General features: G+C 56.9%; 56 protein-coding genes and 3 tRNA genes (1 of these 59 cut by a window edge). 18 read left to right on the forward strand and 41 right to left on the reverse strand.

Translation table 11 applies throughout. The features are described 5' to 3' along the window. Positions 1-103: 103 nt before the first annotated feature. The 22 genes from nadA to IV01_RS05020 form a co-directional block, all read right to left on the reverse strand. Entirely contained in the window at positions 104-1162 is a 1059-nt protein-coding gene (gene nadA / locus IV01_RS05125; protein WP_032630691.1) for a quinolinate synthase NadA, read from the reverse strand. 243 nt (positions 1163-1405) lie between these two features. After that, a complete protein-coding gene (locus IV01_RS05120; RefSeq protein ID WP_050507908.1) occupies positions 1406-2170 on the reverse strand; it encodes a GGDEF domain-containing protein in 765 nt (254 codons plus the stop codon). A 14-nt stretch (positions 2171-2184) separates the two neighbouring features. Further along, positions 2185-2571, reverse strand: coding sequence for a DUF1987 domain-containing protein (locus tag IV01_RS05115; RefSeq protein ID WP_032630692.1), 387 nt, complete (start codon positions 2569-2571; stop codon positions 2185-2187). A gap of 21 nt (positions 2572-2592) precedes the next feature. After that, a complete protein-coding gene (locus IV01_RS05110; protein WP_032630694.1) occupies positions 2593-3159 on the reverse strand; it encodes a SiaB family protein kinase in 567 nt (188 codons plus the stop codon). After that, positions 3156-4322 carry a SpoIIE family protein phosphatase gene (locus tag IV01_RS05105; RefSeq protein WP_032630907.1) on the reverse strand — a complete coding sequence of 389 codons (1167 nt, stop codon included), beginning with the start codon at positions 4320-4322 and terminating at the stop codon, positions 3156-3158. The genes IV01_RS05110 and IV01_RS05105 overlap by 4 nt, the downstream gene beginning before the upstream one ends. Positions 4323-4787: 465 nt before the next feature. After that, positions 4788-4863, reverse strand: a tRNA-Lys gene (locus IV01_RS05100). A gap of 63 nt (positions 4864-4926) precedes the next feature. After that, positions 4927-5601 carry a 7-cyano-7-deazaguanine synthase QueC gene (queC, locus tag IV01_RS05095; protein ID WP_032630908.1) on the reverse strand — a complete coding sequence of 225 codons (675 nt, stop codon included), beginning with the start codon at positions 5599-5601 and terminating at the stop codon, positions 4927-4929. 17 nt (positions 5602-5618) lie between these two features. Next, positions 5619-6266, reverse strand: coding sequence for a 7-carboxy-7-deazaguanine synthase QueE (gene queE / locus IV01_RS05090; protein ID WP_032630695.1), 648 nt, complete (start codon positions 6264-6266; stop codon positions 5619-5621). A gap of 171 nt (positions 6267-6437) precedes the next feature. After that, complete coding sequence (gene ybgF / locus IV01_RS05085) at positions 6438-7256, reverse strand: tol-pal system protein YbgF (protein WP_032630696.1); 819 nt, start codon at positions 7254-7256, stop codon at positions 6438-6440. A gap of 6 nt (positions 7257-7262) precedes the next feature. Then, entirely contained in the window at positions 7263-7763 is a 501-nt protein-coding gene (pal, locus tag IV01_RS05080) for a peptidoglycan-associated lipoprotein Pal (RefSeq protein ID WP_020289412.1), read from the reverse strand. A 55-nt stretch (positions 7764-7818) separates the two neighbouring features. Further along, positions 7819-9069, reverse strand: a complete 1251-nt coding sequence (gene tolB, locus IV01_RS05075; protein WP_229636156.1) for a Tol-Pal system beta propeller repeat protein TolB — start codon at positions 9067-9069, stop codon at positions 7819-7821. A 50-nt stretch (positions 9070-9119) separates the two neighbouring features. Then, on the reverse strand, positions 9120-10214 hold the full coding sequence (tolA, locus tag IV01_RS05070; RefSeq protein ID WP_032630698.1) for a cell envelope integrity protein TolA: 1095 nt from the start codon (positions 10212-10214) through the stop codon (positions 9120-9122). Continuing rightward, on the reverse strand, positions 10214-10678 hold the full coding sequence (tolR, locus tag IV01_RS05065; protein ID WP_032630699.1) for a protein TolR: 465 nt from the start codon (positions 10676-10678) through the stop codon (positions 10214-10216). The genes tolA and tolR overlap by 1 nt, the downstream gene beginning before the upstream one ends. A 14-nt stretch (positions 10679-10692) precedes the next feature. Continuing rightward, the gene (gene tolQ, locus IV01_RS05060; protein ID WP_032630700.1) at positions 10693-11388 is read right to left on the reverse strand and encodes a protein TolQ; all 696 of its coding nucleotides are present in this window, start codon (positions 11386-11388) and stop codon (positions 10693-10695) included. Next, positions 11378-11845, reverse strand: coding sequence for a tol-pal system-associated acyl-CoA thioesterase (ybgC, locus tag IV01_RS05055; RefSeq protein WP_032630701.1), 468 nt, complete (start codon positions 11843-11845; stop codon positions 11378-11380). Before ybgC ends, tolQ begins: the two co-directional genes overlap by 11 nt. 136 nt (positions 11846-11981) lie before the next feature. Further along, positions 11982-13040 (reverse strand): Holliday junction branch migration DNA helicase RuvB, encoded by a 1059-nt coding sequence (gene ruvB, locus IV01_RS05050; protein ID WP_032630702.1) that lies wholly within the window; start codon positions 13038-13040, stop codon positions 11982-11984. Further along, positions 13041-13649 (reverse strand): Holliday junction branch migration protein RuvA, encoded by a 609-nt coding sequence (gene ruvA / locus IV01_RS05045; RefSeq protein ID WP_032630703.1) that lies wholly within the window; start codon positions 13647-13649, stop codon positions 13041-13043. Positions 13650-13793: 144 nt separating this feature from the next. Beyond that, complete coding sequence (gene ruvC / locus IV01_RS05040; protein WP_032630704.1) at positions 13794-14318, reverse strand: crossover junction endodeoxyribonuclease RuvC; 525 nt, start codon at positions 14316-14318, stop codon at positions 13794-13796. A 121-nt stretch (positions 14319-14439) separates the two neighbouring features. After that, positions 14440-15186 (reverse strand): YebC/PmpR family DNA-binding transcriptional regulator, encoded by a 747-nt coding sequence (locus IV01_RS05035; RefSeq protein WP_032630706.1) that lies wholly within the window; start codon positions 15184-15186, stop codon positions 14440-14442. A 128-nt stretch (positions 15187-15314) separates the two neighbouring features. Then, positions 15315-17090, reverse strand: a complete 1776-nt coding sequence (gene aspS / locus IV01_RS05030) for an aspartate--tRNA ligase (protein ID WP_032630707.1) — start codon at positions 17088-17090, stop codon at positions 15315-15317. Positions 17091-17406: 316 nt separating this feature from the next. Then, on the reverse strand, positions 17407-17748 hold the full coding sequence (locus IV01_RS05025; RefSeq protein ID WP_032630708.1) for a ribbon-helix-helix domain-containing protein: 342 nt from the start codon (positions 17746-17748) through the stop codon (positions 17407-17409). A 353-nt stretch (positions 17749-18101) separates the two neighbouring features. Beyond that, complete coding sequence (locus tag IV01_RS05020; RefSeq protein WP_027898221.1) at positions 18102-18575, reverse strand: Dps family protein; 474 nt, start codon at positions 18573-18575, stop codon at positions 18102-18104. Positions 18576-18949: 374 nt separating this feature from the next. Here IV01_RS05020 and IV01_RS27310 point away from each other — a divergent pair, with 374 nt between their 5' ends. Next, entirely contained in the window at positions 18950-19552 is a 603-nt protein-coding gene (locus tag IV01_RS27310) for a cold-shock protein (protein ID WP_032630710.1), read from the forward strand. 95 nt (positions 19553-19647) lie between these two features. Here the strand turns inward: IV01_RS27310 and IV01_RS05010 are convergent, their stop codons facing one another. Then, positions 19648-19854 (reverse strand): SlyX family protein, encoded by a 207-nt coding sequence (locus tag IV01_RS05010; RefSeq protein ID WP_032630712.1) that lies wholly within the window; start codon positions 19852-19854, stop codon positions 19648-19650. Further along, on the reverse strand, positions 19851-20282 hold the full coding sequence (locus IV01_RS05005) for an HIT family protein (RefSeq protein WP_032630714.1): 432 nt from the start codon (positions 20280-20282) through the stop codon (positions 19851-19853). The genes IV01_RS05010 and IV01_RS05005 overlap by 4 nt, the downstream gene beginning before the upstream one ends. A 1014-nt stretch (positions 20283-21296) precedes the next feature. Here IV01_RS05005 and IV01_RS05000 point away from each other — a divergent pair. From IV01_RS05000 to IV01_RS04990, 3 genes are all read left to right on the forward strand, one after another. Beyond that, positions 21297-22619, forward strand: coding sequence for an OprD family porin (locus IV01_RS05000; protein WP_032630715.1), 1323 nt, complete (start codon positions 21297-21299; stop codon positions 22617-22619). Positions 22620-22790: 171 nt separating this feature from the next. Continuing rightward, complete coding sequence (locus IV01_RS04995; RefSeq protein WP_032630716.1) at positions 22791-24506, forward strand: proline--tRNA ligase; 1716 nt, start codon at positions 22791-22793, stop codon at positions 24504-24506. A gap of 89 nt (positions 24507-24595) precedes the next feature. Further along, positions 24596-25549, forward strand: a complete 954-nt coding sequence (locus tag IV01_RS04990; RefSeq protein WP_032630717.1) for a lipoprotein — start codon at positions 24596-24598, stop codon at positions 25547-25549. Between the two features lie 192 nt (positions 25550-25741). On the opposite strand, the gene dinB is transcribed toward IV01_RS04990, so the two are convergent. Next, positions 25742-26803, reverse strand: coding sequence for a DNA polymerase IV (dinB, locus tag IV01_RS04985; protein ID WP_032630909.1), 1062 nt, complete (start codon positions 26801-26803; stop codon positions 25742-25744). 262 nt (positions 26804-27065) lie between these two features. Here dinB and IV01_RS04980 point away from each other — a divergent pair. The 4 genes from IV01_RS04980 (at position 27066) to IV01_RS04965 (ending at position 31717) form a co-directional block, all read left to right on the forward strand. Further along, positions 27066-27142: transfer RNA gene (locus IV01_RS04980), tRNA-Met, on the forward strand. Positions 27143-27321: 179 nt separating this feature from the next. After that, positions 27322-27398 (forward strand) — tRNA-Met (locus IV01_RS04975). Positions 27399-27734: 336 nt separating this feature from the next. After that, positions 27735-30377 carry a bifunctional lysylphosphatidylglycerol flippase/synthetase MprF gene (mprF, locus tag IV01_RS04970; RefSeq protein WP_032630718.1) on the forward strand — a complete coding sequence of 881 codons (2643 nt, stop codon included), beginning with the start codon at positions 27735-27737 and terminating at the stop codon, positions 30375-30377. Beyond that, on the forward strand, positions 30377-31717 hold the full coding sequence (locus tag IV01_RS04965; protein WP_032630719.1) for a virulence factor family protein: 1341 nt from the start codon (positions 30377-30379) through the stop codon (positions 31715-31717). The genes mprF and IV01_RS04965 overlap by 1 nt, the downstream gene beginning before the upstream one ends. A gap of 189 nt (positions 31718-31906) precedes the next feature. Here the strand turns inward: IV01_RS04965 and IV01_RS04960 are convergent, their stop codons facing one another. Continuing rightward, positions 31907-33805: a potassium transporter Kup gene (locus tag IV01_RS04960; protein WP_032630720.1), complete on the reverse strand. Its 1899-nt coding sequence runs from the start codon at positions 33803-33805 to the stop codon at positions 31907-31909. A 271-nt stretch (positions 33806-34076) separates the two neighbouring features. On the opposite strand from IV01_RS04960, the gene rimO reads away from it, so the two are divergent. From rimO to tsaA, 5 genes are all read left to right on the forward strand, one after another. Further along, positions 34077-35420 carry a 30S ribosomal protein S12 methylthiotransferase RimO gene (rimO, locus tag IV01_RS04955; RefSeq protein WP_032630721.1) on the forward strand — a complete coding sequence of 448 codons (1344 nt, stop codon included), beginning with the start codon at positions 34077-34079 and terminating at the stop codon, positions 35418-35420. A gap of 114 nt (positions 35421-35534) precedes the next feature. Then, positions 35535-35978: a GNAT family N-acetyltransferase gene (locus tag IV01_RS04950; RefSeq protein ID WP_032630722.1), complete on the forward strand. Its 444-nt coding sequence runs from the start codon at positions 35535-35537 to the stop codon at positions 35976-35978. 226 nt (positions 35979-36204) lie between these two features. After that, positions 36205-36915, forward strand: a complete 711-nt coding sequence (locus tag IV01_RS04945) for an rRNA pseudouridine synthase (RefSeq protein ID WP_032630723.1) — start codon at positions 36205-36207, stop codon at positions 36913-36915. Positions 36916-36978: 63 nt separating this feature from the next. Continuing rightward, on the forward strand, positions 36979-37440 hold the full coding sequence (locus IV01_RS04940) for a DUF1456 family protein (protein WP_032630724.1): 462 nt from the start codon (positions 36979-36981) through the stop codon (positions 37438-37440). Between the two features lie 138 nt (positions 37441-37578). Then, positions 37579-38283 carry a tRNA (N6-threonylcarbamoyladenosine(37)-N6)-methyltransferase TrmO gene (gene tsaA / locus IV01_RS04935; protein ID WP_032630725.1) on the forward strand — a complete coding sequence of 235 codons (705 nt, stop codon included), beginning with the start codon at positions 37579-37581 and terminating at the stop codon, positions 38281-38283. 111 nt (positions 38284-38394) lie between these two features. On the opposite strand, the gene fpr is transcribed toward tsaA, so the two are convergent. Continuing rightward, a complete protein-coding gene (gene fpr / locus IV01_RS04930) occupies positions 38395-39174 on the reverse strand; it encodes a ferredoxin-NADP reductase (protein WP_032630727.1) in 780 nt (259 codons plus the stop codon). A 122-nt stretch (positions 39175-39296) separates the two neighbouring features. Here fpr and IV01_RS04925 point away from each other — a divergent pair, with 122 nt between their 5' ends. Next, positions 39297-40223 carry a LysR family transcriptional regulator gene (locus tag IV01_RS04925; protein ID WP_032630728.1) on the forward strand — a complete coding sequence of 309 codons (927 nt, stop codon included), beginning with the start codon at positions 39297-39299 and terminating at the stop codon, positions 40221-40223. A gap of 20 nt (positions 40224-40243) precedes the next feature. Here IV01_RS04925 and IV01_RS04920 read toward each other — a convergent pair whose 3' ends face one another. From IV01_RS04920 to IV01_RS04910, 3 genes are all read right to left on the reverse strand, one after another. Beyond that, complete coding sequence (locus IV01_RS04920) at positions 40244-40609, reverse strand: diacylglycerol kinase (protein WP_032630729.1); 366 nt, start codon at positions 40607-40609, stop codon at positions 40244-40246. An 84-nt stretch (positions 40610-40693) separates the two neighbouring features. Then, a complete protein-coding gene (erdR, locus tag IV01_RS04915; protein ID WP_032630730.1) occupies positions 40694-41341 on the reverse strand; it encodes a response regulator transcription factor ErdR in 648 nt (215 codons plus the stop codon). A 203-nt stretch (positions 41342-41544) separates the two neighbouring features. Further along, positions 41545-42255 carry a tRNA-uridine aminocarboxypropyltransferase gene (locus tag IV01_RS04910; protein WP_032630731.1) on the reverse strand — a complete coding sequence of 237 codons (711 nt, stop codon included), beginning with the start codon at positions 42253-42255 and terminating at the stop codon, positions 41545-41547. A 253-nt stretch (positions 42256-42508) separates the two neighbouring features. On the opposite strand from IV01_RS04910, the gene IV01_RS04905 reads away from it, so the two are divergent. Both IV01_RS04905 and IV01_RS04900 read left to right on the forward strand, forming a co-directional pair. Next, positions 42509-42922, forward strand: a complete 414-nt coding sequence (locus IV01_RS04905; protein WP_032630732.1) for a quorum-sensing-regulated virulence factor family protein — start codon at positions 42509-42511, stop codon at positions 42920-42922. Between the two features lie 407 nt (positions 42923-43329). Then, positions 43330-44445 carry a TIGR00730 family Rossman fold protein gene (locus IV01_RS04900; RefSeq protein WP_032630734.1) on the forward strand — a complete coding sequence of 372 codons (1116 nt, stop codon included), beginning with the start codon at positions 43330-43332 and terminating at the stop codon, positions 44443-44445. 3 nt (positions 44446-44448) lie between these two features. On the opposite strand, the gene recX is transcribed toward IV01_RS04900, so the two are convergent. The 3 genes from recX to IV01_RS04885 form a co-directional block, all read right to left on the reverse strand. Continuing rightward, entirely contained in the window at positions 44449-44916 is a 468-nt protein-coding gene (recX, locus tag IV01_RS04895; protein WP_032630735.1) for a recombination regulator RecX, read from the reverse strand. A 6-nt stretch (positions 44917-44922) separates the two neighbouring features. Continuing rightward, the gene (gene recA / locus IV01_RS04890) at positions 44923-45987 is read right to left on the reverse strand and encodes a recombinase RecA (RefSeq protein WP_032630736.1); all 1065 of its coding nucleotides are present in this window, start codon (positions 45985-45987) and stop codon (positions 44923-44925) included. A gap of 93 nt (positions 45988-46080) precedes the next feature. Beyond that, the gene (locus tag IV01_RS04885) at positions 46081-46581 is read right to left on the reverse strand and encodes a CinA family protein (RefSeq protein WP_032630910.1); all 501 of its coding nucleotides are present in this window, start codon (positions 46579-46581) and stop codon (positions 46081-46083) included. Between the two features lie 527 nt (positions 46582-47108). Between IV01_RS04885 and mutS the strand changes: the two genes are divergently transcribed. Together mutS and fdxA are read left to right on the forward strand one after the other, a co-directional pair. Continuing rightward, positions 47109-49676: a DNA mismatch repair protein MutS gene (mutS, locus tag IV01_RS04880; RefSeq protein ID WP_195758814.1), complete on the forward strand. Its 2568-nt coding sequence runs from the start codon at positions 47109-47111 to the stop codon at positions 49674-49676. Between the two features lie 416 nt (positions 49677-50092). Then, positions 50093-50416 carry a ferredoxin FdxA gene (gene fdxA, locus IV01_RS04875; RefSeq protein WP_032630738.1) on the forward strand — a complete coding sequence of 108 codons (324 nt, stop codon included), beginning with the start codon at positions 50093-50095 and terminating at the stop codon, positions 50414-50416. Between the two features lie 610 nt (positions 50417-51026). On the opposite strand, the gene rpoS is transcribed toward fdxA, so the two are convergent. The 8 genes from rpoS to IV01_RS04830 form a co-directional block, all read right to left on the reverse strand. Then, a complete protein-coding gene (gene rpoS / locus IV01_RS04865) occupies positions 51027-52031 on the reverse strand; it encodes an RNA polymerase sigma factor RpoS (RefSeq protein WP_032630740.1) in 1005 nt (334 codons plus the stop codon). 102 nt (positions 52032-52133) lie between these two features. Beyond that, complete coding sequence (locus IV01_RS04860) at positions 52134-53000, reverse strand: peptidoglycan DD-metalloendopeptidase family protein (RefSeq protein ID WP_032630742.1); 867 nt, start codon at positions 52998-53000, stop codon at positions 52134-52136. 180 nt (positions 53001-53180) lie between these two features. After that, complete coding sequence (locus tag IV01_RS04855) at positions 53181-53816, reverse strand: protein-L-isoaspartate(D-aspartate) O-methyltransferase (protein ID WP_195758815.1); 636 nt, start codon at positions 53814-53816, stop codon at positions 53181-53183. A gap of 38 nt (positions 53817-53854) precedes the next feature. Next, complete coding sequence (gene surE / locus IV01_RS04850; protein ID WP_032630744.1) at positions 53855-54607, reverse strand: 5'/3'-nucleotidase SurE; 753 nt, start codon at positions 54605-54607, stop codon at positions 53855-53857. Further along, positions 54595-55653 carry a tRNA pseudouridine(13) synthase TruD gene (gene truD, locus IV01_RS04845; RefSeq protein WP_032630745.1) on the reverse strand — a complete coding sequence of 353 codons (1059 nt, stop codon included), beginning with the start codon at positions 55651-55653 and terminating at the stop codon, positions 54595-54597. The genes surE and truD overlap by 13 nt, the downstream gene beginning before the upstream one ends. After that, positions 55650-56123, reverse strand: a complete 474-nt coding sequence (gene ispF, locus IV01_RS04840) for a 2-C-methyl-D-erythritol 2,4-cyclodiphosphate synthase (RefSeq protein WP_032630746.1) — start codon at positions 56121-56123, stop codon at positions 55650-55652. Before ispF ends, truD begins: the two co-directional genes overlap by 4 nt. Before the next feature lie 43 nt (positions 56124-56166). Continuing rightward, positions 56167-57012, reverse strand: a complete 846-nt coding sequence (gene fghA / locus IV01_RS04835; RefSeq protein WP_032630747.1) for an S-formylglutathione hydrolase — start codon at positions 57010-57012, stop codon at positions 56167-56169. A 93-nt stretch (positions 57013-57105) separates the two neighbouring features. Beyond that, positions 57106-57442 carry the end of an S-(hydroxymethyl)glutathione dehydrogenase/class III alcohol dehydrogenase gene (locus IV01_RS04830; RefSeq protein ID WP_032630748.1) on the reverse strand. 776 nt of this gene lie beyond the right edge of the window, so only the last 337 of its 1113 coding nucleotides appear in the window; its start codon lies beyond the right edge, outside the window — the gene reads right to left on this strand; it ends in the stop codon at positions 57106-57108.

Here is a 57442-nt window from a genome sequence, read left to right on the forward strand (position 1 = left end):
GAGCGCGCTTGCCCGCGATTGCGGTGTGTCAGTCACACGATGTTTCTCAGTTGGATAGCTATCGCGGGCAAGCGCGCTCCTACGGGTTTAGGCGTACCCTAAATCAAGCATTCCCCGCCTGTTTCAGGCGCGCCGCCTGGGTAAAGTCCAGCATGCGCTGCAAAGGCCGTACGGCATGCGGAATCACTGCAGGATCGACGAAGATCTCGTTGCTACCCTCACGAAGGCACTGCAAGGTCCGCTCAAGGGTGTTCATGGCCATCCAAGGGCAATGGGCGCAGCTACGGCAGGCCGCGCCATTCCCGGCGGTTGGCGCTTCGATGAAAATCTTGTCCGGGCACAACTGCTGCATCTTGTAGAAAATGCCGCGATCGGTCGCCACGATGAACATCTTGTTCGGCATTCGTTGCGCGGCCGCGATCAACTGACTGGTTGAACCCACCGCGTCGGCCAGGTCGATCACTGACTCCGGTGACTCCGGGTGCACCAGGATCGCGGCTTCGGGATAAAGGGCTTTCATGTCTTCGAGCTGCTTGGACTTGAACTCCTCATGGACGATGCATGCGCCGTCCCAAAGCAGCATGTCCGCGCCGGTAGCGCGCTGGATATAGCGGCCCAGATGCTTGTCAGGTGCCCAGATTATTTTCTCGCCGTTGTCCATCAGACTTTCGACGATCTCCAGCGCGCAGCCGGACGTCACGACCCAGTCAGCACGGGCCTTGACCGCTGCAGAGGTGTTGGCATAGACCACCACCGTACGCTCTGGATGCTGATCGCAAAACGCTGAAAACTCATCCACCGGGCAGCCCAGATCCAGCGAACACGTCGCTTCAAGTGTCGGCATCAGCACGCGCTTTTCCGGATTGAGAATCTTGGCGGTCTCGCCCATGAAACGCACACCCGCGACCAACACGGTTTTAGCGGGGTGGTTATTACTGAAGCGAGCCATCTCCAGAGAGTCGGACACGCAGCCACCGGTCTCTTCGGCGAGCGCTTGAATCACCGGATCGCAGTAATAATGCGCCACCAGCACTGCGTCCTGCGCCTTCAATTCGGCGGCGATGGCAGCGCGGTAGTGCATTTGCTCCTCGATACTCAGCTCTTTGGGCTGTTTGGCGTCGAGGTGGGCCTGGACCAACAGGCGTTCTGATATTTGCGTCATGTTCGCTGGACCTGAAAGCGCTCGATAGCGCACAAGGCGAGTTTACACCCGAAAAGCGGACACAAAAAAAGCTGGAAATCCTCATTCATCACGGGCCTTCCAGCTTTATAAGTATGTCGACCTGGGGTCGTGGTTCGGTTTTGATACAGTCGGTAAGACCCACTGCTCAAGCCGCTGAAGGCGGTCGGATTTTAGCCAGCCCCTTGGGGATTTACCATCAGTTTAACGAGCGTTGCCCTGCGCTTAGGGGCTTTCGGCCATTTCCACCCGATTCCGGCCGGCACGTTTGGCGCAATACAGCGCTGCATCGGCCAGACCGTAAGCCGTATCGAAATCAGTGCCAGGCGCACTGGCGCTGACGCCAAAGCTGGCGGTGATCGAGCGTGCTACCGGGTCGGCGAATACATGCTCCGCAATAGCAGCACGCATCGCTTCGGCCAGGTCCAGGCCTTCCTGCAATTCCCCCCCGGGAATCAACACCGTGAACTCCTCGCCACCCACTCGACCAATCGTCCCTGCGTCATCCACGATATGTCGCAAACAAGTCACGATGCCTTTGATCACCGCATCCCCTACCGGATGACCGAACTCGTCGTTGACCCGCTTGAAGTGATCGATATCCAGCACGATCATCACGGCCCCTGACTCGCGCAGCGCCTGGACCGAGCAATCAATCACCGCGCCGCGATTCAGGGCACCGGTCAACGGGTCATGAGTGGCGCGGTATTCGAGCTGCTGCGCCAGGGTGTGAAGCTGGGTATTCAACGCATTCATTTCCCGCTCGGCGCGATCACTGCGCCCGATCAAACGCCGGGTTTCGCGCATCAATCGTTCGAAATGGGTGATCAGTTCACCCAGCGAATGCTGATACTCCGCCGGGGCAGCGCCGCTGAGGGCAAATGTTTCACGGGCTCGCTCAAGCGCATCGTTCTCGCTCTTGAACAGGTCCGGGACGTCGTCCGCAGCAAAACTCAAAGAAACGTCCGATGAAACAGCCGCAATGCGCATGGTCTTCCCCCAGGTCAGGCAGAAACCGGATGGTCGGTAAATTTGATGGCCTTGAAGTCAGCCTGCAACTCCTCACCGAACTCAAAAATCGTCTCGTCTTCTTCGTCGTGGTACCAATTCATCTGCACCGTGATACCTGACTGAGCCGCCTCGTCCAGAGCATCGAACAGACTGAACAGCATCTTGGTGCTGGAGCTGTTGAAGTACGCGAGCGCGATGTCGGCAGTAATCAGCGAGGCATCTGTGGCTGCCAGATAGTCGCGCAATTGCTGAACAATCGGAGCGTAGAAAGCAGCGGCATTCTCCGGGTACGACTCGCCCTTGATGGTTAGCAAGTTCTCGCTGAAACGGAAGTCCACTTCCGGTGAAGTCGAGGTTGCTGCGATATAGAAATTTTCCATCTTGATATCGTCGCTCTTTATTCAAATAGTGGCTTTGAGGCAAAACAGAGTGGTATCCGGATCGTCTGCCCGAGGATGAAAGGCAAACTCCAGCGGTGCACTCGCGTCCCGAGCCATGGTCAGAAACCCCAGACCTGCGCCTTTACTGCCTTCTGGCGTCTCGGCGCGCAGGGAAACCTTATAGGCCTGCTTTATCTCGTCCAGAGACATGTTCGCCAGTGGCTCAAGCTTGTCTCGCAAACGCTGGGCATCCCGGGTGGCAATGGGATTGGCGCACAGCATAAGGTGTCGTTCACCATCAGCGCTGATGCAAACGGCGCCTTGACGCACAGCCGGCTCTTCCACGGCGGGGTCCAGAGAGTCGGACGAGTAGTGAATGATGTTCTGCGACAACTCGATGAACGATGAAAACAACTTGCGACGCCGGGAGCTATCGACGCCGGACACTTCCAGCTGCAGCTTCACGATCTCGGCCATAGCCGCGACGATACTGTGGGAGAAATACCCCATGTGGTAGAAGATCACGTTGCGCTGCTGGGCCAGGTCGAAGAAAGCGTAATCCTGGCTGGAGGTCGGCGAGTGGTTCATGGCTTTTCCTGAAGGCGGGCACAAAAGAAAGTTAAATCATCGCGGCGCGGCTGCTGCCCCTGCCAGTCTGCCAGTGAGCCTTGCAACGCCTCGCAAATCTGGCCCACGGGTTGGTGGCGGTGCTCAAGGATCAGCTCGCAGGCGCGACGCTTGCCAAAAGCGATATTTCTCGGCCCGCCAATCTGGTCGGTCAAACCGTCAGTGGTGATAAATAACAAGCTGCCGGATTGCAGAACCAGCGTGCTTTGAGTCCACTCATAGTCTTCATCGCTGTCGACGTAACCGACGCCCATGCGCTGCCCGGACAGGCTGGCGAATTGCTGGTCATCGGGTTGCAGCACATGCAGCGCGACGCGCGCCCCGGCATAGACAAGCTCTGCCCGTGCAATGTCGTACCAGAAGAAAGCGGCATCCAGCCCATCGTCAGACTCCGGTGTTTCATCCACACCTTTGACCTGGCCCAGCAAGCTCTTCACGCTGCGATTGACCGCCGATAGCAAGGCAGCCGGATCACGAGGGCCGATCTGTGCCAGTGCCTGGGTCAGCGAGGACGACGCAATCAATGTCATGAACGCTCCAGGCACGCCGTGACCGGTGCAGTCGGCTACCGCGCCGAACCAGCCGTCTTCATGGGTGGCAAAGTGATAGAAGTCGCCGCCGACCACGTCTCGCGGCTCCCACAGCAACACAGCGTCGGGCAGCGTGGCCGTCAAGGTCTCCCGGGAAGCTCGCAGCATGGCGCGCTGGATGACGCTGGCGTATTCAATGCTTTGCATCGTCTGCCGGTTCTTTTCCGCTTGCATGTCCGCCACAACGCCCATTAATTCCAGGCCGCTGCCGAGCCCGATAAAAGCGCCTTCACGGGTCACGATGAAGCCGTCCGCCAGCGCCTTCTCACCGAACTCCACAGTTTTGAAAGTCAACGCCTCGATGCTCATCCCTGCGTCGACAACTAGCGGGTCCTTGTCCATGAAAGCGATGCAGCTTTTGCGGTCGTAGAGCTCCCGATGAAACGGCTTGCTCATCTGCGACATGAAAATATTGCGATTGATCAGACCGATGGGTCGCTCACCCTCAACGACCGCCAGACACACCATGCTGCGCTGGGCCGTGAAGATATCCATGACCTGGGAATTGGTGCCGTCGGAGTCAATCGTAGGCATCGGATGGCACAAATCAGCCGCACAGCGGTGATTACGCGGCAAGTCCGGACGATCGAACGGAGGGAGAGCCATGGTCGTGCCGAACCTTCAGAATGATGGAGGGCACGACTCTACGACACTGATGTTAATGTGATATGACAGTTGCACAGCGACCTGTCGTATTTATGTGCGCTGCAGGAATGACCGGATTGGCACTCCTACAGGCCCCATGCCTATTCCGGCGCACTCCAGACCTGTCGGAACTGCCCAAGGCTGCGAATCGCTCAGGCACTTAAGACGACCGATTCATGGCCGCCATTCTCAGCATCATTCGAAATAGGTGCGATTTCACCACGTTCATCATTCATTAAGAAGAAGCAAAGCGGCAGGCGCTCTGGGGTCGGCGGGAAAAATCGAGAGCAAAAAAAAAGCTGTAAGGCCACATTTTCACGGGCCTTACAGCTTTACAACTTTTACATCTAAAAATGGTGGGTCGTGTGGGATTCGAACCTACGACCAATTGGTTAAAAGCCAACTGCTCTACCAACTGAGCTAACGACCCTCTGTTGCGTGGCGCGTATATTACTGATTTCTATGAGTAATTCAACACCTAATCTCAATTATTTTAAAAATAGTTTGTTGGGTCACTGATTCCGGCCGCCGAGAAGCCCTCTGCGCGCAGTCGGCAGCTGTCGCATTTGCCGCATGCGCGGCCCTGCTCATCGGCCTGATAGCAGGAAACGGTGAGGCCATAATCGACGCCCAGACGCACGCCCGCTTTTACGATATCGGCCTTGCTCAGGTTCTGCAGCGGCGCCTGAATCGTGAAACCGTTGCCTTCAACACCCGCCTTGGTCGCCAGATTCGCCATGCGCTCGAAAGACTCGATGAACTCAGGTCGGCAATCCGGGTAACCGGAATAATCCACTGCGTTGACGCCGATGAAGATGTCACGAGCACCGAGCACCTCAGCCCAACCCAGCGCCAAGGACAGGAACACAGTATTGCGCGCAGGGACATAGGTCACCGGAATGCCCTCGCCTGGGGTTTCCGGCACGTCGATAGAGCTGTCAGTCAAAGCCGAGCCGCCGATGCCGTTGAGATCAAGGCCAATGACCTTGTGCTCTACAACGCCCAGATCGCGTGCCACACGCGCCGCAGCATTCAGTTCGGCGCGGTGGCGCTGGCCGTAGTCAAAACTCATGGTGTAGCAGGCGTAGCCCTGCTCCTTGGCCATCGCGACCACAGTGGCTGAGTCGAGGCCGCCGGACAGAAGGATTACCGCTCTTTTTTCAGTCATGGTTGATTCACTCATATTCAGCGCCCCGGCTCATCGTTCCAGAGAAATTTATGCAGCTGCATCTGCAGACGCACTGGCAGATTGTCTGCAACGATCCAATCGGCGAGGTCGCGAGCGTTGAGCTCGTGGTGGCTTGGCGAGAACAGCACCTCGTCGGCGCGACGCTCAAGACCATACTGGATCAGTTTGGACACTGCCCAGTCGTAGTCCTCGCGAGAACAGATCACGAACTTGACCTGATCGTTAGGCGTTAGCAGCTCGATGTTCTCGTAGCGATTGCGCGCCACCTCTTTGGAACCTGGGGTTTTCAGATCCAGGATGCGGCTGACGCGGGTATCGACCGCAGAAATATCCAGCGCGCCGCTGGTTTCCAGGGAAACTTCGTAACCGGCATCGCAGAGGCGCTTGAGCAGAGGAATGGCATTGGGCTGGGCCAGCGGCTCACCGCCTGTGACACAGACATAGCGCGGACGGTATTCGGCGACCTGAGCGAGAATGTCGTCCAGGGTCTGAATCGTGCCACCACTGAATGCGTAGGCACTGTCGCAATATTGGCAGCGCAGCGGGCAACCGGTGAGCCGCACAAATACAGTGGGCAAACCAGCTGTGCGCGTCTCACCCTGCAACGAGTAAAAGACTTCGGTGATACGTAATGTTTCTTGCATAGGGGCCACGGGCGTAACAGCTAGACAGGCCGTCCGCCTCCGTCAGGCACTTCAAAACACCCTGCAAACGCAGGATCCAGAGAAGCGTAATAAATACCGGAATTTCGGGTGGCGAATTCTAACGAAAAAAGCCGCGACAAGCGCGGCTTTCTTGAATTACGAGTCAGACTCTTACAAACGCTGAAGGTCTCGTTGCGCCAATTGGGCAGCAGAAGTGCCCGGATATTGCGCGACAACCTGCTGCAAAATGCCTTTTACCTTATCGGTATGACCCAGACGGCGCTCGACATCAGCCAGCTTGTACAGGGAGTCAGGCACCTTGGCGTGCTTCGGGTAAGCTTGGCTCACTTTGGCGAATGCCTGGCCAGCACCTTGCAGATCGCCTTTGGCCAGATTCACTTCACCCAGCCAGTACTGGGCATTGCCCGCGTAAGAGCTGTTGGGGTATTTGCGAAGGAAAGCGGTAAAAGCCTGGCTGGCCTTATCGAAATCCTTGGCTTTGATCAGGTCGAAAGCCGCTTCGTAATAAAGCTTTTCTTTGGCCGGATCAGGTGGTTCAGTCCCTGTCATCGGCGCTTGAGCAGCCGGTGCAGCAGGAGTCCCGCTGGCGTTGATATCAGCGCCAGCCGGTTGAGAATTATTGGAAGCCGCTGCGGCTGCGCCGCCTGCTCCTATGCGTGAATCAAGATCCTGATATCGCTCGAGCGCTTCTTGCTTCATGCGCTGGATATCGTTTTGCTGGACCTCGACCATACCGCGCAAACGCGCGATTTCGTCCTGCATCTGTTGCAACTGCATGAACAGCTGACCTTGTGCCGAGGGCGGGGCCGAAACCCCTCCCCCGGCATAGGCGCCGGACGTGCCATAACCTGCTGGCGGATAACTGCTGCTGCCAGAGCCAGAATTGTTATCGACCACAGGAGCCGCACCCCACGCAAATAGCGGGAGAGTGAGGGCCAATACGGTTACAGCACGTCGGCACGTTCGCATGTCAAATTACTTACGCAGTTCGACGCGACGGTTTTGAGCCCAGGATTGCTCGTCGTTGCCGGTAGCAACTGGACGCTCTTCACCGTAGGAAACCAATTCCAGCTGAGCTGGGGAAACACCTTGCAGAACCAGGTAGCGTTGAACGGCTTTCGCACGACGCTCGCCCAGTGCCATGTTGTACTCACGAGTACCACGTTCGTCGGTGTTGCCTTCCAGAACTACGCGAGCGCCATTGCCTTTCAGGTCTTTGGCGTGAACGTCCAGAGCGCGCATGGCTTCTGGTTTCAGGTCCGAACTGTCGTATTCGAAGTAGAAAGTGGTGATAGCGCGCAGAGCAGCTTCTTCGCTCAGGCTGCCATCAACAGCACCAGTGTTGGCGCCGTAACCAGCATTTGGATCAACAGCAGCGCCTGCACCGGCGTTGTCGCCGCCTTTGGACGAGCAACCTACAGCTACAGCCATGGCCAGAGCCAGCGCAGCAAATTTACCAAACTTCAGCATTTCCATCGTGAAACTCCTAATGAACCCCAGTGTGTTAAGCAAATCTTTTTGTAGCGCCGCGTCAGTTCAGGTAAGGGGACCAGGACGGTTCTCTGACTTCGCCTTGAGCGGTAGGAAGCGGGAGCCTTACGCGTCCGTTAATGGACACGAGCATCAAGACTCCCCGGCCCTGCTGGCGGGTGGCGTAGATTACCATGGTGCCGTTGGGCGCAACAGTAGGCGACTCATCAAGGTTGCTATCTGTGAGGATTTTTACGCTACCGCGGGCCAAATCCTGCACTGCTACCTTGAAGTTTGTGAAGCCATCCTGTCTGTGAATCATCACCAGCGTCTTTTCATCCGCCGACAATTTCGGGTTGGCGTTGTAGTTGCCGACGAAAGTGACTCGTTCAGCACCACCACCATTAATGTTGGTTTTGTAGATCTGTGGCTTGCCGCCACGGTCCGACGTGAAGTACAGCGTCGAACCATCCTTGCCGAAGAAAGGTTCGGTATCGATCGAAGAATCATTGGTTACGCGGCTCAAGGCGCGCGACGCCAGATTCATCACGTAGATCTCAGGGTTGCCGTCCTTGGACAGCACGAACGCCAGCTTGCTGCCATCCGGCGACCATGCAGGCGCGCCATTGAGGCCTTCAAAGTTGGTGATCTGCTCACGACGTCCGGTATCAATGTGCTGAACGAAGATGCGCGGACGCTTCTGTTCGAACGACACATAGGCAATGCGCTTGCCATCCGGTGCGAAACGCGGCGACAGAATTGGCTCGCGCGATTGCAACAGTGTTACCGCACGTGCGCCATCGTAATCCGAACGTTGCAGCGTGAAGCGCGTGTTGTTTTCGGAGAAACGTTCTGCGGTCACGTACAGCATACGAGTGGAGAACGCGCCCTTGATGCCGGTCAGCTTCTCGAACGACTGGTCGGCAATGTAGTGCGCCATGTCGCGCAGCTGATCATTGGTACCCGAAACATTGCCGGTCAGTACTTGCTGTTCGGTTGCAACGTTGAACAGCGCGTACTGAATCTGCAGACGACCGCCGGCCGGAACAATGTTGCCGACCATTACGTATTGGGCACCCAGCGCTTTCCAGTCACGGAAAATGACTTCGCTTGCCTGAGTCGGCAGGCTGATCATGTTCTGCTTGGGGATCGGCGAGTAGTAGCCCGAATTACGCAGATCGTTACCGATGATTTCGCCCATGTCTTCCGGCAGTACGTTTCCGCCCTGCCAGCCGAAAGGTACGACAGCAATCGGGGTGGCACGGTCACTGCCGCTGGTGACCAGAATATTCTTCTCTTCTGCCGCAACCATCCCGGCCGCACAACAGAGAACGACTACTAGCAGTCCTCGAAAAAGCTTGATCACAAGGCTAGATCTCCAGGTGTGAATGTCATCTTGAAGGAACGATATTGAGCGAAGTCAGCCGGTTTCATACCCTGCATTTCCGTCAAACGTCCAATATTCTTGACCGCTGCTACTGCGGAACTGTCAAACGGCCCGTCGCCACTGGACTTCGAAATGGATACCGAAGCGATGGTCCCGTCCGGCAACATACCGATCTGTAGCGTAACGGACATGTTGTTACGCGCCGACGGTGGTCGACTCCAGCCTTCCGAAGCACGAACACGGATCAAATCATCGAAGCTACCCGCTGTTTCGTCACCCTGCTCATCCGCCAGCGCCTGTTGCCGTTCCGGTTTATCGGAGAGCAGGTCAGCCAAGGCCTGAGCCTTTTTGTCTTCGGCAGATTTGCGAGCCGCTTCCTGCGCCTTTTTGGCAGCATCGGCAGTGGCTTTTTTCTTGGCGTCGTCAGCAGCTTTCTTCTTCGCGTCCTCGGCGGCCTTTTTCTTGGCATCCTCAGCCGCTTTTTTCTTCGCGTCATCGGCAGCCTGTTTCTTGGCTTCCTCTGCTGCAGCTTTCTTGGCGTCTTCCTCGGCCTTTTTCTTGGCGTCGTCTTCGGCTTTCTTCTTGGCTATATCAGCCAATTGTTTCTCTTCAGCCTTTTTGGCGTCGGCTTTCTTGGCTTCATCAGCTTTTTTGGCTTCGTCGGCTTTCTTGGCCGCTTCCGCTTTGGCTGCTTCAGCTTTCTCTGCCGCCGCTTCAGCTTTCTGTTCTTCGGCTTTTTGAGCAGCCTCTTCTTTCTTTTGTTCCGCAGCTTTTACAGCTTCCTGTTTTTCCTGCTCGACTTTCTTCTGTTCCAGCTGCTCGACTTCAGTTTGTCGTGCAGCGGTTTTCTTCGCCTCGCCAGCGATTTTCTGATTGGTCTGGGTCGTCGCCTGACTCTTGGACTTGAGCTGGTACAGGGTCGCCTGAACAATAGGCTTGGCTTCCGGCAGATCCGGAGTCATGGCAAAACTGACGAACAGCATGCCAAAAATCAGGATATGCAGCGCCACGGCCCAGACACTAGGCCAGAAATAATTCTCCGAGGCGGATGGCTCTCGAATCGGCTGCATCAGGGGGCCTCAGTAATCAAGCCAACATTCCCTACCCCAGCCTTCTGCAGCCCACCCATGGTGCCCATTACAGAGCCGTAATCGACAGTTTTGTCGCCACGGATGAAGACTTGAGTCTGCTTGCCGGCTTCGCGGCCGGCGGCAACGATTTTGGTCACGGCAGAAGTCAGCTGCGGCAAGGTCATTGCCTTGTCCATCTGCTTGTCGGTATCGACTTCGCTGCCAAGATTCCAGTAGTAGGTCTTGTCAGCCTTGATCGAAATGGTCAGAACCTGATTGTTGTTGTCTTGCGGCAAAGCCTCGCTGGAGACTTTGGGCAAATCGACTTTCACGCCCTGATTGATCATGGGAGCGGTCACCATGAAAATGACCAGCAACACCAACATCACGTCGATGTACGGGACCACGTTCATTTCGGCGACCGGCTTGCGTTTTCTGCGGCGATCTCGAGCGATTAAAGCCATTGGGAATTACCTGCTCACTCTTCGCTGGTGTGCACTTTACGGTGCAGGATGGCCTGGAATTCGTCGGCGAAGGTGTAGTAACGGCTGATCAAGGTCTCGCTGCGAGCGGCGAAACGGTTGTAAGCGATTACTGCAGGGATCGCCGCAAACAGGCCAATGGCTGTTGCGATCAAGGCTTCGGCGATACCCGGAGCAACTGTGGCGAGGGTCGCCTGCTGCGCCGTGGCCAGACCGCGGAAGGAGTTCATGATCCCCCAGACGGTACCGAACAGGCCGATGTACGGGCTGACGGACCCGACAGTGGCGAGGTAAGGCAGACCCGCTTCGAGCTTTTCTTCCTCACGCGAGATGGCAACGCGCATGGCACGGGCCACGCCTTCCATAACAGCCTCAGGATCAACCCCGGCCTGTTGACGCAGGCGGGAGAACTCCTTGAAACCGGCGCGGAAGATCTGCTCCACACCCGAATCAGGGTCCGGGTTGCTGCCCGCCTGACGGTACAGCTTGGACAGATCGATACCGGACCAGAAACGCTCCTCGAAGCTATCCAGTGCCCGGCGTCCAGCGCGCAGCATATTGCTGCGCTGAAAAATCATGATCCATGAAGTGACTGAAGCAGCCACCAGGATCAGCATAACCAACTGAACCACAACACTGGCATTGCTGACCAAACTCCACATGGAGGAATGGTCGACGACATTAGCTTCCACGCTTTATCTCCTGCTCTGAATGTGTACCCGCGCCGCTCTGGGCGGCAAAGGCCGCACGCAAAGCTTCGGGAATGGCCCGGGGTTTCAAACTATCGGCGCGCACACACGCCACCAAAAACTGCCCTTCACAGAGCAGCGTTTCATCCGCAGCCCGCCTGACTTCTTGCTTGAAGCGCAGGCTGGCACGGTTCAATTCGATTACTTCGGCGCTGACCAGCAGTTCATCGTCCAGTCGCGCCGGCCTGTGATAACGAGCCTCGCTGGAATGGACGACGAACAGCAGGTTTTCCTGCGCCATTGAGGACTGGGCAAAGCCCAATTCCCGCAGCCGCTCGGTACGAGCCCGCTCCATGAATTTCAGATAATTGACGTAATAGACGATGCCGCCAGCATCGGTGTCTTCGTAATAAACGCGACAACGATGTGCGAACGACTGAACCCCGTTTTGCGCGCGCATACTCTAGTGCTTACTCCTCAGGTTGCCAATCCGCCACGACAACTGTTTTTCATGTTTTGCAGGTTATTACCGGTCTGCTTGAGGCAACTGCCAGTCTGACCACGCAAACCCTGAATAAATCAGTGATTTGCGGCTTTTAATTGTCTTCGTCTGCAACAAATTGTTCAGCACTGGGCATTTCACCCATGCGCGACGGAATGTTCAGACCGAAGTGCAAATACGCATGCCGGGTCACCACCCGTCCGCGCGGTGTGCGCATGATATAGCCTTGCTGGATCAAATAGGGTTCCAGTACATCCTCAATGGTATGGCGCTCTTCGCTGATGGCCGCGGCAAGGCTGTCAACGCCCACCGGTCCACCGTCGAACTTCTCGATCATGGTCAGCAGCAAACGCCGATCCTGGTGATCAAACCCACGCTCATCGACGTCCAGCAGATTCAACGCCAGGTCCGCGATAGGCTTGGTGATATGCCCTTTACCACGAACTTCGGCAAAATCCCGCACCCGGCGAAGCAGGCGATTGGCAATACGCGGCGTACCACGGGCACGACGGGCGATTTCAAAGGCGCCTTCCGGCTCGATCGGCAGGCCGAGAATGCCCGCTGAACGGGTTACGATGGTGGCCAGATCGGCAATGTTGTAGAACTCCAGCCGCTGCACGATGCCAAAGCGGTCGCGCAACGGGTTGGTGAGCATGCCCGCCCGGGTTGTTGCACCCACCAGGGTGAATGGTGGCAGATCAAGTTTGATCGAGCGCGCAGCAGGACCTTCGCCGATCATGATGTCGAGCTGGAAGTCCTCCATCGCCGGGTACAGGACTTCTTCCACGATGGGCGAAAGCCGGTGGATTTCGTCGATGAACAGCACGTCGTTGGGTTCAAGGTTGGTGAGAATCGCGGCAAGATCACCCGGGCGCTCCAGCACCGGGCCGGATGTGCTCTTGATCGACACCGACATTTCCTGCGCGATGATGTTGGCGAGGGTGGTCTTGCCCAGCCCCGGCGGACCAAAAATCAGCGTGTGATCCAGCGCTTCGTTACGACCCCGTGCGGCCTGGATGAACAACTCCATCTGCTCGCGCACAGTGGGCTGACCAATATAGTCGGCGAGACTCAGGGGGCGGATGGCGCGATCGATCTGCTCGTCACGATCACGGCCGCCGGTGGCGGTTATCAGGCGGTCAGCATCAATCACTTAAGCCATTCCCTTCAAGGCACGTCGAATCAAATCAGCACTGCTCAAATCTTTTTCCTTGATGGCGGAAACGGCTTTGCTCGCTTCCTGTGGCTTGTAGCCCAGGGAAATCAGCGCACTGACCGCGTCAGACTCGGCAGTAACCACAGGCTCCGGCATGCCGGGACCGCTGGAAACCAGGGTAAAGGTCCCCGGCAAGGTTTCCCAGGCTTTGAAGCGGTCCTTGAGTTCCACCAGCAAACGCTCGGCGGTCTTTTTGCCGACGCCTGGAATGCGGGTCAAGGCCGAGGTGTCCTGAGCCTGCACGCATCGCACCAGCTCATCGACCTCCAGGCCGGACATCAACGCCAGCGCCAGCTTCGGGCCAACGCCATTAAGGCGAATCAGCTCACGAAACAACTCGCGCTCGCGCTTCTCATAAAAACCATAAAGCAGATGCGCGTCTTCGCGCACCACCAGGTGAGTATGCAAAGTCACCGGTTCGCCGACATGAGGCAAGCGGTAGAGCGTGGTCATGGGGACCTCGATCTCATAACCGACACCGTTCACATCAAGCACCAGATGCGGCGGCTGTTTTTCAGCCAGAAAGCCGCGCAAGCGTCCTATCACGTATCAAATCCTTTCGTATTGCCGATCACGCAGGGTGATCAACTCGAAATAATGGTCGCAATCATTGCAGGCATCACGACGCCTGCAAGTGAAAATGTAAAAGAAGATGATGCTAACAGACACACCGCCCCTCTATCCGAAGCTTTAGAGACGCAACCGACCACCGCGACTGCGGGCCGTGTTCAGACCATGAGGTATCAGACTGGAGCGGGTGTGCGCATGGCACAAGGCAATCGCCAGGGCATCGGAAGCATCGATCTGTGGCTTCTGGGTCAACTTGAGCAAGTGCATGACCATCATCATCACCTGCTCTTTATTAGCTGCACCTGTGCCGGCGACAGCCTGTTTGACCTGGGTAGCGGTGTACTCGGCAATCTCGAGGCTTTCTTCGGCACCAGCAACGATGGCTGCTCCCCGCGCCTGGCCCAGCTTCAGGGCCGAATCGGCGTTGCGCGCCATAAAGACCTTTTCAATGCCCATGGTCACCGGGCCATAAATCTGGATCACTTCACGAACCCCACGAAAGACAATCTGCAAGCGCTCATGCAGCTCGCCACTGCCGGTCCGTATGCAGCCCGACGCGACATAAACACAGCCGCGCCCGGTGTCCCGCACCACGCCATAGCCGGTAATTCGCGAACCGGGGTCGATACCAAGAATAAGAGTCATAACGCCTGCAGCTTGAGAAGTAACACATCGCGAAAATCGCAGCATAAAGGCAGAAGCCGGAGGCCGATAGCGATACATCGCCCCGTCACTCCGGCCTCAGGATACAGATAACCCGCTGTTGTCAGCCCAACTGCTCCATGACTTCGTCCGGAATTTCAGCATTGGAATAGACGTTTTGCACGTCATCCAGGTCCTCAAGCATATCGATCAGCTTGAGCACCTTTTCGGCAGTTTCCAGATCCAGCACGGCACTGGTGGTCGGCAACATGACAATCTCAGCATCGTTTGCCTTGAACCCGGCCGCCTCCAGAGCGTTACGCACGGCATAGAACCCGGAGAACGAGGTAAACACGTCGATGCTGCCATCTTCATTGGTCACGACGTCATCAGCGTCCGCCTCCATGGCGGCCTCGATCAAGGAGTCTTCATCGACACCCGAGGCGAAGGAGATCTGCCCCTTGCGATCGAATAAATAAGCGACAGAGCCATCCGTACCGAGGTTGCCGCCACACTTGGTGAAAGCATGGCGCACGGCGGCAGCTGTCCGGTTACGATTGTCGGTCATGGTTTCCACCATGATCGCCACGCCACCCGGACCGTAACCTTCGTAGCCCAGCTCTTCAACATCGTCACCGTCGGCAGCACCCGCACCCCGGGCGACGGCGCGGTCGATGGTGTCACGGGTCATGTTCGCACCGAGGGCCTTGTCCAGCGCCAGGCGCAGACGAGGGTTGGAACCTGGATCACCACCACCCTGACGGGCAGCGACGGTCAGCTCACGTATCCACTTGGTGAAAATCTTGCCTTTCTTGGCATCCTGACGCTCTTTGCGGTGCTTGATGTTCGCCCACTTAGAATGACCTGCCATATCTCGCTCCAGATTTTCTCTTCAAACACTTTTCGCCCGCACGAGTGCGGGCAAAAAGCTTTCTTCAATTCAGTAAGGTGCAAAACGCAGCGCACCACGTCGGTTGACGTGGTGCGCTTTAGCACGCGTCACTCAGCCTTTGGCTGTTCGCGCAGACGAATGTGCAGCTCGCGCAATGCCTTGGCATCAACAACACCCGGAGCCTGGGTCATGACATCGGCCGCGCTCTGGGTTTTCGGGAATGCAATCACTTCACGAATCGACTGGGCGCCGGTCATCAGCATGACCAGACGATCAAGACCGAACGCCAGACCACCATGGGGCGGAGCGCCGTACTTCAGAGCGTCCAACAGGAAGCCAAACTTCTCCTGCTGCTCATCTTCAGCGATACCCAGCAGGCGGAAGACCGCTTGTTGCATCTCTTTGCGGTGAATACGGATCGAACCACCACCCAGTTCGGTACCGTTCAGAACCATGTCGTACGCACGGGACAAAGCGGTGCCTGGGTTGGCCTCCAGCTCTTCAGGTGTGCACTTGGGTGCAGTGAACGGGTGGTGCAACGCGGAGAAGCTACCGTCTTCGTTCTCTTCGAACATCGGGAAGTCGACGACCCACATTGGAGCCCATTCGCAGGTGTGCAGCTTCAGGTCGTTACCGACCTTGATCCGCAGCGCGCCCAAAGCCTCGCTGACGATCTTGGCCTTGTCAGCGCCGAAGAACACGATATCGCCATCCACCGCGCCAACACGATCAAGGATCACGTTGAGGTTGGCCTCGGGGATATTCTTGACGATCGGTGACTGCAGGCCGTCCACGCCGTTAGCGCGCTCGTTGACCTTGATGTACGCCAGGCCCTTGGCACCGTAGATGCCAACGAACTTGGTGTAGTCGTCGATCTGCTTGCGCGGCATGCTCGCCCCGCCTGGAACACGTAGAGCAGCGATACGGCATTTCGGGTCGTTGGCCGGGCCGCTGAACACCTTGAATTCGACTTCTTTCAGTTGGTCAGCAACATCAACCAGCTCCAGCGGGTTGCGCAGGTCGGGCTTGTCCGAGCCATAACGACGCATGGCTTCTGCAAAGGTCATGTGCGGAAAGTCACCGAACTCCAGGTCCAGAACTTCCTTAAACAGTTGACGAACCATCTTCTCGGTCAGGCCGATGATGTCTTCTTCATTAAGGAAGCTGGTTTCGATGTCGATCTGGGTGAATTCCGGCTGACGGTCAGCACGCAGGTCTTCATCGCGGAAGCATTTGGCGATCTGGTAGTAACGATCAAAGCCGGCAACCATCAGCAATTGCTTGAACAGCTGTGGCGATTGCGGCAACGCAAAGAAGCTGCCTGGGTGTGTGCGGCTTGGAACCAGGTAATCACGGGCGCCTTCCGGCGTGGCGCGGGTCAGAATCGGCGTCTCAACGTCGAGGAAGCCATTGTCGTCCAGATAGCGGCGGATGCTGGTGGTAATGCGCGAGCGCAGACGCAGCTTCTCCGCCATTTCCGGACGGCGCAGATCGATGAAGCGATAACGCAGACGCGTCTCTTCGCCCACATCGGAGTATTCGTTCAGCGGGAACGGCGGGGTTTCCGACTCGTTCAGTACTTCCAGTTCGTAACCGAGAACTTCGATGGCGCCGGAGGCCATGTTCGCGTTCACCGCACCTGCCGGGCGAGTACGCACCTTACCGGTCACCTTGACGACGTATTCGCTGCGCACGCGGTCGGCGGCAGCAAAGGTGTCAGCGCGATCAGGGTCGAACACGACTTGAGCCAGACCTTCGCGATCACGGATATCGAGAAAGATAACGCCCCCGTGGTCACGTCGGCGGTGGACCCATCCGCAAAGGGTAATTTCCTGACCTTCCAGGCTCTCGTTCAATTGGCCGCAATAATGGCTGCGCATCATGATGGTCTGTTCACTTCTCGTAATTCGAAATTCGGTGGAGCTTTCGCTCTTGGCTTGCGCTCAATAGTGCAAGAGCCCAGGCATGCGTTCAAGCCATGACTCCGCTGGCCTGCGCTGGACGCGCAAACGTGCCTGTTTCAGCAAGGCGAAGGATTATATAGGGTTAATCGTGGCTGCGCAGCCGTGCGGTAGGGTCAGGGCGAGATAACTTTCCCGCATCACCTTGAAGGGCCGGCTATGGTCGCCGTCCGAGGTGGAGCGAAAAGCAGGCCCGCCAAAAGGCGAGCCCGCAGAAATTGGTGGTGCACTAGCCACTTCAGGCCTGGGTAAGGTCGAGGCTTTCACCTTTCAACAGGTGGGCAACACAGACCACTCTGATGAGGCCGCTGAAATTCTTCACGCCGCCGTAGCGGAGGTGGACCTCCCTGTCGATGTAGGAAAGCACCGCATTCACCGAGCAGTCGTTCGAGCTCGCTATTTTGGACAGGATGTTCCAGTAAACATTCTCCAGACGCAGGCAAGTTGCCAGACCGTTGAGACGTACCGACTTGGAGTGCGGTTGTGCCAGGGTCATATTGAAATCCTCGACAAAAGGATCGTTGCAGATTTTCGCGGGACGATTGGGATCTCTTGCGTCGCCTTCAACCTCTTGAACCATAGTGGCTTCCTCTAGAATAGTAATTTTGGGGTTCTGTGAGAAACATTTAAATATAAATAAATGCCATACCTATCAGGCCCGAATTACGATTTTATAACTAGCAGGATGAAGGCTTAATGTTTGTAGGACATGACTACAAACTACAGCGGAATAACGAACTTCCCGACATCACTAACAAAACATTTTGACGTGCAGGTAGTACATATTTATCGAGCCATGGTGGTGATCTGCACCACACGCCGTCGACCGAGAAGCAACCTGGCCTCGACTAGCAAAACAAGGCAACTGAGAAGGTGTTACCACGACAGGTGAAGAAAAAAGGCGAGCAGCGCAAAGCACTACTCGCCTCATGATTACTTCGTTTCGAGCATCGAACGAAGCATCCACGCAGTTTTCTCGTGGACTTGCATTCTTTGGGTCAGCAAGTCAGCAGTAGGCTCATCACTAACTTTATCCAGAAGAGGAAAAAGACTACGCGCAGTTCGGACAACAGCCTCTTGCCCCTGAACAAGACTTCTGATCATATCTTCCGCGCCTGGCACACCTTCCTCTTCTTTGATCGAAGAAAGACGGGCATAGGTGGTATAAGTTCCCGGCGCCGGGAATCCAAGCGCACGAATACGCTCGGCGATGGAGTCAACAGCCAGTGCCAGTTCGTTGTACTGCTCTTCGAACATCAAATGCAGCGTACGAAACATAGGGCCACTAACATTCCAGTGGAAGTTATGAGTTTTCAGATACAGAACGTAAGTATCCGCGAGCAAATGAGAAAGACCATCGACGATTGACTTGCGATTCTCTTCGCTGATACCGATATCGATTGCCATGTTTTTCCCCTTGGTAAATGGCTTGAATCCTGCTGGTGCAGCCAGCACTGTACCAAGGGAAACGCATTGGTGCAGCCCTGCTTTTGCAAAATGCCCCTCCCTTCACCGCCTCGCAGGTTATGAAGATCAACCCGGGTCAGGCACCGCCCGTCGCTTTGTCTGCCGCTGAACTACCCGCACCCTGCGCAACGCAAGCTGTTGATTTGAGTAGCCCTCGGCTTTGCTGTTAAATACACGGCGTGCCGCAGCGGCCTGTTCCGGTGACTGCGCATAGGCTGAATGATCATCCGTGCCTCACGCCTCCACTTTTCAAGAAGCGTACCGGGTGTAATCAGCTATTTCCTTTGTGATCCATCTTAATGTGAGTTATCGACATGTTGAAAATAGTCCACCTGCTGACGGGAGCCGCTGCCCTGCTGCTTTCCTTTATCCCTGCCCTGCGTGACGAAGCCCTGGCTTCATATCTGCAGCCCGAAGCGCTGTACCTGGCATTATTCGGCCTGCTCAATCTTGTACTTGCACCCGTGATCCCTTACTGGAACAGGGGACCACGTCACCAACTGCAGAATCTGGTCAGCGCTTTGCTCGTTCTGGCGGTTGCCCTTCAAATCCTGACGTTGCTCGTTCCACTGGAAACCATCGCTGGTCAGCCCGCTGTCATGATGGGTCTGATTGCCGCAGCACTTGCTGTCGCGCTTCATCTTGCCGTGAGTTTCTATCGCTCCTCACCTTCGCCGGCCGCTCAAAGCCACGACATGACGAATCGGGATACCGGCACCGTGAAGTGGTTCAACACTTCCAAAGGCTTCGGTTTTATTTCCCGCGACTCTGGCGACGATATCTTCGTGCACTTCCGCGCCATTCGCGGCGAAGGCCACCGGGTCCTGGTCGAAGGCCAGCGGGTGGAGTTTTCTGTCATGAACCGCGACAAAGGCTTACAGGCCGAAGACGTGATTGCGGCGTTGCCTCGTCGCTGATCATCACTGTTGCAAAAACCGCTCGTAAAAAAGCGCCCCCTCTATAAATAGAAGGGGCGCTTTTTTTGGGCCCCGATTTCGTACATTCGCCTTGCTTAGTAGTGCGGCGGCGGCGCGTCTTCTCCGAAAATCTCGAACTGACTGCCCAACTCTTCCTGACGCTTGAGCATTGCCGCCATTTGCTGCTGTAGGCGATCCAGAGCACGCTGCTGAGTGACCAGCACATCGTTCAGTGCCTGGATCGTGTCATCCTGGAAAGCCAGCCGACTCTCCAGCTCCGTCACCCGATCTTCGAGATTCATAATGGCTGCTCCGCGAACTGCAGGTCTTCAAGAGACGCGCCCTGCAGTGTGCCCAGAATCGCTGCGAACTGCTCAGCTGCATAAGGTTGCGCAGGATGCTTGCCCCAGACGGGCGCTGGCCAGGCGATGTCGTCCCGCTTGCGCACGATGACATGCATGTGAAGCTGGCTTACAACGTTGCCCAGCGCAGCCACGTTCAACTTGTCGGCAGCGAACAATTTGCCGAGAACTTGCGACAACGCCGTCGTTTCACGCCACAACTGCAACTGGTCCTGTGCGTCCAATTGGAATATTTCACAGATATCTGCCCGTCGAGGCACAAGGATAAACCAGGGGTAATTGGAATCGTTGGACAAGAGGAGACGACACAGCGGGAAGTCGCCGATCAGCAAAGTATCTTGTTGCAAGCGTGAATCCAGAACGAACACGTTATAACTCCTGACCTACAGGTTAATTTTAGCGCTGCCTCGTGTTAATGAGCGCCACACAATACCCAGCAGGATACTCGGGAATATCCATGACTTCACTGCCCCGTGGCAGTTAATGCATTTTTTGGTGCACTCACGTGAAGCTCTCAGCCCAGCCGAGCCCAGCCCCACTCAGGCCCGCACCACCAGCGCACATGAAGATCAGGAAACGCCCTGTTTTCACCCAGCCTCCTCCTCGCTCACGGTTGAGACGGGTGTTACGAATCTCCACTACGAAATGATTTCTAAGGGGCGTTTTTCGGCGCGACCTGCCGCGATGTAATACAAATGAAGCATCAGCGCGATAAAGCTGATTATCGGCGAAGGGCGAGGTACCAGGTTGAGGCACGCCTGAGAGAAAACGCACCAAAACGACCCACTCGGCGAATCGGAAAAAACGGATTTATCCGGGAATTACCCACTGAGCAAGCACTGGGGTAACGCAGACATGGTTAAAAAGCTTTTCAAGCCCCTAAAGGATCACGACAGCGCAAAGCGCCGTAAAATACTTTTCCTTTTAAAAACAGTGGCTTATGTAAATAGAGTCAAGTGAATGCGAGGTTTTTCACATTTTTTTCTCATCAGCTGGAATTTTGTGCACGGTTGTTGCTATAACCCTTATCAAGGCCAACGGGGCCGCTGGCGGAAAACAGCGCTCTGGGGTCAAAGGAAAGCGACAAGCGATGCGTCAGGGAGGATCGGCTGCCAGGGACGTAAACTTTTTAGATCTATGGTCCTGCCATTCAGAGTGCTAAAAAGTTGTTTGGGCCAATAAAATGGGCCCTGTTTTGCGACATGGATAGTGTGCATCTGCGACATCGCCGTAAAGATTTTGCAAGGACAGCTGAGTAACTATCGCCACCATTGTCAGCGTGATATAAGTTTCGCCGACACAAAAAAAAGAAAGAGCCGTCCAGATAAAAAAACAGGTGGGCGGCAGTACTCTTCTCTTAAAAACCAAAGGAGCAAGTCACGATGAGAGTGATGAAGTGGAGCGCAATTGCACTGGCAGTTACTGCAGCCAGCACCCAACTGGCAACGGCAGCAGCCTTCGTCAGCGACCAGTCTGAAGCCAAGGGTTTCATCGAAGGCAGCACACTGGACCTGAAAGCTCGCAACTACTATTTCAACCGCGACAAGAAAGACGGCGCTGTTGACGACAAAGACTGGACTCAAGGTTTCTGGGGCAATTTCAGCACCGGTTACACTCAGGGCACCATCGGTGTCGGCGTTGAGGCTTTCGGCTACTTTGGCCTGAAACTTGACGGTCAGGACAAGTACTCCGGTTCCGGCAACCTGGTAACCAACAGCCAGGGCCAGAACGAAGACAGCTTCGGCAAAGCCGGTGGCGCTATTAAGTTCCGCGTTTCGAAAACCGAATTGAAAATCGGTGACATGCAGCCTACCAGCCCGGTATTCGCCGTGGGCGGGTCCCGTCTGTTGCCACAAACCGCGACCGGTATCAGCCTGCAGAGCAGTGAGATCAAGGGTCTGGATCTCGAAGGTGGCCACTTCACTTCGGGCACCAGCCAGGATGACATGAGCCACAGCGGCAACATCTGGGCGACCTATGCGGGTCAATCGGCAAAATCTGCTGATTTCATCGGTGGCAAATACGCCATCACTGACAGCCTGGGCGTTGCGTTCTACGGCGCGAAGCTGGAAGACATCTGGGATCAGTACTACGCCAACCTGAACTACGCATTGCCGCTGACTGATTCCCAGTCCCTGGCATTCGATGCCAACCTGTACCGCACTGTCGACGAAGGCAGCGCTAAAGCAGGCGACATCAGCAACACCGCGTTCTCCGGTTCCGTTGCCTACTCGTTCGCAGCTGCGCACACCCTGACCCTGGCATTCCAGAAGATCAACGGTGATACGCCTTTCGACTACATCGGTATTGGCGACAACAATAAGGGTGGCGACTCGATCTTCCTGAACAACTCCATCCAGTACTCTGACTTCAACGGTCCTGGTGAGAAGTCCTGGCAAGCTCGCTACGACCTGAACATGGCTCCGTACGGCGTGCCTGGCCTGAGCTTCATGACCCGCTACATCAAAGGTTATGACATCGACGGCACCAACACACCGACTAACAGCTCCTACGCTGGTCTGTACGGTGCAGATGGCAAGCACCACGAAACCAACCTTGAAGCCAAGTACGTACTGCAGACTGGGCCAGCCAAGGATCTGTCGTTCCGTATTCGTCAAGCCTGGCACCGCGCCAATGCTGATCAGGGCGAAGGCGATATCAACGAGTTCCGCCTGATTGTCGACTACCCGATCTCGGTCCTGTAATCGCAGTCTCGCTACTTGTTAAAGAAAAAGCCCGGCTCTTGCCGGGCTTTTTCATACGTCAGGAAAAGTATTTTTGCAGCCTTCCCGTGTCGGTCTTGGCCTGTACGGGGATAGATGCTGCCCGTACAATGCCCAGTCATTTCCAGTCTCAGCAACCGACAACGGCCTACCATGCGCACCAGTCAATATTTGCTCGCCACACAGAAAGAAACCCCTTCCGATGCGGTCGTGGTCAGCCACCAGCTGATGCTGCGTGCCGGCATGATTCGCAAACTTGCTTCCGGCCTCTACACCTGGCTGCCCATGGGCCTGCGCGTATTGCGCAAGGTCGAAGTCATCGTTCGTGAAGAAATGGACGCTGCTGGCGCTCTCGAAGTGTTGATGCCTGGCATACAGCCTGCGGAGCTCTGGCAGGAGTCCGGCCGCTGGGAACAATATGGTCCTGAGCTGATGCGTCTGACCGATCGGCACAATCGTGAGTTCTGCCTGGGCCCGACCCATGAAGAAGTCATTACCGATCTGGCACGCAATGAGCTTAATAGCTATAAACAGCTGCCCATCAATCTGTACCAGATCCAGACCAAATTCCGCGACGAGATCCGCCCGCGCTTCGGTTTGATGCGCGGCCGTGAATTCGTGATGAAGGATGCGTACTCCTTCCACGCCGACCATGCGTCGCTGCAGGAAACGTACGATCGCATGCACTTGGCGTACTGCAACGTCTTCACCCGCCTGGGCCTGAAATTCCGCCCGGTAGAGGCTGACAATGGTTCGATCGGCGGTGCGGGCTCCCATGAGTTCCACGTACTGGCGGACTCAGGTGAAGACGATATCGTGTTCAGCGACGGCTCCGATTACGCCGCCAACATCGAAAAAGCCGAAGCCGTACCTCGCGAAACCTCTCGCGCGGCGCCGACCGAAGAACTTCGCCTGGTAGATACACCGAATACCAAGACCATTGCGCAGCTGGTCGAAGGGTTCAATCTGCCAATCGAGAAGACCATCAAGACCTTGGTGGTTCACGCCGCAGAGGAAGGCAAGTTGATCGCGTTGATCATCCGTGGCGACCACGAACTCAACGAAATCAAGGCTGCAAAACTCGAACAGGTCGCCAGCCCGCTGGTCATGGCATCCGAAGCCGAACTGCGTGATGCCATCGGTGCTGGCGCAGGCTCCCTGGGCCCGCTGAATCTGCCGCTGCCGTGCATCATCGACCGCTCGGTTGAGCTGATGAGCGACTTCGGCATCGGTGCGAACATCGACGACAAGCACTACTTCGGCGTGAACTGGGAGCGGGACCTGCCGGTACCTACCGTTGCCGACCTGCGCAATGTGGTCGCGGGAGATCCTAGCCCGGATGGCAAGGGCACCCTGGAAATCAAGCGCGGCATCGAAGTGGGCCATATCTTCCAGCTGGGCACCAAGTACAGCGAAGCGATGAAGTGTCAGGTGCTTGGCGAAAACGGCAAGCCGGTGAACCTTTCCATGGGTTGCTACGGCATCGGGGTTTCCCGTGTCGTTGCCGCTGCAATTGAACAGAACAATGATGCCAATGGCATCATCTGGAACGACACCCTTGCACCCTTCCAGATCGCTCTGGTTCCGTTGCGCTATGAGACCGACGCTGTCCGGGAGGCAACTGACAAGCTCTACGCCGAACTGACAGCCGCAGGTTTTGAAGTGCTGCTGGATGATCGCGACAAGAAAACCAGCCCGGGCAACAAATTCGCTGATATGGAGCTGATTGGTATTCCACATCGCATCGTTGTCAGTGATCGCGGTCTGGCCGAAGGTAATCTGGAATACAAGAGCCGCACCGAGCCAGAAGCCCAGGCCCTGCCGGTTGCCGACGTACTGTCCTTTATTCAGGGCCGTATTCGCCGCTGAGTCTTGATAGCGCCCATCGAAAGGTGGGCGCTATCGCACCAGCCATGACGCGCAAGCTACGCCACGCGCCTTCATCCGCAAGAGATCTCATGTTCAACGCAAATCCCCTACGCCTAGGCTGCGCACTCTTGTGCATCACCCTGGTCAGCGGCTGTGCCAATCAGTTGTCACAACGCAGTGAGCACGAAGAGCGTATCGAGCGTAAATTGCTCGAGCACAGCGTACAGATCGACATCGGCGAGCCGAAGACTCTTGAGCTCCCGCAACGACGCGTGCGCATTCACGAACACAAGTCATTCGAAGTGACGGAATTTGAAGTCACTCGTCATTACGACCGCTACACCCCCTACCAGCCCTGGAGAGAAATCTACGAGATTCCCTTGGGAGCGGTCGCCGTCGTGGCGGGCGTGGGCGCTAACGTGGTCAACGTATTTGCCCTGGGCCGCTTGCCGGACAGCGTGACCAAAGACTGGATCAGCTACGGTTTCGCTGGCCTCAACCCATTCATGAACGCCCCTTCCCATGGGCGCTCGCAACAGAACCTGGCCTCAATCGACGAAGTACAGCGGGACAGGAAAATCGAAAACTCGACCTTGCCCTGGAATGAACGACCGGTAATGGTCAAGGCCGGAACTCAGACTCATGATCTGACGACCGACCGAAACGGTGTCTTGCGCTTGAGCCTGCTGGACAGCCCGTTCGCCGAGCAGGACCTGAGCCATGTCACGCGTCTTTATATAAGTGTTGAAGACGATCAGGATAATGCCCACGCCAATGTGGATCTGCCTATCAGCCGATCACTGCGGGGTAAGTTGCTGGAAGCTCACGGCCTGATTTACGACGACCTTGAGGACGATGAAGTCAGCCAGTGGGTCTACCGGGTCAAACGCCTCTCGGACCTGGGCCTGGAAGAAGAAGCCAGCGACCTGGAACAGAGCTTGATCGAAATGACCCGAGACGACCCGCAGCTGCAGCGTGAGTTTCTCAAGTCATTGGCCAAAGATGCTGGCCGGTTGGTTGCAGATCCGGGTGCAAAGAAGTGAGGCAACCCCCGGAATGATCTCTCCTGGGGGAATTCTGTGTTTGCCTGCAGGACCCTAAGTTCGTAGGACCGGCTTTAGCCGGGAGAGCTGCATTCATGACGAAGCAGATGCAGCGCACGTACTGACGTCCTCCCGGCTAAAGCCGGTCCTCCGGGATTGCACACCAACCCTGGCACACCCCAAAGGCCCCCACTAGGACGAAAACAGTTCCAGCTGTTCATGTGCCCCGCGCAGATCCTGAAGACGCACACCAATCCCCAGCAGGCGAACCGGCTTACCTCCCCGGGCAAATGCCTGGGTCAGCAGTTGCTCGAAACTTTCCAGATCCCGGCCTGCACCCGATTGCTCGAGGGTCGTTTGGGTGAAATCGTGGAACTTCACTTTGACGAAAGGTTTGCCCGGTCGATATTGCTCGTCCATGCGTGCCACCCGGCCAGTGAGTGTTTCCAGCAACTCAGGAAGCTTCTCAAGACAGCTCGCCAGATCCGGCAAGTCCGTATCGTAGGTATTTTCCACGCTCACCGACTGCCGCCGACTGTCATTTTGCACCGGGCGATCATCAATACCCCGAGCCAGACTCCACAGGCGTTCTCCGAACGAGCCGAACTCTCGCACCAGGGCGAGCTTCTTCCAGCCCAGCAAATCCGTGCAACTGATAATGCCCAGCTTGCCCAATTTGTCAGCGGTCACTTTGCCGACGCCGTGCAGCTTACTCACCGGTAACTGCGCAACGAAGTCCTGGACCTGATTCGGAGTTATGACGAACAACCCGTTAGGTTTTTTCCAGTCGCTGGCGATTTTCGCCAGAAATTTATTGGGGGCCACGCCGGCGGAAACGGTGATATGCAGTTGATTGGACACCCGCCGGCGGATGTCCTGGGCGATACGTGTGGCGCTGCCACCGAAGTGGTTGGCCTCAGAGACATCAAGGAACGCCTCATCCAGGGATAAAGGCTCGATCAGATCCGTGTAATCGCGAAAGATGGTCTGGATCTCTCGGGATGCTTCTTTATAGGCATCCATGCGCGGCTTGACGATGGCGAGATCCGGACAGAGCTTCAATGCATGGCGGGAAGACATCGCCGAACGCACACCATAAGCACGCGCCTCATAGTTGCAGGTCGCGATCACACCACGGCGATCCGCTGAGCCACCGACGGCCAGCGGCTTGCCGGCCAATCGCGGGTCATCGCGCATTTCGATGGCCGCGTAAAAGCAGTCACAGTCGACATGGATGATCTTACGCTGCGTCATGAAGGGCGTTTTGGGAGAGGAATGGTCGGCCAGTATCTCATTCGCGCCAAAAAGTGGCATCTCATGATGTGAGAAAGCGGCATTCAGCAAATAAGAATTCGCCGTCGCTAAACACTGAAATATCGCCGCACAGCCCCGCCCAGTATGGGCCAAACGATTATTACGGTGCACATTTGGAGAGCTAAGCACTTGAACGAAAAGCGTTTTTTCTGAATTAACAATTGACAGGCCGGCAATGCTCTGTAGAATGCCGACACACAGACGCGGGATGGAGCAGTCTGGTAGCTCGTCGGGCTCATAACCCGAAGGTCGTCGGTTCAAATCCGGCTCCCGCAACCAAACATCAAAGAAGGCTACTCGAAAGAGTGGCCTTTTTTGTGCGCGTGGATTTATGCACCTCTGTCCGTAGGTGCTCGTACGCTCCTAAAGGGTATGCGCCTCAATCACCGCTTATTTGGCTGCTTTCTGGATTAAAGGTTGACACCCCGGCGTTCCACTGTAGAATGCCGCCACACAGACGCGGGATGGAGCAGTCTGGTAGCTCGTCGGGCTCATAACCCGAAGGTCGTCGGTTCAAATCCGGCTCCCGCAACCAAACATCAAAGAAGGCTACTCGAAAGAGTGGCCTTTTTTGTGCCTGCAAGAAAAATTTCCACCTCGCCGCCAACCCATTGTCCACCAACGCAATTTTCGTCGGCCCTGACGTTTAATCGTCACGCCCTGTAACGTAATATTACAAAGCCCGACAGTTTTGTTACAGCCTGCCGATAGTGTGGGGTAGCTGAACTGCTCCTGAACGGTTACACAAACGCATCTGCTCCATTCGCTCGTTAGACGTTGACGCGCTAACATCTCGAAATATTTTCTGCGTAGGGATTGGTAACTTGGCTGTATACCTCCATTCTGTCCCGCACGATCCAAGGAGTGATTGATGCGCGACAACCCGTCAGACACCAATGAAGCGGTGACGGCAACTCAACCCATTCAACCTGCCCGCCTTCAATGGCTTGAGCTGCTGAGTAAATATCGCCAACCCATTGGGCTGGGCGTTACGTTGCTGCTATTCGCGATCGCGCTGATTGCCTGCCGACACATGTTGAGCGAGCTTGATCTGTACGCGCTGCATGATTCTCTGCTGAGTGTGCCCCTACCTTCTTTGGCGGGCGCTTTGCTGGCCACGGCGATAGGTTTCGTGATTCTGCTGGGCTATGAATGGTCAGCCAGCCGTTACGCCAACGTGAATTTGCCAAACAAGACGCTGGCAATGGGCGGCTTTACTGCGTTCGCTATTGGCAACGCAGTCGGGCTGTCGATGCTGTCGGGCGGCTCGGTGCGCTATCGGTTGTATTCGCGAAAGGGCGTCGGCGCGGTTGAAGTCGCACGCATGACCCTGTTCGCCAGCCTTTCATTAGGCTGCGCGCTGCCACCACTGGCCGCGCTGGCCACGTTGAGCAATCTGTCCGGCGCCTCGTTGGCGTTGCACCTGCCTATAGAGATGCTGGCAATTATTGCCATCACCGTCCTGCTATTAAGTGGCCTGCTGGCGGTTGCTATTTATCGTCGACGGCTACCGGAACAGAACATCCCGCATACGTTGCTGGTTCGCGCTGGACGTCGCACGTTGCGTCTTCCTGGCTTGCGCCTGACCCTCATGCAACTGGTGATCACCGCACTCGATGTTGCTGCGGCCGCCACCGTACTTTATCTGTTGCTGCCCCAGTCGCCGCCATTTGGCGCTTTCCTGCTGGTCTACCTGCTGGCGCTGGCAGCTGGTGTGCTTAGCCATGTGCCCGGCGGTGTCGGGGTTTTCGAGGCGATTCTGCTAGCTGCATTCGCCAACGAACTGGGTGCCGCGCCGTTGGCAGCGGCGCTGTTACTGTATCGCCTTATCTACGTAGTACTGCCGCTATTGCTGGCGTGTCTCACGCTACTGTTTACCGAAGGCCAGCGCTTATTGCCCACCAAACAGGCGATGCGCGTGGCTTCGGGTCTGGCGGCGCCGATCCTCGCATTACTGGTTTTTCTCTCCGGCGTCGTCCTGCTGTTTTCCGGCGCTACCCCTGAAATAGACACACGGATCGAAGACCTCGGTTTTCTGATCCCCCACCGTCTGATCGATCTTTCGCACTTTGGCGCCAGCCTCATCGGCGTGCTGTGCCTGTTGCTGGCTCAGGGTCTGCGCCGGCGCCTGTCTGCTGCCTGGATGCTCACGGTAATTCTGCTGCTTGCGGGTGCGGCACTGTCGATGCTCAAAGGCTTCGACTATGAAGAAGCCACGCTGTTGATCCTGACGGCGGCGCTGCTGGCGGTTTTCCGTCGCTCGTTCTACCGCCCTAGCCGTTTGCTGGAACTGCCCTTCTCGCCCCTGTATCTGGTGGCCAGCCTCTGCGTTCTCGGTGCTTCGTTCTGGTTGCTGTTGTTTGCCTATCAAGACGTGCCCTACAGCCATCAGCTCTGGTGGCAGTTCACGCTGGATGCCGATGCCCCTCGTGGATTGCGCTCGGCGCTGGGCAGTGCGGTGCTGCTAGTGATCGTTTCGCTGACCTGGCTGTTGCGCACCGCCCGACCGGTCATCAAGCTGCCGGACGCCGCTGAACTTGCGAAGGCCGCTGAAATCATCAATGCCTCGTCCCAGCCGGACGGCGGTCTGGTGCTCACCGGTGACAAAGCGGTGCTGCTGCACCCGAGCGGCAATGCGTTTCTGATGTACGCCCATCGCGGACGTAGCCTCGTGGCGCTCTATGACCCCATCGGCCCGACGCAACAACGTGCCGAACTGATCTGGCAATTTCGCGACCTGTGCGATGTGCACCATGCCCGGCCCGTGTTCTATCAGGTGCGTGCAGAAAATCTGCCGTTCTACATGGACATCGGCCTGACCGCGATCAAGCTGGGCGAAGAAGCTCGAGTAGATCTGCGGCGCTTCGACATCGAAGCCAAAGGCAAAGAGATGAAGGACCTGCGCTACACCTGGAACCGGGGTGGACGCGATGGTCTTTCGCTTGAGATCTATGAAGTAGGGCAGGCACCACTGGATGAGCTAAAAGTCATCTCGGACGCATGGCTGACCGGCAAGAACGTGCGCGAGAAGGGCTTTTCGCTGGGTCGTTTCAGCCCTGAATACCTTAAGCATTTCCGCATCGCGATCATCCACTTCGAAGGCAAGCCGGTGGCATTTGCCAACTTGCTGGAGACATCCCGTCATGACCTGGCCAGCCTGGATCTAATGCGTGCTCACCCCGACGCACCGAAACTGACCATGGAATTCATGATGATCGGGCTGATTTTGTATTACAAACAGCACGGCTACGACCGCTTCAGCCTTGGCATGGTGCCGTTGTCGGGCTTGCAACCGCGACGGGGCGCCCCTCTGACCCAGCGACTGGGTTCGATGGTCTTCCGTCGTGGCGAGCAGCTCTACAACTTTCAGGGCTTGCGACGCTTTAAAGATAAATTCCAGCCTGACTGGGAACCTCGTTATATGGCCGTGCCTGCCGGACTTGATCCGCTTGTGGCACTGGCTGACACCGCCGCACTGATTGCAGGCGGCCTGACTGGATTGGTGAAACGCTGATGATTCATCGCTACCGGCGCATTTTGCTCGCAGCACTGTTTATTGTTTTGGCTTTGGTTCTTGGGGTATGGCTGTGGAGCCGCCCCGCTCCACCTGCCACCCTTGAGCGCTCGTCACTGGACGATGGCTCGGCGCTGATCAGCGTGACACCGGGAAGTAAGACCAAAGTCCAGGTCGCTCTCGCAGTGAGCGCAGAGGAGCTTCTGTCCGACAAACAACTGCTGGCGCTGAGCCAGGACGCTTCGGCGAGGATTATTCAGGTGGTACTGCCCAAGGAAAATTGCGTCCTGCAGCAGGAAACCTTCAAGAATGCCCTGAGCAAACTGGACGGCGCTCCTACCGTCGTAGCGGGTATTGGTCCAGGTGCAACCCTGGCCTGGCGCTGGCTCGCCGGGCAGCAGAACGACAAGGCCGAAGCCATTTCAGTCGGTTTCTACATGGAACAGCCTTCACAACCGGTCAAGCCGCTCGATCCGGACGAAACGCCACCGGTCATCTGCGATGTGGCGCTGCCGCAAAGCGCGCCGCACGGGCACTGGACGGTGGCTTGGAATGATTTCCCTGACGATGAGCCCGCCACTTTTGTGCGCAACCAGGCCAACGCCGAGACCAGTATCAGCGATTACGACATCAAGCTGCCTCAAGTGCTCAACAGTGAATTGCGCAGCAAATTGGTGGGCGAAGACGATAAAGGTGGCGGCCTCGGTATTCCGGTCGTGGAAGTACCTTCCGCACAACCTTCGGATACTGTGACGTTATTTCTGTCCGGTGACGGCGGCTGGCGTGACCTGGATAAGGTGGTCGCCGGCGACATGGCAGGCATGGGCTACCCAGTGGTCGGCATCGACGTTTTGCGCTACTACTGGGAGCACAAATCGCCCGAGCAGACCGCGACCGATCTGACTGAGCTGATGCAGCATTACCGGCAGAAATGGGGCACCAAGCGCTTCATCCTGGCTGGCTACTCGTTTGGCGCGGATGTTCTACCGGCTATCTATAACCGCCTCGCCCCGGAGGAGCAGGATAAGGTCGACGGTATGATCCTGCTCGCCTTTGCCCGCACCGGCAGCTTCGAGATCCGCGTCGACGGCTGGCTGGGTGCGGCAGGCAAAGACCTGCAAACCGGCCCGGAAATGGCCAAGTTGCCTGCAGCGAAGGTGCTGTGTGTCTACGGCGTTGAAGAGATCAACGAGAGTGGCTGCACAGACACCACCGCAGTGGGTGAGAAACTGCAACTGCCCGGTGGCCACCACTTCGACGAGAACTACCCGGCGCTGGCCAAGCGTTTGATTGCTTTCATTGATAAGCGCAAGGCTGCGGCTGCGGCTGCGGCGCAATAAGCGCTTTTAGTCAGGCAAAAAAATCCCCGCAAGCTGTGAGGTTGGCGGGGATTTTTTGTTGATGGGGGTTCAGTTAAATATCTTGCGCCTGGTAAGTCGTAATCGCGGGCAAGCGCGCTCCTACGGTTAGAACACAATCAACCTGTAGGAGCGCGCTTGCCCGCGATAGCGATTTCAAGATCACTCAAACTACATCTCCACCTGCGTCCCCAACTCAATCACCCGGTTAAACGGCAACTTGAAGAACCGCAGATTGCCGTTGGCATTCCTCAACATGAAGGCGAACAACGCTTCACGCCAACGCGCCATGCCGACCATCTTGGACGGGATGACCGTTTCGCGACTCAGGAAGTACGTGGTGCGCATCGGGCTGAAGTCCAGCTCCTTGAGGTGACACAGCGCCAGGGCTGCTGGCACGTCTGGCTCGTCGATGAAACCGAAGTGCAGGATCACCCTATAGAAACCTTCACCGTAGACCTCCACCTCAAACCGCTGCTGGGCCGGAACCCGCGGAGTGTCTTCGTAGACGACCGTGAGCAATACGACCTGCTCATGCAGTACCTGGTTGTGCAACATGTTGTGCAGCAACGCATGGGGCACCGCGTCGGACCGCGCCGTCAGAAACACTGCCGTGCCCTGAACCCTGTGTGGCGGCTGGACACTGATACTGCTGATGAAGATCGGAAGCGGCAGCCCGCCTTCGTCGATTCGCTCCACCAACAGCTGTTTGCCGCGCTTCCAGGTGGTCATCAGGATGAACAGCACCACGCCCGCGATCACTGGAAATGCACCGCCCTGCACCACCTTCGGAACGTTGGCGGCAAAGAACAGGCTGTCCACGAACAGCAGACACAGCAGCAGCGGCACTGCTAACAAAGGCGGCCACTTCCACTGCAGCAGCATCACTGATGACACCAATATAGTGGTGCATAGCATGGTGCCCGTTACAGCAACGCCGTACGCGGAAGCCAGGGCGCCAGAGGATTCGAAACCCAGTACCAGCAGAATCACACCGACCATCAGCGACCAGTTCACCGCGCCGATGTAGATCTGGCCTTGGGCATCGCTGGAGGTGTGCTGAATGTGCATGCGCGGAATGTAACCGAGCTGGATCGCCTGCAGCGTCATGGAAAACGCACCCGAGATCACAGCTTGCGAGGCAATCACCGTGGCAAGGGTCGACAAACCAACCAACGGCAGGAGTGCCCAGCTTGGGGCTAGCAGGTAAAACGGGTTGCGCGCGGCCTCCGGGTCCTCCAGTACCAGAGCCCCTTGGCCAAAGTAATTGAGCACCAGCGCAGGCAACACCAGAATGAACCAGGCACGAGCAATGGGCTTCCTGCCAAAATGCCCCATGTCTGCGTAGAGCGCCTCGGCACCAGTCAAAGCCAGCACCACTGCGCCAAGAATCGCGACACCGATCCCCGGATGCACAATGAAGAAGCGCACCGCCCAGACCGGGTTCATCGCGTGAAGTACTTCAGGCTGGCGGAGAATGCCGTGAATGCCCAGCAAGCCCAGCACCACAAACCAGGTCACCATGACCGGGCCGAAAAGCACGCCAATGCGCGCCGTACCGTGACGCTGAATCAGAAACAGCGCTACCAGCACCACCAGTGCCATGGGCACGACCCAGTGCTCGATGCCATCAAAGGCCAACTCCAGGCCCTCCATAGCCGAAAGCACTGAAATGGCCGGGGTGATCATGCTGTCGCCATAGAACAGCGCCGCGCCGAACAGGCCGAATACCACCATGGTCATTTGCAGTTTCGGGTATTTGGCCGATGCTCGCCGGGCCAGTGCCGTGAGGGCCATGATGCCGCCCTCTCCCTGGTTGTCGGCGCGCAGAATGAACACCATGTACTTGAACGAGACTACCCAGATCAACGACCAGAAAATCAGCGACAGGATTCCCAGCACGGCGTCATGGGTGACGTCCACGCCATAACCGCCCTGAAACACCTCTTTGAGGGTGTAAAGTGGACTGGTACCGATATCGCCATACACCACTCCCACTGCCGCCATCAGCAGTGCGAGCGGCTTAGCCGCCTGATGCCCGGTCTCAGCCTGACTGCTTGCTTGACTCATCTACGACTCCTGAAACCTGGGCGTGCGCTACAAAACATGCTGATGCTTTGAGTCGCCAGTATTTAATGCTTGCCCCTGAACGGGGTGAAAACCGACATATTCTGTAACGGCGCGAAGCATAGCGCAGCACTCGTCGTAATTCTCTGTATAACGCTGGTCAATCGCCGGACTGATCGCTAGAATTGCGCACTTTTTGATCAGAGGCGCAGCAAAGCGCCCGACAGGTGCCATGGCCGATTGCCAAAGCACCCAATCACGCCGAGGTTAGCCAATGTCCACCGTCACCACGCCATCCGCCCCAAAGGTAGGATTTGTCAGTCTGGGTTGCCCAAAAGCCCTGGTCGACTCCGAGCGCATCCTCACCCAACTGCGCATGGAAGGCTATGAAGTCGTCGCGACCTATCAGGATGCCGATGTGGTCGTGGTCAATACTTGCGGTTTCATTGACGCTGCCAAGGCCGAATCCCTCGAAGTGATTGGCGACGCGATCAAAGAAAACGGCAAGGTTATCGTCACCGGGTGCATGGGCGTTGATGAAAGCGTCATTCGTGAAGTGCACCCAAGCGTGCTGTCCGTCACCGGGCCGCAGCAGTATGAACAGGTGGTCAACGCCGTCCACGATGCCGCGCCACCGAATCTGGATCACAACCCGCTGATCGATCTGGTGCCGCCACAAGGCATCAAGCTGACCCCGCGTCATTATGCGTACCTGAAAATTTCCGAAGGCTGCAACCACAGCTGCAGTTTCTGCATCATCCCGTCCATGCGCGGCAAGCTGGTCAGCCGTCCGGTGGGTGATGTACTCGACGAAGCCCAGCGCCTGGTCAAAGCTGGCGTGAAAGAGCTGCTGGTGATTTCCCAGGACACCAGCGCTTATGGCGTCGACGTCAAGTATCGCACCGGTTTCTGGAATGGTGCGCCAGTCAAGACTCGCATGACCGAGCTGTGTCAGGCTCTCAGCTCTCTGGGCGTCTGGGTGCGCCTGCACTACGTTTATCCTTATCCACACGTCGACGAGCTGATCCCGCTGATGGCTGCCGGGAAAATCCTGCCGTACCTGGACATCCCGTTCCAGCACGCGAGCCCGAAGATCCTCAAGCTGATGAAGCGCCCGGCGTTCGAAGACAAGACCCTGGCTCGCATCAAGAACTGGCGCGAGCAGTGCCCGGATCTGATCATCCGCTCGACTTTCATTGTCGGCTTCCCTGGCGAAACCGAAGAAGACTTTCAGTACCTGCTGGAGTGGCTGACCGAAGCACAGCTCGACCGCGTCGGCTGCTTCCAGTACTCGCCGGTTGAAGGCGCGCCTGCCAACCTGCTAGACGCGGCGATCGTCCCAGACGACATCAAGCAGGACCGCTGGGATCGCTTCATGGCCCACCAACAAGCCATCAGCGCAGCACGCCTGCAGATGCGCGTCGGCCGGGAAATTGAAGTGCTTATCGATGAGGTCGACGAACAGGGCGCTGTCGGCCGTTGCTTCTTCGATGCACCGGAAATCGACGGTAACGTGTTCATCGGCCTTGAAGAAAACAGCACCATCAAACCGGGCGACAAGATCATGTGTCGGGTAACCGACGCAGATGAATACGACCTGTGGGCGGAAATCATCTGATCGCTTGAGATCGGCGTTTTATAAATAGCCCTGCCCTTCAAACGGCGGGGCTTTTTATGAGTCGAACGCAGTGACGACGGTCCTTTGCACAGCGGCAAGACGGAGCCAAGCCTCATGCAAGTGATATCTACGCCTTATAAGGACGAATACAAGAAGTTGACTCAGGTATGGGAAAACTCAGTCCGCGCCACCCATGACTTTCTTCCCGATTCGTACATCAAGACGCTCAAGAGCCTGCTGCTGTCCAGATACCTGGGTACGGTTACGCTGTTCTGCACCCGCGATGAACAGCTGAACATCACTGGTTTTGCAGGGGTGAGCCTGGGCAAGCTGGAGATGCTGTTTGTCGATCCGGCCTGGCGAGGCCAGGGTTTGGGCAAAACGTTACTTGCTCATAGCGTCGATAACTTCGGCATCAGAGAACTGGACGTCAACGAGCAAAACACCCAGGCGCTGGGCTTCTACCTCAAACAGGGTTTTGAAGTGAAAAGCCGCTCGGACGTGGACGGGCTGGGGCAGCCTTACCCGATGTTGAGGATGCGGTTGCGAAAGCGATGATACAGGTGGCCCCTGTGGGAGCGGTGCTTGCCCGCGATAAGGGCACTGAGGTTTTACAGGTAGATCACCTAAACCTTATCGCGGGCAAGCACCGCTCCCACAGGTCACCACCGACCTGCTCTTATAGGCAACCACACTGATTACCATCCATTTTCAATGTTGCCGCGATTAACCGGGCGGGCACGGGTACAATGTCGGCCTTTCTCTCAAGTAACGGCTGTTTGTCATGTCAGAACCCATCCGCCTCTCCAAACGCCTTATCGAGCTGACCGGGTGCTCCCGTCGCGAGGCCGAGCTGTTCATCGAAGGCGGCTGGGTCACGGTAGACGGCCAGGTCATCGACGAGCCTCAGTTCAAGGTCGACACCCAAGCGGTGGTCCTCGATCCACAGGCCAAGGCCGATACGCCGGAGCCGGTGACGATCATCTTTCACAAACCTGCGGACCTCAGCGAAGCCGATGCCCTGGCATTGATTACACCGGCGACCCTCTCTGAGGAGCACAGCTTCGGTAAGCGGCCGCTCAAAGGCCACTTCTTGCGCCTTGAACCCATCTCGACCCTGCAGGCTAATGCCAGCGGCCTGATGGTATTCAGCCAGGACTGGAAAATCCTCCGCAAGCTGACTGACGATCGCAGCAAGATCGAACAGGAATACATTGTGGAGATTTCCGGAGACATGGTCGCTCACGGCCTCAATCGCCTGAACCACGGCCTGACCTACAAGGGCAAGGAATTGCCTGCCGTCAAAGCCAGCTGGCAGAACGAAAACCGCCTGCGCTTTGCCATGAAAAACCCGCAACCCGGGATCATCGCCCAGCTCTGCGAAGCCGTGGGCCTGAAGATCGTGGCCGTGCGCCGCATCCGCATTGGCGGGGTCTCCATGGGCAAGATGCCAGAAGGCCAATGGCGCTACATGACTTCCAAAGAGAAGTTCTAATTCAGTTCAGAGCCGCCCGAAAGTCGGTCGGCATGACCCCCGCCTTACCAGGATTTATGCATCATGATGAACAACGACGTACTGCGCAGCGTGCGCTACATGCTCGATATCAGCGACGGCAAGATTGTCGACATCACCAAACTCGGTGGTCTTGAAATCACCAAAGCCGACGTGATTGCTTTCACCAAGAAAGAAGACGAAGAAGGCTATCTGAACTGCAGCGATGAAATCATGGCGCATTTCCTCGACGGCCTGGTGATCTTCAAGCGTGGCAAGGACGATAGCCGCGCCCCGCAGCCGATTGAGCTGCCGGTCACCAACAACACGGTACTGAAAAAGCTGCGTGTGGCCTTCGAGCTGAAAGAAGAAGACATGCACGCCATCCTCAAGTCGGTGGAGTTTCCGGTCTCCAAGCCCGAGCTGAGCGCGCTGTTCCGCAAGTTCGGCCACAGCAACTACCGCACCTGCGGCGATCAACTGCTGCGCAATTTCCTCAAAGGCCTGACCTTGCGGGTTCGCGGCTAGAAGACGCATCGACCCAGGGGCACGATCTGTGGGAGCGAATTCATTCGCGAAAAGGCCAGTAAAGCCGACGCGGCAGGAAAACCGCCTTCGCGAATGAATTCGCTCCCACAGGATATCCCTCTCCGACCAGACGCCCACATGCCTGACTCCTACAACGTCTCCCCCATCGGCTTCGTGCGCTCCTGCTTCAAGGAGAAATTCGCGATCCCGCGCCAGCCGCAACTGGCCCCGGCCGCCCGTGGCGTGCTGGAGCTGGCTGCACCTTTTGATCACCCGGATGCCGTGCAAGGCCTGGAGCAGGTCAGCCATGTCTGGTTGTTGTTCCTGTTCCATCTGGCACTGGAAGACAAGCCCCGGCTGAAGGTTCGCCCTCCGCGTCTGGGCGGCAATCGATCCATGGGCGTCTTCGCCACGCGCGCCACGCATCGCCCCAACGGTATTGGTCAATCAGTGGTCAAGCTGGACAAGGTAGAACCGGGGCGCCTTTATCTCTCGGGCATCGACTTGCTGGACGGCACCCCCGTGCTGGATATCAAGCCCTACGTGCCTTATGCCGACAGCGTAGCGATCGCAACCAACCAGATTGCCAGTGCCGCACCCGACTTGATCCCGGTGGGCTGGGAGCCCGCTGCGCTCGCCCAGGCTCATGAACACGGCCTGCGCCTGCAAGAGCCGTTGATTGAACTGATTGAACAATGCCTGGCTCAGGACCCGCGCCCTGCTTATCAGACGCCCACCCCGGAACGCCGCTATGGTGCGCAGTTCTGGGACCTGGATGTACGTTGGCATTACCCGCAGACGGGGATGATCACGGTGCTGGAAGTGGTTGCAGCCAATAGCTAAACGCTTGATGAATATCCGCCCACAAAAAAACCGCCTGGTCCGTGACCCCCAGGCGGTTTTTTTGTTACGAGGGTGGAATGTGCAGAACACACGCCACCTGTAAATCAGCGCTTACTTCTCGACGAATGCACGCTCGATCAAGTAGTCGCCCGGCTCACGCATGCGTGGAGAAACCGTCAGGCCGAAGCTGTTCAACACTTCGCTGGTCTCGTCGAGCATGCTCGGACTACCGCACAGCATGGCGCGGTCGTCCTGAGGATTGATCGGTGGCAGACCGATGTCGCTGAACAGCTTGCCGCTGCGCATCAGATCAGTCAGCCGGCCTTCATTCTCGAAAGGCTCACGGGTAACCGTTGGGTAATAGATCAGCTTGTCGCGCACGGCCTCACCGAAGAATTCGTTCTGCGGCAGATGTTCGGTGATGAATTCGCGGTAGGCGACTTCATTCACATAACGCACGCCGTGGCACAGGATGACTTTTTCGAAACGCTCGTAGGTTTCCGGATCCTGAATGACGCTCATGAATGGCGCCAGACCAGTACCGGTGCTGAGCAGGTAAAGATGTTTGCCCGGCTTGAGATCGTCCAGAACCAGCGTGCCCGTAGGCTTCTTGCTGATAATGATCTCGTCGCCTTCCTTCAAGTGCTGCAGTTGAGAGGTCAGTGGACCGTCCGGCACTTTGATGCTGAAAAATTCGAGATGCTCTTCCCAGTTAGGGCTGGCAATCGAGTAGGCACGCATGAGCGGGCGCCCGTTGGGCTGCTGCAGACCGATCATGACGAACTGACCGTTCTCGAAACGCAGACCTGGATCGCGGGTGCACTTGAAACTGAACAACGTGTCGTTCCAGTGATGGACGCTGAGGACACGCTCGTGGTTCATGTTGCTCATTTACGTGGAAACTCCTGAGATTCGCTTGCGCCGTGGTAGGAGCGCTATTGCGCGGTATTCTAGTGGCAAGCACAATATCTGTTAAATGGATTATCAAGATATAGGTTATCGGTTATATAGATATGAGATTTACTCTTCGTCAACTTCAAGTCTTCGTCGCCGTCGCCCAACAGGAAAGCGTTTCCCGGGCGGCCATCCTGCTTTCGCTGTCGCAATCGGCGGCGAGCACTTCCATTACCGAACTCGAGCGCCAATCCAGCTGCCAGCTGTTTGATCGGGCGGGCAAACGCTTGAGCCTTAACGCCACAGGCCGTCAGTTGCTGCCGCAGGCGGTAGCCCTGCTGGACCAGGCCAAAGAGATCGAAGACCTGCTCAATGGCAAATCGGGGTTCGGCTCGCTGGCAGTGGGCGCAACCCTGACCATCGGCAATTATCTGGCGACACTGCTGATCGGCAGCTTCATGCAGCGTCACCCTGAAAGTCAGGTCAAGCTGCACGTGCAGAACACTGAGCATATCGTGCAGCAAGTCGCCCATTACGAAATTGATCTGGGTCTGATTGAAGGTGACTGCACTCATGCAGATATCGAAGTACAGCGCTGGGTTGAAGATGAGCTGGTGGTGTTCTGTGCTCCGCAGCATCCATTAGCCAAGCGCGGTCGCGCCACCCTTGATGAACTGACCCAGGAAGCCTGGATACTGCGCGAACAAGGCTCTGGCACACGACTGACCTTCGACCAAGCCATGCGCCATCACCGTAATGCGCTGAATGTGCGCCTGGAACTGGAGCATACCGAAGCCATCAAGCGTGCCGTGGAGTCCGGTCTGGGTATCGGCTGCATTTCCCGCCTGGCGCTGCGAGATGCCATACGACGCGGCAGTCTGGTAGCGGTGGAGACCCCGGAACTGGACCTGTCTCGCCAGTTCTATTTCATCTGGCATAAGCAGAAGTACCAGACCTCCGCCATGCGCGAGTTTCTCGATCTGTGCCGCTCGCTGACCGCCGACGTTCAGCGCAGCGATGAGATCGTATTGCCGAGCATGTATTAGTCCTTTACTGACAAACAGCCTCAGCCGAGCAGAATCAGACCCCAAACCGCCGCGATCATGGTCAGAGAGACCATCTGCGCGGCGCTGCCCATATCCTTGGCGTTCTTGGACAGGGGATGCAGGTCCAGAGAAATTCGGTCGATGGCGGCCTCCACAGCGGAGTTGAGCAGCTCGACAATCAATGCCAGTAGGCACACGGCGATCAACAGCGCGTGCTCACCCCTGCTGACATCGAATATGAAGGATAACGGGATCAGGACCACGTTAAGCAGGACCAGCTGGCGGAAGGCTGCTTCGCCTTTGAAAGCGGCTGACAGGCCGTCGAACGAGTAGCCGGCGGCGTTGAAGATGCGTTTCAGGCCGGTTTGGCCTTTGAAAGGTGACATAGATAGGCTGCTGCACAAAAAAGGAAGTGAACGCTAATCGAGAACAGGTCAAAAAAGCGTGAATGACAGGTGTTTTGCGGCCGGTCAGTTTGGTGAAATCGATTCCAGCTGTTGCAGCAGCAACGCTGCCTGAGTACGAGTCCGGACGCCCAGCTTGCGGAATATAGCGGTGACATGCGCTTTGATCGTGGCTTCAGAGACGCTGAGTTCATAAGCGATCTGCTTGTTCAGCAGCCCTTCGCACACCATGGTCAGCACCCGAAACTGTTGAGGAGTGAGGCTTGCGAGCCCGGCACTTGCGGCTTTCGCTTCAGCAGAAACACTGATTATTTCGCTGGCTTGAGGTGGCCACCAGACATCGCCCTCCAGAACCTTCCGCACCGCCAGCTGGATGGTTTCCAGCGCACTGGATTTGGGAATGAAGCCACTCGCACCAAATTCCCTGGACCTGACAACAATCGACGCCTCTTCCTGGGCCGAGACCATCACCACCGGAATTTGCGGATATTGCCCGCGCAACAGCACCAGACCGGAAAACCCGTACGCCCCCGGCATATTCAAATCCAGTAGCACCAGATCCCAGTCAGCCTTCTCGGCCAGCCGGGTTTCCAGTTGGGCGATGCTTTCTACCTCTACCAGCCTTACGTCGGGGCCGAGGCCGAGACTCAAGGCCTGATGCAACGCGCTACGAAACAGCGGGTGGTCATCGGCAATCAGGATTTCGTAGGTCATGGGGTGATCCTGTTTTTGTAAGTGAGGGCCGATCCATTCGGCGCTCAGCAAGGCATTGGCAGATGCCGGCAAATCTGGTCGTTGACCTTTTATGCGGCGCCAGCATGCCCAGCGAATAGGGGGTGGTCAAGCATTACGCCCCAAGCGTTGGCGAGCATTATTGTGCGCTCATCCGCAGCCCTTTTATCGGGTAAAAAAACCAGTCAGAGAAATGCCTTCAAATGGGTGTGCGAAGCATCGTCCGAATCGACAGGATTCTGGTACTTGGCCCCGAGATAGTGAGCGGTAAACACATCCAGATAAGCGTCGAGCACGCCGCTGGCCTGAGTATCGCCTGCCAGTTCCAGGCACAGCGCGGCCACCTCGGCGGTGCAGAAATGGTCATCGCGCTTGGAACGACGCAAGCGGTAGCGCGACATTTGCTCAGACTCAAGGCTCAGCACCGGGAAGCGTTCCAGATAGGGGCTCTTGCGAAACATCTTGCGAGCCTCAGTCCAGGTGGCATCCAGTAGAATGAACAGCGGACGCTTGCCCTCCACTTTCGCCACCTGATTGACCACCCGCTCTGGAGCAACAAACTCTCCGGGGAAAACGATATACGGCTGCCATTGCGGATCATCGAGCAACGCCAGCAACTGCTCATCTACGTGAATCCGCGACCAGCCAAATGCGTGCGTGTCTTCAATGACATCGGCGATCAACCACCCGGTATTAGTGGGCTTGAGTGGCTCGGTGTCATACATCAGCAGGCACATGCCCGAGCTGGCGACAACGCTTGGCTTCCAGGCGCACAAGCAATAGCCGGGAATGACCCGACATTCATTGCAGCGGGGTGCGCGTGATCCACGAGCAATAAAGGGCTTGGTACTTTGTGCCAGGCGCCGGTCGCGCAGGCGGGAAACGGCGTGACTCATGAGAGCGACCACCGATGAAAGGAAAGCGTGAGCACTGCAGTAACTCGGATGGGCTGAAAGTCCGCGCAGTTTACCAGAGCCTCGTCGCCTGCGGCCTGTGCTGTGCGGGCATGAATCGCTTTCGTCGGAACTCGTCTTTATACTTCCCGACTATTGAGCTACTTGGACTTTACAAGCACGTACAGCGCGCCGCGTTGTGAACATACTTTCAAGTTACCGGTCCAAGGGCCAGTCACCGAATCAGGAGAATTTAATGCTGCGCCTTATCGTCCCTACCCTTACGCTGCTGCTCGTCACCCCATTCTGCGCCCAGGCGGCGTCGAAGCAGGAGTTCGAACTGAGCAAGATGCTTGAACAAGTCGCGAAGGAAAGCAGCGTCGGTACACCACGTGCGATCAACGAAGATATTCTCGACCAGGGTTACACGGTTGAAGGCAACCAGTTGATCAATCACCTGAGCGTACAATCCGGGCAGGCCCAACAGATGCGTTCAAATCCTGATGCCGTGCGTAATCAGCTGGGCAACAGTGTTTGCCACAACAATGGCTATCGCCAGTTGATGACCAAAGGCGCGGTGCTCAAGTATCAATTCACCGAATACAAGACCAATCGCCCGGTTGCCGTTCAGGTATTCAAGGCGGGCGATTGCTCGGTTAAGAAGAAGTAAGCCGTGCTTGCAGGAGCAAGGTCCAGTGGGAGCGAGCTTGCTCGCGAATGCAGCGTCCCGGCCTGAGAATTATATTGGATGTACCGGCCCCTTCGGGAGCAAGCTCGCTTACACAAAGCAGCATGAATCTTGGGTTAGCGACGTGGGACCGGCTTCAGCCGGGAAGGCGACATTCCAGACGATGGATATCGCGTAGATGTACTGGCCTCTTCCCAGCTAAAGCCGGTCCCACGTCGTCACATCAGCTTTCGAGCAGACATAGAATCTGCCACAGCTGCCCAGCGAAACCGATGCGCTACACAAACATTGCCAGTTCCAAGTAGGCTAGGCACATTAACGCATCGGAATAAGCGTCACGCTTCAGACAACACAGCAGGCTGAAGCGGTCACGCATGGAGAAGCCTTTAATGCCTTATGTCCCCAACGACCTTCTATCTCAGCACTTCGACAGCAACGGGATTGACCTCACCAGCAAGATCGAAGAGCAGATCAACCTGGTAGCCCCCAACAGCCCAAATCTTCCGCTCTATCGCGACATGATGCTAACCGTGCTGCGCATGGCTCAGGACGACCGTAATCGCTGGAACGCCAAAATCACCCTGCAAGCCTTGCGCGAGCTGGATAATGCCTTTCGCGTCCTTGAGCAGTTCCGGGGCCGGCGCAAGGTCACAGTGTTCGGTTCCGCACGCACACCTGTGGAGCATCCCCTCTATGCATTGGCCAGAGAGTTGGGCGGATTACTGGCTCAAGCTGATCTGATGGTCATCACTGGCGCAGGCGGCGGCATCATGGCGGCGGCCCACGAAGGTGCAGGGCTGGAACACAGCCTGGGCTTCAACATCACCCTGCCATTCGAACAACACGCCAACCCTACCGTAGAAGGGACAGGCAACCTGCTGCCCTTCCACTTCTTCTTCACGCGCAAGCTGTTTTTCGTCAAGGAAGCCGATGCACTCGTCCTGTGCCCCGGTGGCTTTGGCACGCTGGATGAAGCCCTGGAAGTGTTAACCCTGATCCAGACCGGTAAAAGTCCGCTGGTGCCCATCGTGCTATTGGATGTCCCGGGCGGGAGTTTCTGGCAGGGCGCGCTGGACTTCATCAAGCACCAGCTGGAAGACAACCGCTATATTCTGCCTAACGACATGAAGCTGCTGCGGCTGGTCCATAGCGCAGAAGCTGCGGTCGAAGAGATTCACCAGTTCTACAGCAACTTCCATTCAAGTCGCTGGCTGAAGAGCAAATTCATCATTCGCATGCATCGCCCTCTTACCCACAAAGCCCTTGCGCATATGCAAGGAGCGTTCGCCGATCTGTGCCTGACTGAGGATTTTCAGCAGCACACGTATCAGGGCGAGGAACATGAAGCAGAGTTCAGCCATCTGACGCGGTTGTCATTCAGCTTCAGCGGGCGTGATCAGGGTCGGTTGCGGGAGTTGGTGGATTACATCAATTTGCCGGAAAACCAGTTACAGCCTCAAGCCGAAACAGCAGCTCTGGTTGCTGAAGCCTCAAAGGCGACCTGATACTCAGTCGTCCTCACCACGGCCGCTCAACAAGCGGCCGATCATGTCCATCGGATACCCGCGATAGCTCAAAAAGCGACCTTGCTTTGCTCGTTCACGGGCATCAACAGGCAAGTGGCCCGCGAACTTGCGCTCCCAGGTTTCCTGCATCTTTTCCTGCCAGTTGAAACCACACTCCCGAATCGCCTGTTCCACTTCAGCGCGCTGCAATCCCCGTTGATTCAATTCCTCACGAATACGCGCAGGACCATAGCCCGAGCGGGCACGGTAGGAAACGAAACTTTCGAGGTAGCGAGCTTCGGAGAGCAACCCTTCCTCAACCAGACGGTCGAGGGCAGGTTCGATCAGCTCAGGAGTTGCGCCGCGCTGACGCAGTTTGCGCGTCAGCTCGACACGACCGTGCTCGCGACGTGCGAGCAGGTCCATTGCGGTTCGCCTTACGGCGACAGGTGTATCCAGTACAGCTGACATGATCTATCAGATATCAACGTCAGCATCGGCCATGTCAGCAGCAGGCGCTGGTGCACGGGAGGCTTCGGACTTGGTATCAACACCCGGGGTCAGCAATTTCTCGCGAATCATCTTCTCGAGAGTGGCACCGACTTCAGGGTTATCTGCCAGGAACTTGGCCGAGTTGGCCTTGCCCTGACCGATTTTGCTGCCTTGGTAGCTGTACCAGGCACCGGATTTCTCAACGAAACCGTGCAGCACGGCCAGGTCAATGATCTCGCCATTGAGGTAGATACCCTTGCCGTAAAGAATCTGGAACTCGGCCTGACGGAACGGCGGAGCTACCTTGTTCTTCACGACCTTGACGCGGGTTTCACTACCTACAACTTCGTCGCCTTCTTTCACTGCGCCTGTGCGGCGGATGTCCAGACGTACCGAAGCGTAGAACTTCAGGGCATTACCGCCGGTGGTGGTTTCCGGGCTTCCGAACATCACACCGATTTTCATACGAATCTGGTTGATGAAGATAACCAGGCAGTTGGCGTTCTTGATGTTACCGGTGATCTTACGCAGCGCCTGAGACATCAGACGAGCCTGCAGGCCGACGTGCATGTCGCCCATTTCACCTTCAATTTCAGCTTTCGGCACCAGAGCAGCCACGGAGTCGACCACGATCACGTCGATGGCGTTGGAGCGCACCAGCATGTCGGTGATTTCCAGTGCCTGTTCGCCGGTATCCGGCTGCGAAACCAGCAGGTCGTCAACGTTGACGCCCAGCTTGCCTGCGTACTCGGGATCAAGAGCGTGTTCAGCATCGACGAACGCGCAAGTTGCACCCATTTTCTGGGCCTGTGCGATAACCGAAAGCGTCAGCGTCGTTTTACCGGATGATTCCGGGCCGTAGATTTCAACGATCCGGCCTTTCGGCAGACCGCCAATACCCAGCGCGATGTCCAGACCCAGCGAACCGGTAGAAATAGAAGGAATCGCCTGGCGGTCATGGTCACCCATGCGCATTACGGCACCTTTACCGAATTGACGCTCGATCTGACCCAAGGCCGCAGCCAAGGCTTTCTTCTTGTTGTCGTCCATTGAAGTCCTCACGTAATCAAATTCAATTAGGGGCCTGATGGCCACAACACCTGTATAAGTAGACAGTATTATTCCACAGGGTTGCGCGCGCGCCTACCCCCGAGTTGGTATTTCTGCACAGACAAGCTCTATCAGCCCCTCTAGCGCGGCTTTTACCGTTTGTCGGCGCACCTCGTCACGATCTCCGGCAAACTGATATCGGCGTGAAACCTGACACTCACCCACTCCCCAGCAAACCCAGACCGTGCCCACCGGCTTCTCCACAGAACCACCGTCCGGGCCCGCCACGCCGCTGACGGCGACCGCGAACCGGGCGGCGCTGTGAAGCTGGGCACCACGCACCATCGCCCGCACTACCTCATCACTCACCGCCCCGACGCTGTTAAACAAATCCGTCGGGACTTGCAGCTGAAGGGTCTTCTGCCGATTGGAGTAAGTTACATAACCCGCCTCGAACCAGGCGGAACTGCCCGGTATCCGGGTGATCGCCTCGGCAATTCCGCCGCCGGTGCAGGATTCTGCCGTGGTGACCTGGGCGTTCACTGTTTGCAGATACCTGCCCAGTTCGCTGGCAAGCCGGGTAATGTCATCCAAGGTGCTCTTCTCCAAAGTGCTTTCTCCAGCGGGCGACAAACCATCACCGTACACGAGCGTTTTTTGGGTGCAAGGCAGGGGCGGTCAAATTCACGACCGCCCCTGCTCAAAATAGTCTTGAAGTCAGTGCTGTTTCTTTTTTGGGCAGCCAGGTTTCTTGATGGTTTCGACCGTTGTCTCCTTGGGTCGACGCCGGGCCTCCTCGATTGGAATGAAGCGCCCGCTTTCTGAATCCCTTGCGCGTTTACCAGCCATATAAAATTCCTTTTTTATAAACACCCCCGGTATGGGCGGCGACGCAGCAAAGTCTATACAGCGTTTGCCCGTCTGTGGCCCGCTGGAAACCCTCGGTGACGATTCAGCCCCGTTGCAGCAGACCTGCGCCCCTGAGTCGTGCGTGGTAATCTTGCGCCCATCGCAACATGCGCGCACGACCCCGCCTGGTACCCGCACAGGCTTCCAAGGCCTGCCTGCGCCTTTGCCTCCCACTTCTCAAGAATTTGCCTAAACAACTGATGAATAAAGCAATTTCCGATCTATCCGCACACACCCCAATGATGCAGCAGTACTGGCGCCTGAAGAATCAGCACCCTGACCAGCTGATGTTCTATCGCATGGGCGATTTCTACGAGATCTTCTACGAAGATGCGAAGAAAGCCGCCAAGTTGCTGGATATCACCCTGACAGCGCGTGGGCAATCTGCCGGTCAGAGCATCCCGATGTGTGGCATTCCTTACCATGCCGCCGAAGGCTATCTGGCCAAACTGGTCAAGCTGGGCGAGTCGGTGGTGATTTGCGAACAGGTCGGCGACCCTGCGACCAGCAAAGGGCCGGTCGACCGTCAGGTGGTACGCATCATCACCCCAGGCACCGTCAGCGACGAGGCCTTGCTCGATGAGCGTCGCGACAATCTGATTGCTGCGGTACTGGGTGACGAGCGTCTGTTTGGCCTGGCGGTGATGGACATCACCAGTGGCAATTTCAGCGTGCTGGAGATCAAGGGCTGGGAAAACCTTCTGGCAGAGCTTGAACGCATCAACCCTGTTGAGTTGTTGATCCCGGATGACTGGCCACAAGGCCTGCCTGCGGAAAAGCGTCGCGGCTCACGCCGTCGCGCCCCTTGGGATTTCGAACGTGATTCAGCGTTGAAAAGCCTTTGTCAGCAATTCTCCACCCAGGACCTGAAAGGCTTCGGCTGCGAGAACCTGACCCTGGCCATCGGCGCTGCCGGTTGCCTGCTGGGCTATGCCAAGGAAACCCAGCGCACCGCCCTGCCGCACTTGCGTAGCCTGCGCCACGAGCGGCTCGATGACACGGTAATTCTCGACGCCGCCACCCGACGCAATCTGGAGCTGGACACCAACCTGGCCGGTGGTCGCGACAACACCCTGCAATCGGTGGTCGATCGCTGCCAGACGGCCATGGGCACGCGCCTGCTGACCCGCTGGCTCAATCGTCCATTGCGCGATCTGACCGTTCTCAAGGCCCGGCAATCCTCGATCACCTGTCTGCTGGAGAGGTACCGCTTCGAGAGCCTGCAACCGCAGCTCAAGGAGATCGGTGACATCGAGCGCATTCTGGCGCGGATTGGCTTGCGAAATGCCCGGCCGCGGGATCTGGCCCGTCTGCGCGATGCTTTGAGCGCCTTGCCAGCGCTGCAAGTGGCGATGACCGAACTGGAAGCGCCACATCTGCAACAGCTTGCCCAGACAGCGGGCGTCTATCCGGAACTGGCCGAGCTGCTGCAACGCGCCGTCATTGATAACCCCCCAGTCGTCATCCGCGACGGCGGCGTGCTGAAAACCGGTTATGACGCCGAGCTCGACGAGCTGCAATCCCTGAGCGAAAACGCCGGCCAGTTCCTTATTGATCTGGAAGCCCGTGAAAAGGCCCGGACCGGTCTGGGCCATCTAAAGGTCGGTTACAACCGGATTCACGGCTACTTTATCGAACTGCCCAGCAAACAGGCTGAGCAGGCACCGGCCGATTACATTCGCCGTCAGACTCTGAAGGGTGCCGAGCGCTTCATCACTCCGGAGTTGAAGGAGTTCGAAGACAAGGCGCTATCCGCGAAAAGTCGTGCCCTGGCCCGGGAGAAGCTGCTCTACGAAGCGCTGCTCGAAGACCTCATCGGCCATCTAGCCCCGCTGCAGGACACCGCTTCAGCGCTGGCCGAGCTGGATGTGTTGAGCAACCTGGCAGAACGGGCGCTCAATCTGGATTTGAACTGCCCGCAATTCGTCGACGAGCCGTGCATGCGCATCGACCAAGGTCGTCACCCGGTCGTCGAGCAGGTGCTGTCGTCGCCCTTTGTCGCCAATGACCTGGATCTGGATGACAAGACTCGCATGTTGGTCATCACCGGCCCGAACATGGGTGGTAAATCGACCTACATGCGTCAGACCGCGTTGATCGTGCTACTGGCTCACATCGGCAGCTTCGTGCCCGCCGCCAGCTGCGAACTGTCACTGGTAGACCGCATCTTCACCCGTATCGGTTCCAGCGACGATCTGGCCGGTGGCCGCTCGACCTTCATGGTGGAAATGAGCGAAACCGCCAATATTCTGCACAATGCGACAGATCGCAGCCTGGTGTTGATGGACGAAGTCGGACGCGGCACCAGCACGTTCGACGGTTTGTCCCTGGCCTGGGCTGCGGCAGAATGTCTCGCCCAGTTGCGCGCCTACACGCTGTTTGCGACTCACTACTTCGAGTTGACCGTGTTGCCGGAAAGCGAGCCTCTGGTTGCCAACGTACACCTGAACGCCACTGAACATAACGAGCGGATTGTGTTTCTGCACCGGGTACTGCCTGGGCCGGCAAGTCAGAGCTATGGCCTGGCAGTGGCCCAGTTGGCGGGGGTTCCAGCAAGGGTGATTGGCCGCGCCAAGGAACATTTGCAGCGCCTGGAAACCACCAGCCTGCCTCATGAGCAGCCACGATCCAAACCAGGCAAGCCCACAGCCCCGATGCAAAGCGACCTGTTTGCCAGCCTGCCGCATCCAGTGCTTGAAGAGCTGTCCAAAGCCAAACTTGACGACCTTACGCCTCGCCAGGCACTCGAGTTGTTATATGCACTGCAAACTCGGATCTAACGAGTTTGGTTACAAGCTGTTAGAATCCCGCGCGGTTTGAGATGCTGGCAGCTTTTTGTGTCCCGTCTCGTAAATACGTTCACTTTGGGCGAGTGGATGGTTTTGTCAGGCAAGGCGCCGCGACGACTCATAGTTGTGCTATGGGGAGGAGCGGCAACGCAGCCTGGCGAAATCAGACACCGTCCAAATTGAACAGCTTATTTGCGAGACGGGACACTAACCTGGCTGATCAGATAAATCCGAGCCGCGTGAAAACTTAGCGAACCCAGGGTCGAACGCCGTGCTGTGCAGTCGCTCTGCATTCAGTACCGTTTACCTAATGCATGTGTTTTCACACGGCGCGGGAGACTTCCCGAACCCGGCAACCCTGAATGAAAGGGCTCTGCTGTAGCCGCCGCCTGAGGAGAGAATTAGAAATGACCTTCGTCGTCACCGACAACTGCATCAAGTGCAAATACACCGACTGCGTAGAAGTCTGTCCGGTGGACTGCTTCTACGAAGGCCCGAACTTCCTGGTGATTCACCCGGACGAGTGCATCGACTGTGCTCTTTGCGAGCCTGAATGCCCTGCCCAGGCCATTTTCTCGGAAGATGAAATCCCAGCAGGGATGGAAAACTTCATCGAGCTAAATGCCGAATTGGCGGACGTCTGGCCGAACATCACCGAGAAGAAAGACGGGCTGCCCGATGCGGCGGATTGGGATGGCAAACCAGGCAAAATCGCAGACCTGGAACGTTAAGCAAAACGCTTGCTCAAAAAAAGGCCCTTCAGGGGCCTTTTTTATATCGCTGGTAACACCTCAACTGCGTGCCATTGCACCTTCACGCAGACAAAAAAAGGGGCGGTATGACCCGCCCCCCTTTTTTTACTTAATCCCTCTATTCCTTTATTCATCATCCTGATGAATCGCTTCCTGCGATGTCCTTGGCCCTCTTCCTTGAAAGCCTGTGCCATTCCCTCGGCACAGTTGTGATAGTAGTGATTTTCACGCATAGAACAACCACCGAAAACCTTTCAAAAAATTCCTTCACATGAAACATGAAAATAATTTATTCAACTAAATCATTAGCTTATGAAATATAACTCCGCTGAGAGGTCATTTTCCCCCCTCAGTTTTCGCTAGAGCTTACAAAACGGGTAAGTAAAGGCCTACAGCCAAAATGTCAAAATCACTGAACAGCCGCATGGGGAAACCGCCCTGACAGCGCCGGTCCAGTAGTGGCCATTTATCAACTGAAAACGATTGAGGCGCACACATAAAAACACCCCGGATCGGGGTGCTCTTATGAACGTGCTTTTATGAACAAGAAGCAACGCGATGTTTACAGTCTCAACGTCTTCTTAACCACTCATTGAAACAATGACTCGCTGGACAAGCCATTCTTCTCGAGGATCTCGCGCAAGCGCTTGAGGCCTTCGACCTGGATCTGCCTGACACGCTCGCGGGTCAAACCAATTTCCAGCCCTACATCCTCCAGCGTGCTGCTCTCATGCCCGCGCAGCCCGAAACGCCGTATAACGACCTCTCGTTGTTTGTCGGTCAGCTCGGATAGCCATTGATCGATGCTCTGAGAGAGATCGTCATCTTGCAGCAGTTCGCACGGGTCGGTGGGACGGTCGTCGGTCAGGGTATCAAGCAGTGTCTTGTCGGAATCCGGCCCCAGAGAAACGTCGACCGAGGACACCCGCTCATTGAGCCCAAGCATGCGCTTGACCTCGCCGACGGGCTTCTCAAGGAGATTGGCGATTTCTTCGGGAGAGGGTTCATGATCGAGTTTTTGCGTCAACTCGCGGGCGGCGCGCAAGTAGACATTGAGCTCTTTGACCACATGAATCGGCAGCCGAATGGTTCGGGTCTGATTCATGATGGCACGCTCAATGGTCTGACGAATCCACCATGTCGCGTAAGTCGAGAAGCGGAAGCCGCGTTCCGGATCGAATTTTTCCACAGCCCGGATCAGGCCCAGGTTGCCTTCTTCGATGAGGTCGAGCAATGACAATCCACGATTGACATAACGTCTGGCGATTTTCACCACCAGCCGCAGATTGCTTTCAATCATGCGCTTGCGTCCGGCCGGATCACCCTTCTGCGAGAGCCTCGCAAAATGGACTTCTTCTTCCGGAGACAGCAACGGAGAAAAACCGATTTCATTGAGATACAGCTGCGTGGCATCGAGTGCACGTGTGTAATCAATGTATTTGTGCTGCTTGAGCGTTGTAGAGTTTTTGGCCTTGGCGCGAGTGGCAGAGGCCGCAGGTTTCTGCTTTTCGTCCGAGTCCAGATCGATATCGGCCTCCATCAGGAGGACCTCGTCGTCGATGTCAAACTCGGGCGCTTCTTTACTGAGAGCCATTGTTATAGTCCTTTGGTGAGTTCGACCTCAAGCTCCAGCGACGCCAGTTCCATGGCAACGCTTGAGCCTGTCCCTCTACGTCAAGGAACAGGCTGGCAAAAATCAACGACGCGGCAGGAATTGCAGTGGATCTACAGGCTTACCCTGGCGGCGAATCTCAAAATGCAGTTTCACCCGGTCAGTTCCTGTTGACCCCATCTCGGCAATCGTCTGCCCAGCCTTGACCTGTTGCCCCTCCCGAACCAACAGCCTACGGTTGTGGCCGTAAGCGCTTACGTAGGTATCGCTGTGTTTGATGATTACCAATTCGCCGTAGCCCCGCAAGCCACTCCCGGCGTAGACAATCGAACCATCAGATGCAGCCAAAACAGGCTGTCCCAAATCTCCAGCGATATCAATTCCTTTATTCAAACTACCGTTTGAAGAGAATTTTCCAATCAATACGCCGTTAGACGGCCACGTCCAGCCTTTGGGGGCCGGGCCGGCCGGGCCTTGCGGGGGTGCGGAGACCGACGGCACAGCGGCAACAGGCTTGGAAATCACCGTCGTTTTAACCGAGCCTGAAGCACTCGTTTGGGTGGACGTCGTGGTAGACGCTGCACCCGAACGAACGGCACCTGGGGCTACCGCAACGCCAGACGATGTTGAATTTGAACGCCCATCAAAGCGAATCGTCTGACCGGGACGAATGGTGTACGGTTCGGGAATCTGGTTACGAGCGGCTAGCGCCTTGTAGTCCCAGCCGTAACGAAATGCAATGGAAAACAGGGTATCGCCGCGGCGCACAACATACTGGCCAGTGGTCACGGTAGGGCGTTGAGGGGCGGCATTACTGTTGCGATCCACAACGCGAACGCCGCCGGAAGGCGAACTTGAGCAACCGACCAAGAGGACACTGAGTGCCACGCCAATCAACAGCCGTTGAAAACCTTTGGAAAAACTTCGCTGCCGAATGACTGTACGACTCACCCGCCACTCCCTTTACTGGTGACTGAATTAAAGGTGCCTATTGTGCCGCAATAACGGCTGGCAACTAATGCTTAACTGCTTGAAATACGAACTGAAGTCTTCTGCAGCTTATAAGGCCAGCGCTGCGACAGGTGGTAGACCGGCCGCGTCGATGAGAATTCAGTTGTCACACAAAACGACTCAGGCCAATGGACCATTGAGCAGAGGTACGAAACGTACAGCACCGAGCACATGTCGCGAGAAGCCGTTTTCTTCACGTACGATCAGCATCAGTTGCTGAACCTCTCCAGACCCCACGGGTATGACCAGTCGCCCCCCCGGTGCCAGTTGATCAAGCAACGCCTGCGGCACATCGGTGGCCACAGCGGTAACAATGATGCCGTTGTACGGAGCCAGCGCCGGCCAGCCTTCCCAGCCATCGCCCCAGCGGAATACCACATTGCGCAGGTTCAGTTCGACCAGACGCTCCTTGGCCCGGTCCTGCAGGACCTTGATACGCTCGACGGAAAACACCCGTTCCACAAGCTGCGCCAATACCGCCGTCTGGTAGCCCGAACCCGTGCCGATCTCCAGAACCTTATCCAATGGTCCCGCAGCCAGCAGCAGCTCGCTCATGCGCGCCACCATGTAAGGCTGGGAAATGGTCTGGTTATGACCAATCGGTAGCGCGGTATCTTCATACGCACGATGAGCCAAGGCTTCATCGACGAACAAATGACGGGGCGTCTTGCGAATCACGTCCAGGACCTGAACGTTGGACAACCCCTCTTCGTAGAGGCGCTGAATGAGACGCTCCCGAGTTCGCTGGGAGGTCATCCCGATGCCTCGGCGTAACAGATCATCTTGCCCGCGAGTCATGTGGCAAGGCCCTCCAGCCAGGTATTCAGGCTGCTGAAACCACTCTGGTAAGTGCGATCAAGTTGCAGTGGAGTGATCGACACGTAGCCTTGCATGACGGCATGGAAATCGGTGCCGGCGCCGCCGTCTTCGGCATCGCCTGCCGCCGCTATCCAGTAACCGGCCCGCCCGCGTGGATCAACCACTTTGATCGGTGCCGCTGCCCGGGCGCGATGGCCGAGGCGGGTCAACTGGATGCCGCGAATATGATCCAGCGGCAGATTGGGAATATTGACGTTCAGGACCGTGCGCGGCGGCAGATCGAGCTGTTCGTGGGCCTCAACCAGCAGACGCGCGTAATGAGCAGCGGTCGCCAGATTATCCGGCTGCCGGGAAAGGAACGAAAAGGCGAACGACGGTCTTTGCAGAAACCGGCCTTCGAGAGCTGCAGCCACGGTGCCGGAATACAGCACGTCATCGCCGAGATTGGCGCCCAGGTTGATACCCGAGACCACCATGTCAGGCTGAATATCCAGCAGGCCGTTAAGGCCAAGGTGGACGCAGTCGGTTGGCGTGCCATTGACGCTGATGAAACCGTTGGGCAATGCATGGGGATGCAAAGGACGGTCGAGCGTCAGCGAGCTGCTGGCGCCGCTTTTATCTTGGTCGGGGGCGATCACCACGCACTCGCTATAGTCGGCCAACGCCGCGTACAGCGCAGCAAGACCAGGTGCGGTGACCCCATCATCATTTGAAATCAGAATACGCATGGGCTGTCCGTCTGCCCAACCGGGACCAGATCAACGAGTTCGCGCACCAAAGCGGTGGCGAAGCATCCGGCCGGAAGGACGAATTCCAGTTGCAGAATGTCAGGCTCGGGATAATGCCACGTCAACCCGCCAATGGGCAGCCGCAGGATGCGACGTTCGTGTTCCATTCCCGCTCTTGTCAGCCAGTCACGCAGTGCAGATTCGCGATTGGCGACGTCGTTCTCCAGCGTAGCAGTCGCTCCGGACGCAGGTGACGGGCCTGCACCCCATTGAGGACCAGTGGGGTGCAGATCGAGAATGGCCAGCCGCGGATCGCTGCATTCTTCAACACCGGCCGGGAAAAAGCTCCGACTGTCAGTGAATGCCAGCAGATCGCCAACCTGAGCCCGCTGCCAGCTGCCATCTGCAACACGGGCCGCCAGCACCTGATTGAAAAGGTAGCTGCGCGCCGTGGACAACAAACGTGAGCGCACCGCTCGCTGTTCCGGCAACGCCTGGCGGGCCGCATAATCACGAGCCTCACCCAGGTTGCCGCCCAGATAGCCGAAACGCTGGGCGCCAAAATAATTGGGTATACCGGCCTTGGCGATAGCTTCGAGGCGCGCCTGCAAGGCGTCCTTGTCGGCATTGAGCTGGGTCAGACGCAAGGTGAAGCCATTCGCTGCGTGTGCACCGCGTTGCAACTTGCGCTTGTGGCGAGTGCTTTTGAGAATCCTCAGGGTTTCATTTTCAGCCGCCGACATATCCGGATCAGCCTTGCCTGGCAGCTGGATACTGAACCACTGGCGGGTCAATGCCTGACGATCCTTAAGACCCGCGTAGCTGACGGTCCTGAGCTGTACGCCAGCGGCACGAGCCAATCGGCGGGCCGCTTCTTCGGTATTCAGGCCCCGCTTTTCGACCCATAACCAAAGGTGCTCGCCATCGCCGGACAGCGGAATGTCGAGCACTTCATCGACCTGGAAATCTTCAGCCGTTGCCTTGAGCACAGCGCTGCCCAGTGCAGCGCCATACGCGCACGGGCCCAGCAGTTCGGATTCGGTCATGCGGACAGCAACAGCGCGACGGCGTGAACGGCGATGCCTTCTTCACGCCCTACGAAGCCCAGCTTTTCAGTAGTGGTTGCCTTGACGTTCACCTGATCCAGCTCGACCTGGAGATCCGCAGCGATCAACGCGCGCATGGATTCAATGTGCGGGGCCATCTTTGGCGCCTGAGCGACAATGGTGGCGTCCACGTTACCGACCTTCCAGCCTTTAGTCTGCAGCAGAGCCACCACATGACGCAGCAATGCGCGACTGTCAGCGCCTTTGAATTGCGGGTCGGTGTCAGGGAAGTGTTTGCCGATATCACCCAATGCAGCAGCCCCGAGCAATGCATCGCTGAGCGCGTGCAGCACGACGTCGCCATCAGAATGGGCCAGCAGGCCGAAACCGTGTGCAATCCGCACGCCGCCCAAGGTGATGAAATCGCCTTCGGCGAAACGGTGCACATCGTAGCCATGGCCAATACGCATAAAAAAACGCCCTGAAAAAAGTCAGGGCGTGATTCTACCTACTTTAGCTGTTCAAGGCGTTGCCATGATGACGAAGGTGATCCTCAATGAAGCTGGCAATGAAGAAATAGCTGTGGTCATAGCCGGGTTGCATGCGCAAAGTCAGAGGGTGACCCGCAGCTTTGGCGGCTTGCACCAGGGTCTCGGGCTTGAGCTGATTGGCCAGAAAATCATCACGATCACCCTGATCCACCAGAATTGGCAGCTTCTCGCTGGCCGTAGCGATCAACACGCTGGCATCCCATTCACGCCAACGGGAACGCTCTTCCCCCAGATAATTGGCAAATGCCTTCTGCCCCCACGGGCAATCCATGGGATTGCTGATTGGTGAAAACGCCGACACCGATTTATAACGTCCCGGATTGCGCAGCGCACAGACCAGTGCACCGTGGCCACCCATCGAGTGACCGCTGATTCCACGAGCCTCGGAAGCGGGGAAATGCTCCTCGACCAACGCCGGCAACTCATTGACCACATAATCGTGCATCCGGTAATGCCGGGCCCACGGCTCCTGAGTAGCGTTGAGGTAAAAGCCGGCACCGAGGCCGAAATCCCACGCGCCTTCAGGGTCGTCCGCCACGTCTGGCCCGCGAGGGCTGGTGTCCGGAGCGACGATGATCAGCCCAAGCTCGGCGGCAACCCGCTGCGCAGCGGCCTTCTGCATGAAGTTCTCATCCGTGCAGGTCAGGCCCGAAAGCCAGTAGACCACCGGCAACTTGCCACCCAGTTCAGCCTGGGGCGGCAGGTAAACTGCAAACACCATGTCACAGCCAAGCACCTCGGAGCGGTGCTTGTAACGTTTGTGCCAGCCGCCAAAGCTTTTCTGGCAGGAAATATTCTCAAGGGTCATGGTCGCAAACTCCCAGCGGCAAGCCGCAAGCTTCAAGCTGCAAGAGGTGCACGACCTTCTTGCAGCTTAAAGCTTGAAGCTTGTAGCTGCTTATCAGAAATGAATGACGGTGCGAATGCTTTTGCCTTCATGCATCAGGTCGAACGCCTTGTTGATATCTTCCAGACCCATGGTGTGGGTGATGAAGGTATCCAGCGGAATCTCGCCTGTCTGGGCCTTTTCGACATAGCTCGGCAGCTCGGTACGGCCACGCACGCCGCCGAACGCCGAACCGCGCCAGACGCGGCCGGTCACCAGCTGGAACGGACGGGTGGCGATTTCCTGACCCGACGGCGCCACGCCGATAATGACCGATTCGCCCCAGCCTTTATGGCAGCACTCCAGCGCAGCACGCATCAGGTTCACGTTGCCGATGCATTCGAAGCTGTAA

It is taken from the genome of Pseudomonas syringae (genome assembly GCF_000737245.1).
GTDB lineage: Bacteria > Pseudomonadota > Gammaproteobacteria > Pseudomonadales > Pseudomonadaceae > Aquipseudomonas > Aquipseudomonas syringae_J.

Excerpts from the sequence above, each read along its gene's own strand:
- nadA (WP_032630691.1), bottom strand. The coding sequence starts at position 1,162 with ATGACGCAAATATCAGAACGCCTGTTGGTCCAGGCCCACCTCGACGCC.
- IV01_RS05120 (WP_050507908.1), bottom strand. The coding sequence starts at position 2,170 with ATGCGCATTGCGGCTGTTTCATCGGACGTTTCTTTGAGTTTTGCTGCG.
- IV01_RS05115 (WP_032630692.1), bottom strand. The coding sequence starts at position 2,571 with ATGGAAAATTTCTATATCGCAGCAACCTCGACTTCACCGGAAGTGGAC.
- IV01_RS05110 (WP_032630694.1), bottom strand. The coding sequence starts at position 3,159 with ATGAACCACTCGCCGACCTCCAGCCAGGATTACGCTTTCTTCGACCTG.
- IV01_RS05105 (WP_032630907.1), bottom strand. The coding sequence starts at position 4,322 with ATGCCTACGATTGACTCCGACGGCACCAATTCCCAGGTCATGGATATC.
- queC (WP_032630908.1), bottom strand. The coding sequence starts at position 5,601 with ATGACTGAAAAAAGAGCGGTAATCCTTCTGTCCGGCGGCCTCGACTCA.
- queE (WP_032630695.1), bottom strand. The coding sequence starts at position 6,266 with ATGCAAGAAACATTACGTATCACCGAAGTCTTTTACTCGTTGCAGGGT.
- ybgF (WP_032630696.1), bottom strand. The coding sequence starts at position 7,256 with ATGCGAACGTGCCGACGTGCTGTAACCGTATTGGCCCTCACTCTCCCG.
- pal (WP_020289412.1), bottom strand. The coding sequence starts at position 7,763 with ATGGAAATGCTGAAGTTTGGTAAATTTGCTGCGCTGGCTCTGGCCATG.
- tolB (WP_229636156.1), bottom strand. The coding sequence starts at position 9,069 with ATGGTTGCGGCAGAAGAGAAGAATATTCTGGTCACCAGCGGCAGTGAC.
- tolA (WP_032630698.1), bottom strand. The coding sequence starts at position 10,214 with ATGCAGCCGATTCGAGAGCCATCCGCCTCGGAGAATTATTTCTGGCCT.
- tolR (WP_032630699.1), bottom strand. The coding sequence starts at position 10,678 with ATGGCTTTAATCGCTCGAGATCGCCGCAGAAAACGCAAGCCGGTCGCC.
- ybgC (WP_032630701.1), bottom strand. The coding sequence starts at position 11,845 with ATGCGCGCGCAAAACGGGGTTCAGTCGTTCGCACATCGTTGTCGCGTT.
- ruvC (WP_032630704.1), bottom strand. The coding sequence starts at position 14,318 with ATGACTCTTATTCTTGGTATCGACCCCGGTTCGCGAATTACCGGCTAT.
- IV01_RS05035 (WP_032630706.1), bottom strand. The coding sequence starts at position 15,186 with ATGGCAGGTCATTCTAAGTGGGCGAACATCAAGCACCGCAAAGAGCGT.
- aspS (WP_032630707.1), bottom strand. The coding sequence starts at position 17,090 with ATGATGCGCAGCCATTATTGCGGCCAATTGAACGAGAGCCTGGAAGGT.
- IV01_RS05025 (WP_032630708.1), bottom strand. The coding sequence starts at position 17,748 with ATGGTTCAAGAGGTTGAAGGCGACGCAAGAGATCCCAATCGTCCCGCG.
- IV01_RS05020 (WP_027898221.1), bottom strand. The coding sequence starts at position 18,575 with ATGGCAATCGATATCGGTATCAGCGAAGAGAATCGCAAGTCAATCGTC.
- IV01_RS27310 (WP_032630710.1), top strand. The coding sequence starts at position 18,950 with ATGTTGAAAATAGTCCACCTGCTGACGGGAGCCGCTGCCCTGCTGCTT.
- IV01_RS05010 (WP_032630712.1), bottom strand. The coding sequence starts at position 19,854 with ATGAATCTCGAAGATCGGGTGACGGAGCTGGAGAGTCGGCTGGCTTTC.
- IV01_RS05000 (WP_032630715.1), top strand. The coding sequence starts at position 21,297 with ATGAGAGTGATGAAGTGGAGCGCAATTGCACTGGCAGTTACTGCAGCC.
- IV01_RS04995 (WP_032630716.1), top strand. The coding sequence starts at position 22,791 with ATGCGCACCAGTCAATATTTGCTCGCCACACAGAAAGAAACCCCTTCC.
- IV01_RS04990 (WP_032630717.1), top strand. The coding sequence starts at position 24,596 with ATGTTCAACGCAAATCCCCTACGCCTAGGCTGCGCACTCTTGTGCATC.
- dinB (WP_032630909.1), bottom strand. The coding sequence starts at position 26,803 with ATGACGCAGCGTAAGATCATCCATGTCGACTGTGACTGCTTTTACGCG.
- mprF (WP_032630718.1), top strand. The coding sequence starts at position 27,735 with ATGCGCGACAACCCGTCAGACACCAATGAAGCGGTGACGGCAACTCAA.
- IV01_RS04965 (WP_032630719.1), top strand. The coding sequence starts at position 30,377 with ATGATTCATCGCTACCGGCGCATTTTGCTCGCAGCACTGTTTATTGTT.
- IV01_RS04960 (WP_032630720.1), bottom strand. The coding sequence starts at position 33,805 with ATGAGTCAAGCAAGCAGTCAGGCTGAGACCGGGCATCAGGCGGCTAAG.
- rimO (WP_032630721.1), top strand. The coding sequence starts at position 34,077 with ATGTCCACCGTCACCACGCCATCCGCCCCAAAGGTAGGATTTGTCAGT.
- IV01_RS04950 (WP_032630722.1), top strand. The coding sequence starts at position 35,535 with ATGCAAGTGATATCTACGCCTTATAAGGACGAATACAAGAAGTTGACT.
- IV01_RS04945 (WP_032630723.1), top strand. The coding sequence starts at position 36,205 with ATGTCAGAACCCATCCGCCTCTCCAAACGCCTTATCGAGCTGACCGGG.
- IV01_RS04940 (WP_032630724.1), top strand. The coding sequence starts at position 36,979 with ATGATGAACAACGACGTACTGCGCAGCGTGCGCTACATGCTCGATATC.
- tsaA (WP_032630725.1), top strand. The coding sequence starts at position 37,579 with ATGCCTGACTCCTACAACGTCTCCCCCATCGGCTTCGTGCGCTCCTGC.
- fpr (WP_032630727.1), bottom strand. The coding sequence starts at position 39,174 with ATGAGCAACATGAACCACGAGCGTGTCCTCAGCGTCCATCACTGGAAC.
- IV01_RS04925 (WP_032630728.1), top strand. The coding sequence starts at position 39,297 with ATGAGATTTACTCTTCGTCAACTTCAAGTCTTCGTCGCCGTCGCCCAA.
- IV01_RS04920 (WP_032630729.1), bottom strand. The coding sequence starts at position 40,609 with ATGTCACCTTTCAAAGGCCAAACCGGCCTGAAACGCATCTTCAACGCC.
- erdR (WP_032630730.1), bottom strand. The coding sequence starts at position 41,341 with ATGACCTACGAAATCCTGATTGCCGATGACCACCCGCTGTTTCGTAGC.
- IV01_RS04910 (WP_032630731.1), bottom strand. The coding sequence starts at position 42,255 with ATGAGTCACGCCGTTTCCCGCCTGCGCGACCGGCGCCTGGCACAAAGT.
- IV01_RS04905 (WP_032630732.1), top strand. The coding sequence starts at position 42,509 with ATGCTGCGCCTTATCGTCCCTACCCTTACGCTGCTGCTCGTCACCCCA.
- IV01_RS04900 (WP_032630734.1), top strand. The coding sequence starts at position 43,330 with ATGCCTTATGTCCCCAACGACCTTCTATCTCAGCACTTCGACAGCAAC.
- recX (WP_032630735.1), bottom strand. The coding sequence starts at position 44,916 with ATGTCAGCTGTACTGGATACACCTGTCGCCGTAAGGCGAACCGCAATG.
- recA (WP_032630736.1), bottom strand. The coding sequence starts at position 45,987 with ATGGACGACAACAAGAAGAAAGCCTTGGCTGCGGCCTTGGGTCAGATC.
- fdxA (WP_032630738.1), top strand. The coding sequence starts at position 50,093 with ATGACCTTCGTCGTCACCGACAACTGCATCAAGTGCAAATACACCGAC.
- rpoS (WP_032630740.1), bottom strand. The coding sequence starts at position 52,031 with ATGGCTCTCAGTAAAGAAGCGCCCGAGTTTGACATCGACGACGAGGTC.
- IV01_RS04855 (WP_195758815.1), bottom strand. The coding sequence starts at position 53,816 with ATGACCTCCCAGCGAACTCGGGAGCGTCTCATTCAGCGCCTCTACGAA.
- surE (WP_032630744.1), bottom strand. The coding sequence starts at position 54,607 with ATGCGTATTCTGATTTCAAATGATGATGGGGTCACCGCACCTGGTCTT.
- truD (WP_032630745.1), bottom strand. The coding sequence starts at position 55,653 with ATGACCGAATCCGAACTGCTGGGCCCGTGCGCGTATGGCGCTGCACTG.
- ispF (WP_032630746.1), bottom strand. The coding sequence starts at position 56,123 with ATGCGTATTGGCCATGGCTACGATGTGCACCGTTTCGCCGAAGGCGAT.
- fghA (WP_032630747.1), bottom strand. The coding sequence starts at position 57,012 with ATGACCCTTGAGAATATTTCCTGCCAGAAAAGCTTTGGCGGCTGGCAC.